This is a genomic window from Paenibacillus sp. FSL R7-277, assembly GCF_000517965.1.
In the GTDB taxonomy this organism is placed as follows: domain Bacteria; phylum Bacillota; class Bacilli; order Paenibacillales; family Paenibacillaceae; genus Paenibacillus_AQ; species Paenibacillus_AQ silagei.
Genome location: NZ_ASPX01000002.1, coordinates 115,344 through 173,014, shown reverse-complemented (window position 1 = coordinate 173,014; position 57,671 = coordinate 115,344). Strand labels below are relative to the sequence as shown.

Below are 57,671 nucleotides of genomic sequence, written 5' to 3'. Positions count from 1 at the left end.
CAGGAGTAACTGGATAACCGAATAGACAAAGGGGAATAACAGCATCAATTCCAAATACCCTTGTTCAAAATGAAGTACAATAAATGCAGATTCACTAGGCTCCGCGCCTGCAGCCTCCTTTAATTTAAAGAGAATAACAATACTGGGAAGCAGACTGGTCAATAGCCAAACCAGATTATACCTGATCTTCTTCGTTTTCAAAGACCTTACACAAGTTGCATACAACAAAAAAACCGGAGCGCAATATGTCAATGCAATTTGCAGACCCCCTACTTCCTCCCACGCACCCTTTTTTAAATTCAAAAAGCTAATAATCAGCAAATGAATTATACCCACCACTGCAACCTGCGCTAGTCCTTTAATCCTAATAATCATCCGCTCACTCAACTTAACTCCCCCGAGATTATATATATTTTCCTTTTACACCGAATATCGGATTCTCCGCTTGATTTATGTATATCAAAGAACATCAAAAAAGGAGCCGTATACAGATACGGCCCCAACTCATATTATTCTTCTTACAAACGAGATGGTACAGACAGAATCAGGATTGCTATACTTTTAACTTAATTGCATAGTAGTCAGGCAAGTATCATCACTCTCAAAAGTGGAAATCTCAGACTGGGCCTGCTTACCTTCATGAGTAATGGTCATCTTATAGTTCTGATCACGCGGCAGCCATAGGTCGATGAAGCCGTTCGGCTGGGACTTGACGGTCTGGTTCATGATCTCCTTACCGTCCGCATCTTCGATTGTTACCCCGAAGGATTGGCCGGCCATCTCTCCCTGGCAGCCGGTCAGGCTGTGGGTGGCACAGGGATGTGTATTCTGCACATAAGGGGCAACCGACAGGAAGAACTCATCCTCCGGCAGCCCGTAGACTGCTTCGTTAGAACCGCCGCCGTCCACGATCAGCTGGGTCGAGGTAATCGAAGCGGACTCCGCAGTCAAGGTGCGTGAGCTGAAGTCAGCCACCATTTGCTTGATATCCTGACTGGCAGCCTGACTGCTTCCCGGAGTTGTAGCAACCTCCGTTGTCTTCGTCCCCCCACTTCCCGCGTACAGGTAGATTCCCAGCGCTGCAATAACTGCGCAAGTACCCGCTACTACTTTATTGTTCATGTTAAAATTCAGCTCCTTATAGATGGCATTCAGCCCATTTCTTCCCGCAGATCATGCTCCATGAACAGAATATCACGTTTCATTTCCTTCATGCTAGCTCTGGAGATCCGTCCGGCCTCGAACATCAGCTGAATGTGGTCACGTTCGAGCTGAATGCCTGCTCTCGACAATTCCTGCAGCGATTCTTCGAACTCCCGTTTCGTGGAGGAGATGGACTCTGGACGGGTTAACCGCATTCTTCCCCGCTCATAGCGCAGAATCAGGGCGCTAATTACTTCAGGCTCCATCTCTCCCGTAGTCTGCAGCTCTCTCAGCCGCTCAAGAACATAAGCGAAAATCCCGGCCTGCAGCCGGTTTGATTCCTCACGCCGCTCCTGCGCGCTTAAGCGGACCTGCTGAATGACTCCTGTGATTTCTTCCCAGCTTTTGAACGGAATCAGATCATTCTTGTACTGCGGATCACGGGTGTATATGAACAGCTGCCGGTTCAGGCGGTTCAGATAGCGGTATGCCGTATACGGGTTCACTTCGTGCTGCTTGAGCGCAAGCATAGTGTATTCCCGCTGCCACTTGAGTGCTGTCACCCCAAGCTTCCGTTCCATTTCCTCAGCGTCTTCATTCTTCTTCAGCAGACGGATTCTTGCGTTATAGATCCCGGTTAGATGATTCAAGGCGAGGCGGGACTGATCTGTTGCCTGGTCATTTAAGCCCGCAACCACACTGCGCAGAATTTCGATTTTGGCCTCGGCCTCCTCAGCATTGTGCTCTGCTTCATGATCTGAGCCAAGCAGCAGCGGCAGCAGAAAGTTAGACGCCAGCAGGGTCCACAGAATGACACCCGCCGCCAGGAAAATAATCAGGTCTCTCGCCGGAAAGTAGGAGCCGTCATCCAGGAAAAACGGCAGTGACATCGTACTCGCCAGGGTAATCGTACCTCGAACCCCCGACAGTGTGAGAATGAGCGCCTTTTTGAATTCCAGCTTCCAGGGTCCGCGCGGCTCCTCCCCTTCGGGAATATCCATGACCAGCATCCAGATCAGCCTCAGACCGAGGACAGCAGCAGTTAATAGCAGGGTATACAGGATAACCTGGACATTCCCTATATCAGGGTTGTTCCAGACGGTCTGAATAATCTCCGGCAGCTGGGTACCCAGCAGCAGGAAGACCAGGCCGTTCAGGACGAAGATAATGACGGACCAGGTGCTTTTGGACACGATACTCAGCTTGGCTACTTCAGGATTCATCTGCTTGTACCCGAAGGAATGGGCGATCCCTGCACTGACCACTGCCAGAATGCCATTGACTCCCAGCTCCTCAGCGGCCATGAAAATTGCAAAGGGTGTCAGAATCTCAATCAGCATATGTAGCGTGACATTCTCCATCCCGAGCCTGCGCAGCCACCGCACGATCCCGTATTTAATGAGCGTAAGCACAAGACCCAGCACCACACCGCCTAGCGAGATGCCAATAAAGCTCAGACTGGCCGTTTTGAAAGAGAAGGCGCCTGTAACCATAGCCGCAACTGCAAATTGAAAGGACACCAGACCCGACGCGTCGTTAATCAAAGATTCTCCTTCGAGAATTTGCATCGTCTGATGGGGGATTTTTACTTTTTGCTCCAAAGCGCCTACAGCAATCGCATCCGTAGGGGCCAGTGCCGCAGCCAGCGCAAACGCAGCCGCCAGGGGCAATACCGGCAACAGCCAGTGCAGGAAATATCCCAGCACCCCTACCGTTAGAAAAACCAGCCCCAGCGCCAGCAGCAATATCGGCTTTTTCAGCTTCCATAAGGCCACTTTATCAGCAAGCCTGCCGTCATTGAACAGCAAGGGAGCAATGAATAATAGCAGGAACAGCTCCGGGTTCAGCTCCAGCTCGAAATGCAGGGGCAACCAGGTCAAGGCCATACCCAGCGCGATCTGAATGATCGGCACGGAGAGCGAGGGGATGAACCGGTTCACCAGATTAGACAGTGACACGGCTGCCAGCATCAACAAAATATACTCAAATAATTCCAATCGGACAAACCTCCATCTCTGCACTTGTATGTGCAAATACTAAATTACGTTATGTATTTAAACTCAGTATAAACGATATGCGGTGAAATATCCTCTTAAGGGTAGGACTATAAAGCATCTATTGCCGCTCCCCCGTATGCCGGCGTATAATTAGCTCAGACGAAGAACGTCCCAAGCCATCGCTGGCAGAGGGGCGTTCTTTTTTTGCGTAAAGGAGAGATGGAGGGAATGCAAATGGATTTTGAAAAAGCGCATCAGCTGCTCTTGGACCATCATTTGTCGATCAGAACAGGAGAGCGCAGAGGCCGGCTGTCACGGGGGCATCAGTATGCAGAGAAGCTGCTGCTGCGTAATGTCTGGTGGCCGCTGTTTGGCAATCTGGATGATCTGCATCCGGAGTATGAGGTCTACGACTGGAACCGTAAATCGCAATTTCAGGATTTTGCATACTGGGGTGTGCGGGAGAATTGTTGCAGGAAATGCAGGAATCTTAACGTGAAGTTACTTAAATGCGGAGTATTCCTGCTTTTTGTGCAACATTTTCTGATTATGGCCCCTTAATGAGAGGCAATGTTGCATTATGTGCAGGAATTGTAATTGCGCTGCCGCCTCCACTTCCAAATCAGCAGGGGACGACTCAATGTATAGGTCAGCAAAATGACTCAGCAGGTGAACACAATTACAGAGGAACACCCCGCTTATTTCATAAGCGGGGTAACTTCCTGTTCCATTTGCCCGAGCAACTCGTCAACGGTGGACGTTTGCGTGTAGAGACCGTCCATCAACAGCTGGATCTTCGTATCAATCTGCTGCCAGTTCTTATGTCCGGGCGCGATCCGCGCCGTGGCGATCTGATCGAGCACCGCCCGCTGGATGCTCTCCGGTGAAGGCTTGGATGCTGCCCGCAGGAAGACATCGGATTCCAGAACAGACTTGCGTGACGGGACAAAATATTGCGCGGTGATGCTCATAGACTCTGCACTGGTGATGAACTTGAGGAATTCTGCAGCCTCTGCCGGATGACTGGTCTCGAAAACAGATACTCCCGCATAACCGAGGGAGGTCCCTGTCCCCTTAATGCCTGACGGCATCGGAGCGATGTCCCAGGCAAAATCGGTAACCGCGCGGGCCTTGGAAGTATAGCTGTAACGGTCCGTATACATTCCAATCCGGCCGCTGTCGAAGGCAATCTCATCCCCGGGCAGCGGGTGCACCTTGCTCTTGAACATCATGTCACTGTAGAGCTGGAGCGCTTCCTTCCCTGCGGGAGAATTGAGTGCAAATGATGCTCCGCCGCTGTCGAACAGCTCCGCTCCATGCGACCAGAACAGCGGCAGCAGTGCGTCCGACCAGTTGTTCCAATCGCGGACCAGCTTCACGCCGTAGATGCCGCGCTGCGGGTCGGTAAGGCTTCGCGCCGCCTTGAGGAATTCATCGTAGTTCCACTGCCCTTCTTCATACAGCTCCGTTGGCGTCTTCAGTCCACGGGCCTGGAACAAATCCTTATTGTAATAGATCAGCACCGGGGGCGTGGAGAACGGGATGCCATATAAATGGTCTCCCCGCTTAAAAATATCAAGGGTAGACGGATAAATATCCGCATACCGGTAGTCAGAGTCATCCTGAACCGCTGCGGCAATATCAGCCAGTTGGCCTGATTCAAGCAGTTGCGGGATCATCCGCTCCGCCAGCCAGCCGGCATCCGGCGCGGTGCGGGAGGCCAGCATGATTGACAGCTTCTGCTGATAATCCGCAAAGGGAATCATCATAATCTCGACCTCGATCCCGGAATGAAGCTGTTCAAATTCAGCTATAAGCTCCTCCACCATCGCCTTCTGCGCATCATTGCCCCAGATACTGAACTTCAGCTTCACGGGTGCCTGCACAGCAGCCGTCCCGCTCTCCACTTCTCCCTCCCCGGCTAACCCGCCGGGCGCCCCGTTTCCGGCACCCGAAGAACAGCCCCCAGCCAGCAATACCGCAGCGATAAGCGCTAACAGCCTAATCCGCATGATTCCTCTCCTCCTTGCCTGTCCCCTGCGGGTCCGGCATCATTCATCGCCTCCCAGTTCATCGGCAGGCGCAGCGAGACCGTTACCCCGCGCTCTGCCGTATTATCCAATGTCAGGCCGTAAGGCTCCCCGTAGAGAAGCCTTAGCCGCTGATGGACGTTACGCAGCGCGAGCCCCTTCCGAATCCGGCCAAAGCCTCCCTGGTCAGCATCCGCAGCGGGCCGGGGGGTACTGCCATATAGCTGGTGTTCAAGGTCCAGCAGCCGTGCGCTGCTGATGCCAAGGCCGTCATCCTTGACCGACAGGACCAGATCCTCCTCGTCCACAGAAGCGGTCAGGACAAGGTGCAGTGGCTCCTGACCCATGGCATGCTCAATGACATTCTCGATCAGCGGCTGCAGAATCAGCTTCGGCACCACACAGGAATCAAAGGAAGAATCAATATGGATCACGGCCTCCAGCTTGTCCCCTAGACGCATGCCTTGAATACGCAGATAGGCTTCCACGAATTTCACCTCATCCAGCACATACACCATCTGTTCCCGGTGGCCTACGGTATAACGCAGCAGCTTGCCGAGACTGGTTACCACACCGGAGAGCTCCCGGGTATTGCCCTGAAGTGCCAGCATGTTCACCATCTCTAGCGTGTTGTACAGAAAATGCGGATGAATCTGGCTCTGCAGCGCCAGCAGCTCTGCCTCCCGCTCCTTCAGCCGGGTCTCATAGACCTCCTTGACCAGACGGTCAATCTCGCCGATCATCGTGTTGAATCCTTCGGTCAGCTGCCCGATTTCATCGCTGGTGGTGACCGTCGCGCGTTCGAGGAACAGCCCCCGCTTCACCTGCCTCATCTTCGACTGAAGATGAGCAATGGGCTTAATCAGGCGGCTCGACAGCAGTATGGCTGCTACGTAAGCCGCCATAAGGGCCACTATGGAGACAATCAGTGTAGAGTTTGTCAGCTCACGGGCATCCTCCCGAAGCTGCGCCCGGGGCATCAGCGAGGTGACCTTAAGTCCTGTGTACGGTGATTCCGCAGAGGCAGTAATATAAGATTCGCGTGAATCGGGAAGCTTGCCGGACCCGGAGTACAGAACCACCTGATCCTTGCCAGTAATCTGCAGCAGGCCGCTCCCGCTTGAGCGTACCGTCGAGACAATTGATCCGAAGCCCCGGGGCATCAGATCTACCTTGACAATCCCCAGCATGGCATGGGTGTACGGTTCACGGATGACTCTGGCTACGGAGATGATCCCCTTCTTCGCCTCTGTGTAGTAAGCTGCGCTGTGCGGCGGAAGAATGGCAAGGCCACCGTCCGCCTGCTCTACGGTCTCCATCCACTCTGCCATGCTGCGGTCCCACCGCTTCCTCACACTCTGGTCCAGATTACTGAAGATTCCGCCGTCATTGGTGAACACCAGGATGCTCTCGATTTCCCCCCGGTCAAAAGCCAGCGAAGAGATAAACAGGTTCATCTTCAGCGTCTCATCCGTGCTCAGATAGGTGCCGCCCGAACCCGGCCCCCTGTGCTTGCGGAGAATCTGCATCATATCCTCATCATACAGCGGCGCAAGCGTCAGACGGTCCAGCTCCTTAATATAATGCTCCAGATTAATATTAATCTGGCTGACGACCTGATTGGACAGTTCTACCGTGCTGCGTTCTACTCCGGCAATATATTTCTTATAGCTGATGGTGCCGATGACCAGGAACGGAATGGTGATCAGCAAGCAGAATAAAATGATAAACTTCGTGCGCAGCGGCACATAAGCGGATCGTTTGAATCTTTTACCGGATAACATGCGTAACATGCGGACAGCCTCCCCGAACTCTGGTTCTACATCAACATAGCATAATCCGGGATGGAAGTCAGAGCTATCCGCCATGCCCTGCCCAGGCTCAGAGATTCCGGCTCAGCTATTCTCAAGCTCTCTTGACCAGACCTCCGTCTGCCTCCAGAATTCGGCGGCTGTCAGTGTCCCGCTGTGAATCATATACGCGTAATCCAGCAGATTCGGCAAGCAGGGCAGGTCCAGCAGATAACGGCTGAACGCATGCGCAGCGATCTCCGAGGTCTTCGTTACGCCCGCCCGGATACGCAGCGGCCCCAGGGAGAGGCTGCTGATGTCATCCAGCCGCTTATTCGTGTATCCCAGCTCCGTGAACTCCAGATCATGGAACAGCTCATGGGCGAGATGAATGTCGGTAACCTCCCTGAGGCTGAAGGAACGGCCGGGAAGCAGCACACCGGCACATTGCCGCAGCTCCTCCATGGAGGACCGGTACAGTGTAATGACGCGTTCCTTGGCCGACAGCTCAATCTGGGCGCGGAAGCGGATCTGCCCGATGGTGCCTTTCCGTTCATTGAGGTTCACCTGGATGCCCCTGTCCCTGCAGATGGCTCCGACATCCGTGCCATAGCGGGCTTTGAACGCCAGAGCCTGCTCCTTCCCGATGGCCAGCGGACGCTCTACATAATAACGAAGTTTACCGCTCGGAATCCGGTGGAACAGCAGGTCGTTCTTCAGTTCGGCATACCCCAGTACATGATCATCCGGCAGTGTACGTGCATCTGTCTTCATCATCCTCTGCACCTCCTACTGGTAGACGACCGCGAGCAGCTCGCTGTTGTCCTCGAGCAACCCTGTCTCCACCTCAAGAATGGAGAACAGCTGCTCCTTGGTCTGCATCCCGGTCAAATCGAGCATTTTTTCCTTATAGAAAACAAAGGTCTTGGGGATCGTGGCATTTGCATCCGAATAGATCGTATTCTCCTCCAGGAACGAGGCGAACCGGTCAGCCATATTCTTCTTCAGAAAAGCCAGGTGATACGCATTCGTCTTCTTGAAGCGCACCACCCCCTCACGGTCGAGCACGCTCACATGGCTGAGCTTCTTCTTCACCAGGCCGAACATCGACTTCTTGATCTCGCTGGCCTCGAACAGATACCATCTGCCGGAGGCTGCCTTCAGCTCCGTCTGCTCCACAGGCTGGCCCAGCGCATCCGCCGCCGTCTGCATCAGCTCATTCACCGGCACCGCGCGGCTGGCCAGATCCTTCGAGCGCAGCTCCGTGGAGCCGGTGGCGATCGCCCGCAGAATATTGCGCTGGGAGTCGATCTCGATTGTGACATCGACCGTGGATTCGTTCGCCCCGGACTGGACGATTCTCTCCATAATCTCTGCCCGGATCAGCTTGATGTCATGCTCGGTGGCACCCACGACCGTCTTCTCGATCTGCTCGCGGACCATCGCCATCCCGACGCCAATCGTGGAGATATACGGCGCATTGTTCGCAATCTGGTGCTTGAAGCCTTCCTTCGCAGCCATGGCCGGGACCAGAACTGCACCGCTGCCTCCGCCGCCTACCAGCGTAATGAATCCGGTGTCCAGCTCATAATCGCTGATCATCTGGTTCACCACCGCCATCACCTTGCGGATGGCAATATCCATGGCGGCCCGGGCCGCCTCCTCCGCAGACATCCCGAGATGAGAACCCAGCGCCTGCCAGGCGATCCGCGTGCTCTCCATATTCCCGCGCGCATAATCCGTCTCCGGCACATGGTTCAGCAGATTCGCCGCTCCTGCCAGGGTCAGCGCATATTCATGGCCCCCCCTACTACGAACCGTAACATAATCCGGGTCTCCTTCGCGCGGTCTGACGAGACCGATCCCAGGCTGCTCCAGGTTCTCCTTGCCGGTGAAGCACTCGTATTCCAGTCCCGCAATATGCGCACTGCGCGGGCCGACATCCGTGATCTTGCCCCCGCCGATCTGGATCATGCTGCCTCCGGCAACGGCCAGCGTCCGCACATCCAGCGAGCGCAGATAGGTCTTGTGTCCGCCGACCTGGGCGTTCTCAATCATGACCTTACCGTTCTTGATCACAGAAATATCTACGCTGGTGCCGCCGACCTCGAAGAAAATGCCGTCCGATATCTTCTCATACATCAGGGCACCGGCCACGCCGGCCGCCAGCCCCGACAGCATCGTCAGGATCGGGCGCTTGCGCACCTCGTCGATGCTCATGACCCCGCCGTCGCAGCGCATGATCATGAGCTGTGAGGTAATTCCCGCTTCTTGGACCGCCTGCTCGGTCATATTGGCCGTCTCCATCATCTTCGGGATCAGGCTCGCATTGACGACCGCTGTGCGGGTCCGCGTCTTCAGCCCGTAGAGCTGGGAGATCTCATGTCCGCCGGTGGCGTACACTCCCCGGCTGCGTGCCGCTTCCATCACTCTCAGCTCATTGGCCGGATCATCGACACTGTAAGCTTCCGAGGCTACAATGACCTCTGCGCCCTGAGCCAGCAGCTGGTCAATCGCATCGTCAATGGCTTCCGCTGTAAGTTCCCGGGAGTCAATGAACTTGTGATACGTAGTAAGATACTTGCCCGCAGCCAATTCAATATCCGCCACATTGGTCTCTGAGCGGGCACTGCGGGCATCCAGCCCCGTACCCATCCCCACGATGCCTACACGGGCAACATCGCCTTCCAGCAGCGCATTGGTAGCCTGCGTCGTCCCGTGGGCGATGAACTTGATATCGACGGGAAGAATCCCGTTCTCGCTCATGATCCGCTGGATGATCTGGACAATCCCGCTGGCGACTCCGCGTTTATCGTGGTGCGTGGTGGGCATTTTGACCTTGGACAGCACCTCAAAGGTTTCATTATCTATCGCAACGGCATCTGTGAAGGTTCCTCCGACATCGATGCCGATTCTGATTTGTTTATTGCTCATAGCAGGTTCTCCTCTCCATGAAGCTTAGGTCTCTAAGAGTCTCTAAAAGGCAATCATCCCCGCGATAATCATCGAGATCATCACCGCAACGAACATCCATGGCAGCGTCTTGCGCAGCGTTTCAATAATATCCGTCTTCGTGTAATCGGCGATCCAGACATTGTGCGAGTTGGTCGGATCACTGACAGCCTGCAGATTGCTCACAATACGCAGAGCGAGCATCGCTGCCACAGGGGCCATACCACCAGCCACGATCAGTGCCGCAATTCCGCTGCCGAGTCCCCATACATTGAGCGGACCCCGGTAGATTGCCAGCGGAGAGAGCAGCGTAAAGACGAGAATGTACATTAGTGGACTCGTCGGAATAATGACTTCGATCAGCGGCTGGATTAACGAGGCCACCTGTGGCGCGGTTACCGCACTAAGCAGCATCCCGATTCCGATCATCAGACCCAGCGCACCGGCTACATCCTGAATGCCTTCCACCAGCGCACTCGACAACACATGGAATGGACGCTTGGGGGTGGCCAGCAGCAGGGTGACCAGAGCCCCCATGAAGACCGCCGAGACAATATCCACCTTCAGAAAAAACACAAGCAGCACCGGAACAAGCGGACTGATCAGCGCAATCGCTCTTACGTTCTTGTTATCCTGAGCCTGGAATTCCGGCTTAAGCGGCATGGCCCAGGCGCGGCGGACCTTACCGTCTTTGCGGGTGTAATAGACGATCATAATCAGGGCAATCACAATCAGCGGGACGGCACAGACGAGCGAATAAGAAGCAATCGTGTTCGTTGGTACCTTAAGCACATCGGTATAGATCGCCCAGGTAGAGACGTTGAACACCACACCGACCGCATTGGCCAGTAGTACTACCAGACCGCTTACAAAGGGCTTAAGTCCGGCTGTCAGCATAATAGGGATAGCGATGGTCCCGACCAGAATAACCATACCCAGTCCGTTCGCGGCCGAGAAGATCACAGAGGCGGCGAGGAAAAAGATAATGGCAATCGCCAGCGGCTTATCTCCCGCCAGCTCCGCTGCCTTGCGGATAATGGTCTTCGTGATACCGACCTTGCTGAGAATCTGGCCGAACCAGGCGCCGAAGATCAGTCCGGCGATGGCGGTGGACAGCTTCATGGCTCCGCCTGCAAGCACACCCTTCGTGATGGTGAAGGTGTCCGGGTTATCAGACAGGAGCGGGATGCCGGCAATCGCCGCCAGCAGAATCGCCATCATCGGCAGCGCGAGCAGTGTGGTCAGCTTGCGGGTCATCATCAGACCCACAAACACAATGAATACAAGTAAAATCCCGATAATTTGCACGGTTTCCAAACCAATTCCTCCTAAAGTTTTGTTGAATATACGTTGTTATAAGAATTATTATTTAATTGCAGTCAATGGTAGATGCTAACAACAGCTAACAACATTTAGATGTATTTCTACAATTAAACTACACACAGCTTAATAACTGGCCGCTTTAGTTGCACATATTACAGTTATGGCGCCGCGCGTTACACTTCCAGATAAGCGCCGTGCGCGACAAGCATCTCCTGTAGTCTCTTATAGTCCACCTGCTGCACTGGAACTCCCTCTTTGACAGCCAGCGCCGCCGCCGTACCGCCCGCCTGCCCGATTGCGCCTACCGTCGGTGTAGTCCGCACAGCCGCCTGGGCTTCAAAGGTAGCCGAGAGGCATCTCCCCACAACAATCAGATTGTCGATCTCGCTGGTGATCAGGCAACGGTAAGGGATGCCGTACATCGCGCCCCACTCCAGATGATCTGTTGCGGTTCCCTCGCCGTCCGGGCTGTGGATATCAATCGGGTAGCCGGAATGGGCGATCACATCCTCGAAGGGCTTCACCGACAGGATATCCTGCGCAGTCAGTGTGTACACACCTTTGATCTGGCGGGAGCCGCGTACGCCGATGGACGGGCCTGTAGAGACAACCACTGAATCTTCGAACCCGGGAATATATTTTTTCAGAAAAACCTCCAGCTCCCGGCACTGCTTGCGGCCCTCAATCTCGGCCTCGCTGAGGCTCCATGGGTCTGTGCTGTCCTTGCCGAGAATCCGCGTCGTGTTCATAATAATCTCACCGGGATTGCTCGTCTCGAAGAATAGCACATCCTCTCTCGGAATACTGATCTCACCGCGCGCCTTCGCTTCACGGAATTGCTTGTCGAAGCCGACGACAGAGAGTCTGGCCGCCGAGTCCATCACCGTAATATCCAGATTCATGCGCGGAAAGTCCTCACGGTGCCCGCGGATGTACGCCTTGATTTTCTCCGTGTCCACTCCCCTCATCTTCATCTTCAGTGTCATCGGCTGCGACTGCTCGTCGGATTCGCGCCCTTTGGTGAACGGGACGCCGGACCAGGCCGCCAGATCGCCATCCCCCGTAGCATCGATGAACACATCCGCCGAGATCCTGCTAAGCCCGCCTTTGTTGCACAAGGTAAGCGATGTAATGCGTCTGCCGGATACTTCAGCACCGGCCAGCATCGTATGATACAGCACCTCGCCTCCGCTCTTCTGCAGCATCAGATCCAGCTCGTATTTCATCGCTTCCGCATCGAACGGTGTCACTGAATAGGTGTAGTTCGTCGCGTCCGGGATATGCCCCGGCGATTTGCCGAGCGCCCGGAGCCGCTGAATCAGCTCATCGGTGATTCCCTGGATAGCCTGCTTATCCCCCGCGTGAAAAGTCATCATCGGTCCTACGCCCGCAGCAGTCAGGGTCCCGCCCAGGAATCCCCCCGCCTCGATGATCAGCGTCCGGGCGCCTGCTCTTGCTGCCGCGATAGCCGCTATGGAGCCGGAAACCCCGCCTCCCGCCACAACCACCTCATATTTCCGCATCCTTGCTCCTCCTTCTTCTTCTAAAGTGAACGGTTACATTACTGCTGCTCCCTGTATTGGGTTGGGGTGCAGCCGGTATAGTCCTTGAATACCGCCATGAAATGCTTCGAGCTTAGGTAGCCGGATAATTTGGCAACCTCATAGATTCTGAGATTCGTCTCCTTCAGCAACTGCTTGGCCCGGTTCATCCGGCACCGGGAGACATAATCCGTGAAGTTCTGTCCGGTCTCCGTCTTGAACAGCACCGACAGGTACTGATGATTCAGATGCACCTGCTCCGCCATATATTGCAGCGAAATTTCCTGATCCAGCCGCTGGGCAACCAGTTCTTTCACTTTGCGGATCAGTTGCCTGCCCTTCTGGTCGGTCTCCCCCTCTTCCGGCTGGCCCGGCAGAGCATTCCGGGCTCCATGCTTGCGCTTGAACTCCCCTAAGGCCTGGGCCAGCTCCGTGCGGTCAACCGGCTTCAGGAGATAATCGCTGATGCCGTATTTGATGGCCTGCTTTGCATATTCGAAATCGGCATACCCGCTCAGAATCAGGATATACAATTCAGGGTACTGGTCACGGACCCGACGGATCATCTCCAGCCCGTTCATTTCATTCATCCGTATATCCGAGATCAGGACATCAGGCTTCACACTCTTGAGTGCCTCCAGTGCAAGTCTTCCGTTCTCTGCCTCACCCACCACCTGAAAGCCGCCGATGACCTCCTCAATCAAATGCTTGAGGCCCGCACGGATCAGGGCTTCATCCTCAACCAGAAACAGCTTGTGCAACCCTATCCCTCCAAATACAGTATCTGGCCGCCGCTGCGCTTCGCCAAGCTTCTGAGGCTCATTCCTGGTGAAACGCTTACAGTACCAGTATAAAATTTGAGCACCTGCAATGAAACGGCCCTCATTCGAGAAAAGGTATGAAATTTCGAGATGAATCCGCGTCCGCTCCGCCAGATATGAAACCGGATGCCCTTCACGCCTGTAGTAAGGCGGAAATGACATCCGGTTCTGCTTGCTTGTATATACACAGCCCTCTTCTGGCCTGGCTGATTACAGGCTTTGCGCTGTGCTGTTATCATACAGCGCAATCAATTCATCGAATGATGAGATAATGACATCCGAGCCCTTCAGCTCATCCTGCCGCCCGAAGCCGGCATAGGCGCAGCCGATCACGGTCTGTCCGTTGCCCTTGCCCGCCTGTACATCGGAGGAACGGTCCCCGACCATCCAGGCACTGCCGATCTTGTGATTGTCCAGCAGAAGGCCCAGCAGCTCGGTCTTCGTTGCCGTGCCCGAGCCGCCCGCGCTGTACAGCCCCTCGAACAGGTCCTTCAGCTCGTGTACGACTACGATGCTATGGATATAATCCTCCAGCCCGTTGCTGGCGACGAACAGCTTCACTCCGCGTGCGTGCAGCGCACGCAGCGTCTCGACTACCTTAGGGTACAGTACCGTCCCTCCGGCCTCCAGCCCCTCAATCTCCAGCTGCAGGAGCAGTTCATCCGCCCGGCGGTGTACCGCCTCATCCGCTTCCGGCATTACGTTCTTCCAGATATCCGCAAGCAGCATGCCTAGACTGCCCAGGATGCGCTCCTCCGGCGGAGTCGGGCCGGAATGCAGGCCTTCTTCCCGCAGAATATCGAACATTTTATGATAGGCGGGCAATAACAGGCTTTCTGTCTGGAACAGCGTACCATCCATATCAAATACGATGGCTTCCGGCTGGTTTAATTTCGGCAGCGGTCTGTTCCCCGCCTGTGTCTGTTCTTCGTTGCTCATGAGGTGAATCATCCCTTCCAATTGTTCTTCGGTCACACGCCCTAATGATATAGGAAGCAGCAGATGTTGTCTACGAACCCCTAATTACAGAAAGGGACCGCAGTGCAAACACATGGAGTGCTTACACTGCGATCCCTTCTGTTCATACTGCATACTGCCTCAGAACCTTAACTTATACGTTGTCGAAGCTTGAGATCAGTTCATCAAGAACATCTTTGCTGACCATTTTACCCTTGAAGTTGATCAGGTTCTCGGAACTTCCGGAGAAGATGCAAGTAGGTTCATATTTTCTGAGAATGATCTTTTCGCCGTCCACAAAAATTTCGAGCGGATCCTTTATGTCAATTCCCATTGTTCTGCGCAGCTCAATCGGAATCACAATACGTCCCAGTTCATCTACTTTTCTTACTATGCCAGTTGCTTTCATCATTATGCATCCTCCCTTGAAATAACACTTGGATCATCATTCGGTGTTAAAAGCTATCAAAGCTTCTAATAAGTAGAAATGATTACTCTATAATTGCATTGTAAAGTGCTATTTCTTTCCTGTCAATTTTATTTCTACATCTTTTGATATTTATCGACAAAAAATTCGACAAAGTTTAGAGTTTTTTCGACAAATTTATAATCGAAACCGTTTTATATCCATTTTATTCTTTTCATTCAATTTTTGCCCGTAATGCTGTAGGGGTATGGCTGAAGCGGTTTTCCCCTTAGCTTACGGCCGCTCCTTAGGAACTATGCTCTTCCTTTACTTGACAAGAAAGATATACAATCTATATATTTTACGTAATATACTATATTGGAGTGTTTCCATGAGCAAAGAAGCTGAGAAAGAGCAAGCCGTCTATACCGTCATGGAGCATATGGCCAGTGTGCAGCAAAAGTCACAGGCGTTCATAGACCGGATTACGAAAAAAGGGTCACTCTCGCAGAACCAGATCATGCTGATGTTCCTGCTGCAGCTCACCGGCTCTCTTAATATTACGGATATCTCAGAGCGGCTGGTCATTACGCCGGGAGCCGCTTCGTTCATGTGCGATAAGCTGGAGGATCTGGGATTCATCGAGAGAGTGCGCACGAAGGAAGACCGCAGAGTCGTCAATATTGTTCTCACCGGATCAGGCAAGCAGCACATCCTTTCTCTCTTCGACACCTTTGCATTGACTGACCTTGACAAAATATCGGCAGCCCTGCAGAGAATTGATGAGCTGATGGGCGGAATGTTACAGTAGCATCAACGGCTATCCTTTAAGCACAGACTGCATTTCCCATCGGGGAGTGCAGTTTTTTTTGTAAATATAGAATTTATATGTTTCACACGATAACTTATCCTTCTATTTCTCGCTGAAACGGTACCGTCCTTAAAAGGACGGCAATGCCGTTTCTACTTGTAAAGAACATATATTGATTAAATATTTCATTTAATATATATTATAGTTACTAAAATAGTATAAAACGGTGGTGATTGAACCTATGCCTGCACTGAACCCGACACCTGCGGCCAATAAACCTCTTAAAATCAACGGCTCCCGGATCTGCCGGGGGGATATGGATGCCTCCCATGTGGAGGTGCTGGGCCACCTGCATGTCAGCGGGAGCTTGACCACAGCACGCCTGAGGCTTAGAGGAGAATGCTCCATAGGGTTATCTTGCAATACGCAGGAGCTGAGCAGCTTCGGCAGTCTGCGCGTTCCTGAACTCAGGGGCGTGAGCATCACGGCCACTGGATACCTGTCTGTTACCGGTGAGGTTGCCGCAGAAGAATTCAAAGCCGAGGGCTGCGTACGTATAGACCGCTTGTCCTGCATGGGAACCATCCGCATCAAGCTGGGGGCCTTGTGCAAGATCAGGCACATGACCTCGGCAGGTGATATTATCGTGTCGCCCTCCTCCAGGCTGCTCCCAATTCCGCTGAGTCCTTTCCGCAAGCTGCGCTGCGGGATCATTGAAGGGGCTGACCTCACCCTATACCGGACGCAGGCAGACCTTGTGTGCGGACAGAATGTTACGCTCGGGCCGGGTTGCTCCATCCGGGAGATCCGTTACCGGGAGACGCTGACGATTCATCCACATTCCCGGATAGGCAAGATTATTCAGATGAATACATAACGATGGAGGTACACGACATGAAATCTTCTTCTTCTGGTGCAATGCCTATACTGCTGAACTATCTGGCAAAAGGATTCGTCATCCTCTTTGCATTGCCCGTACTGGGCGTCTGGGTGGCCGGGAGCCTCATCTGTGCCATCATCGCTCCGATAGCCGGCTTGCTGCGGACCTTCGGAGTCAGTGCCATAGGGATGGGGCTGACCCCATCCTATTCCGTCCCGGTCTTTCTCAGCTTGCCCTTCAGCCTAGTTCTCGCGTTCCTCCTGCTCTTGTCCTTTTATTACACCCGCCGTTTGCTGCTGTTAAGCCTAAGCTTCATCAAGTAGCAAAAAAGGGGTATTTCAGCAGCCATTCACCGGTGCAGAAATACCCCTTTTTGTATGCAAATCACCCTGTATCAGCTGTTCAGCCTCTTCTAGGTGTGCGAAGCTGGCCCTATGAGCGAAGCTCGAAGAGCCTCGCAGTCTTGCCGGCGGGCAGCGTAACGGTCAAGCTGCCTTCCACAGCGTCCCAGCTCCACTGCGCCCCGTGCGCCTCAGGATACGCACACCGTGCCTCCGCCTCACGCCCCCTCAGCTCAGGAACGGGCAGCGTGACCGCAGCCGCTTCTCCAGCAATCCGCCATACAGCAATATAGCGGATGTCTCCATGACGCAAGCCGAAGCTGATCCATTCCCCTCCACTGTTAGGCAGACCGAGCGGCCAGAAGGCGAAGGCTTGCGGAATGCAGGCGCGGATAGACTTGTAATAATCCAGCGCCTCCTTCACCAGCGCCCGGCGTCTTGGCGTTAGCTCGGCCAGATGGCCGCTCTGATGAACGCGAAGCAGCAGCGAGTTAACCATATTGAAAATGACCTCTTCATCGTCGCCTTCGCGCAGCGGATACGACCAGACCGCCGATTGCTCGGGAGTCAGTGCAGCCGGAGAGCCTGCGGCAATGGCAGCATACTTCACATAATCCTCCTGATCACTGGTGGACTGGATGCTGTGGCGGCTGAGCATGGCGTAATCCATCCGCATCCCGCCGCTGGAGCAGTTCTCGATGACGAGCTGCGGATAACGGGCGAAGATGCTGTCCAGCCAGGCCAGATAAGCGCGGTTATGCTGCAATAGACCGTCCCCGAAGCTGTCCGCCCCTGTCTCCGTACCAATGCCTGCATTGATATTATAGTCCATCTTAATGTACCCCACGCCGTACTCCCCGACCAGCCGGGCAATCACGCTGTCGGCATGATTAATGACCGCAGGATTACGGTAATCGAGCTGATAGCGGCTGCGGTCCTTGACCCGCTTGCCATGGCGCATGAAGAACCAGCTGTCGTCGGTCTCCGCAAGCTTCGGACTGTTGATGCCCATCACCTCCAGCTCCAGCCAGAGGCCGGGAATCATCCCCTTGCTGCGGATCACATCCAGCACATACTTGATGCCTTCCGGGAAGCGCTCAGCCGAAGGCTCCCACTCGCCGACCCCGTCCCACCACTCGCCGGGAGCATACCAGCCCGCGTCGATACAGAAGTATTCACAGCCGACCTCGGCAGCGGCATCAATCAGCGGCAGCAGCTTCACCGTTGTCGGGCTTCCCCACAGACAGTTCATGTAGTCGTTGAAAATCACCCGCAGCAGCTCATTATCCTCATTCGGTCTGCGGATCAGCCGCCGGTATGCGGTAAGCTGCTCTGCCGCCTCTCCGAACCCGCCCTCTACTGCACCTGCGGCCACTGGCACGGAGGTGAACGCTTCACCGGGGGCGAGCCTCAGCCACCAGTGATTGTCATGCTCCGTAGGCCCGCTGACCAGCAGCGTAAGCTGATCTGCCTGATCCGTCAGCTCCCAGTGCCAGGAGCCATTATGTTCAATCTGCCAGAACAGGCTGCTTCTGCTCTCCTTGTTGCGCAGCACGGCCATTGGCAACAGCTCAGCCGCCGACCAGGAGCCGGTATTGCTGGCGGCAACCCGCTTCGATCCACGATCGGCGAGATGGGACATGCCCAGCTCGGGCAGGCTGTAGCTTTTCCACTGCAGCTCACTCTGCCACCCGCTGTGAGCAATACTCACTTCGATCTTGTCATTGCGGTCTCCGCTGCCCTCTTTGTCCACTCCAGTGAGTGCGAATGAAGAGATATACTCCACAGCCGCTTCCGCATTGCCTTCATTTCGAACCACTGTCCAGGAACGGACAATCTGCACACCGGTATAGAACTGATAATGCTGTACTGCCTTTACACCCGTCAGCGGGTCAGCCAGTGTAAGCTCCAGCTTCCGTCCCAGCGGATTCACCGTGTCCCTATGCCCGTCATACACCATGCGCAATCCCGGATAAGATGCACGGTGCGTCCGCCCGTGATATTCCGCCCGGTCTTCCCCCGACAGCTGCAGCTCCAGCAGCCGGAAGCTTGCCTTATGCTTCTCTTCTATGCTCCCTGCTTCCAGCGGCGCTGCGCCAAAATGCAGCAGCCGCACATCCTGCTCCCCAGTAATTTCAATCGTAAGATACAGCCCGTTCTCGGCTATCTCTATGAGCCTGCTCTGCATATCTGATTTACCCTCCTTACAAATGATGGTGTCCTTGGTTTCCTGTTTTCCTGCCTCTCCGGAAATCCAAAGCTCACGCAGTTACGTCCAGCCACTTACACCCCCCACCCTGAAATCTGCGTTACATAGAAAGAAGACCCCCTCAGTAATAAAGCTTACTTCGGAGGCCGTTAAGGTCAAACCAAAATTTTATTCCGCAGACCCGAATTGAATCCAGGCCTTCTGAATTTCATCCATCGCCTGATCCTTCGTCTTGCTGCCGCCGATATAAGCCTGCATCAGCTCACCGAATTTCTGGTGGAACGTATCCAGAGAGTAGTTCACCGACAGATCGCCGGATTTCTCCGTCTTCAGAATTTCTTCCATTTCCTTAGGCATCTGCAGGTCAGGCATCGGAGCATCCTTGATTGGAGGAATAACCTTGGCTACGTTAGAGAACCAGCTCTTCCCGTAGTCGGAAGTATACAGCCAGTTGAAGAATTCAATCGTCTCTGCCGCTACTGCAGAATCCTTGTTGATCCGCAGTGCCTGATCGGCACCGGTGATAATCTGGGACTGCTCCGGTTTGTCACTGACAGGATACCCGGCGATGCCGAGGTCAAAGTCAGGGGTGATTTTCTTAATCGCTTCTTCATCCCACGCGCCTTTACCGGTCATGAAGGCTGTTTTGCCCAACGCGAAATCACTGACCTCAGCATTGCTGTCGCGTTCAAGCGGCTTGTCTGTGCCATGCTTAACGGTTGTGTCAATGAAGCTGAAGAAGTTGTCGCTCAGCACCGGATGATCCTTGAAGGTCGTCTTCCCGGCGATGAAGTCCGCTACGAGCGTCTTGGCGTCGGTTCCGGCATCGGTCGCTGCGGCATCTACGAAGTGCTGGAAGATATGCTTCCATACCCACCACTCTTTGTAGGCGTTGGCGAAGGGGGTGATGCCCTTGGCTTCAAGCTTGGTGATTGCATCGTCCATTTCAGCAGTTGTCTTAGGCACTTCAGTGATGCCGGCATCGGCCAGCAGCTTTTTGTTGTACATCAGGACGAACAGGTTACCCTTCACCGGCAGTCCGAGGACTTTGCCATCTGTAGAGCTCATGTTGGAGCGGACTGCATCCGTCATCGCTGCGGCCAGCGGTTCATTGGTAAGATCGGCACTGTATTCGGCAAAAGTATCGATATCCCCGCCCGCCGTGGTCTGGAACACATCCGGTGTGCTGCCGGCGGCAATTTTGGATTTCAGCACCGTATTGTAGTCTGCCTGCATGATTTCCAGATTGATCGTAACATTCGGCTTAACCTTCTTGTATTCCGCAATATAAGCATTGAAGGCATCCGTGTATTCGGGAGAGGCGGTGAACATATTAATCGTGACGGGCTTGGCGGAATCCGTAGGTGTATTGCCTGCCCCGGCCGTTCCACCTGTGTTGTTAGCGGTATTATTGGTGCTATTTCCGCCGCAGCCGGCCAGCAGTCCGCCCACCAGCAGCAGACTCGCAGATAATGCCATGAATCGTTTTAACATGATGTTGCCCCCTTTTTCCTTATGCATCTTGTGGTCTTGCTCATCATTCTAAATAAAAAGAAAAAGGATAAGAATGTACATAAGTGAACTGATGAGGGTAAAAAAGTGTCCATGTAACCGTTTCACTTTTCTACCCCTGGCAGCTGCAGCCGGAACTCTGAAGGGGAGCAATCATAGTAATTGCGGAAAGCCTTGCTGAAATAGTTCTTGTCCTTGTATCCCAGCATTTCAGAGATATCCTGAATTTTGAGGGCAGGGTCGCGTAGCAATGCTTTAGCCTTGTCCATCCTTACCTTTTGCACATACTCGTGAATGCCGTAGCCGTATTGTCCCTTGAACAGCTTCATCAGATACTCTCTGCTCAGGAAATATTGTTCCGTGAACATCGATATTTTAATATCCTCGAAATAATGGTTATCAATATACGCCTTGATGTTCTCCAGCACGCTGCTGCGGTCTCCGGCCACTGTCCGGCTGATCTCGCCCGCATAACGGTCGAAGATATCATTAAGCACGCCCGCAAACTGCTCAAAGGAGGAGAAGTCGCTGAGGATGCCCAGAGGTGCCAGGCTGCTGTCCTTCCCGCTGCGGATCTGCGGCGGCATGGCACCCAGCTGGGCAGCAATCTCGCCCAGCAGCAAGAGAAAGCCCTGCAGGGTCCGGTCCGCTTCACCAAGAGTAAAACCTTCCGTCTCCTGGCATTTGCGGATGAATTCGCTGAGGATGCTGCGGGCATGGTTCACATTCCCGCCCTCCAGCGCGCTGCGAATCTGCGGCATCCGCCCGGTCAGGGAGGGAATATCCTTCGCTACGGGATTCATCACGATGCCCTGCACAATCAGACTGCCCCTCAGGCTGAGCAGGTCGATCGTATCTAGTGATGCTTTGGCCTGCTCATAAGAAGCAGCAATGCTGAGCGACTCACTGCAAGGCTCCCCGATTCCGCCTGCACAGATGATCCCGAACAGTTCCTTCAGAGTAGAGGCTGCTTTCTTCATATGGTGCAGCGACAGGAAGGCCGCATCCGCTTCATAACCGCCCTTCATGGTGAAGATGGCAATGAATTCGCGTTCCCCCTTGGGGCTGGCGAAGCTGAATGACTCGAACTGCCCGTCCGTGTTCTCGTTCATTACATTCGTTACGGCGAAATGCAGCAGATCCCGGTCCCCATGGAATCTTTCCTTACGCACCTTCTCCAGATTCAGCATCCGCAGAAGGCCGACAGCGAAGTGGCTGGCCGCCCCGTCCGCCCCGATCAGCGGGAGAAAAGCCTCATTGGACTGGGTCTTGAAGCTCCGGTCAATGATGGACAGATACATCTTCTCCTTCAGCTTCGGCAGCGACATATTGAGTGTAATATTGCGGCTTATGAACTCGCTCTCCCGCTTCTGCTTGGCCTCCAGCACCCCCACCGCCTTGCGCAGTGCATGGTTAAGATCTGTGCGGTTCACCGGCTTCAGCAGGTAATCCACCACCTTCGAGCGGATGGCCTGGCGCGTATACTCGAAATCATTATAGCCGCTGATCACAATCAGCAGCAGGTCCGGGAATTCCTGCTCGGCAATCTGCAGCAGCTCGGCTCCGCTCAGCTCCGGCATTTTCATATCGACCAGCACCAGATCGAACCGCTCACGGCGCAGCAGCTCAAGCCCCGCCTTACCGTCTGTCGCCTCCCGCACCTCGCTGACACCGAGACCCTCCCAATCCCCCAGGATATGAATCGCTTCGCGCAGCGGCTCCTCATCATCAATAATCAGCACTCTATACATGTTGTCCTACTCCTCCCCGCGGCAGCCGCATATCCATTCGTGTTCCCTGCTCCGTGCTATGAATGACCAGACCCGACTCCTCTCCATACAAAAGCTTCAGCCGGGTATTCAGATTCTTCAGCCCGATACTCTCCATACCGTCCTCTTCGGCCGTGTCCGCTACGCGGTCCTCCCACTGCATCTGAAGGGAGCTGAGCACCTGCTCCAGCCGTTCTCCGCTGATGCCCGGCCCATCGTCCAGCACAGAGATGACGCTGTGTGTGCCGGTGATACGCGCCTCAATGGTGATGGTAACCATACTCGATACCTTTTCCAGCGCATGCTTGATACAGTTCTCCACCAGGGTCTGGATCGACAGCTTGGGAATCCGCAGCTCCATCAGGCTCTCATCCCAGGCGTATACCACCTGCATCCGGTTCCCGAACCGCGCCTTCTGCAGCGCCAGATACCGTTCAATATGCCGCAGCTCCTCCCTTGCCTGCACGACATCCTTGCCGCTAATGCAGTATCGCAGGGTCAGGGCCAGGTTGTCCACCATCTCGACAATATCGTCGTTGTTGTTCTTGAGTGCCTTGGTAGAGATCGCCTGGAGCGCATTGTACAGGAAATGGGGATTAATTTCAGCCTCCAGGGCTTTAAGGACGGCGTTCTTTTCAACAATTTTCATTTTATAGCGTTCATTGATCAGCTCATTCGTCTTCTCGACCATCTTGTTGAAATGGCGCGACAGGTAGGCGATCTCATCCTTGCCTGCAACCGCAGCCTGCGCATCGAAGCTCCCGGTACTGAACCGCTGCATTTGGAGCGACAAATTCTTCAGCGGATGGGTAATCCGGTTCGAGGTGAAGCTGACCAGCACCACAGAGACGATCAGGAACAGCAGGCCAATCGCCACACTTAACGTACGCGTCGTTGTAGCTGCTTCATAGATTTGGGTGTAGGGAATCGGCTTGACGAGCTTCCAGCCTTCCTTTTGGCTGATATCGTAGATTACCAGGTACTTCTGCCCCTTATCAGACCAGGTTACGCGCCCCTTCTGCTCCGGTGTCAGCAGCTTCGCCAGTCCCGCCTCCCTGCTCTCCCGGTAGAATTCCTTATCATCCACCTTGAAGGGCTCGCCGTCCGGGCTGATATACATCAGATGCTCTCCGCTGCTGAACGGGATATCCCGCATAATCTCATCGGTCACGGAGGAGTTCAAATATAGCGATAATACCGCCTGCGGCTCGCGTGAGACAATGGAGCGGATCAGCCGGTGGTAGCCCATGAACACCTTATTATGGTTGACGGGGTAATCGGCGCTGTTCACGCTGGCCGGCTGCTCCTCCACGAACGACTGATAGGAACGGTTATACGGACTCTTAAGCGCCCGCTTATACCACGGCAGGTCATCAATAGGCGGGTGCTCGGATACCCGGACGGTGATGTTATAGTTCTCCTTAGTGACATAATAATACTTCTGCTCCTTGATTACATAGAGATAGGCAGCCTCCAGATCATTGCGCGAAAAATACAGATTCCGCAGATAATCCTCCACGTACATCCGGGAGCTGTAGTCTTCCGATTCATGCAAAAGCGCATAATTGAACTCATCGTAGGAGATTTGCGGCAGAGACAATTGCTCAATCCCGCTCAGATAACTCTCCAGATTCCGTCCGACCAGGAGCAGGTTGTTGCTAGTACTGGCAATGCTGTTATCGACCGATTCCCGCTGCAGCATGCTATAGGATATGTAGGTGAGTGAACTGACCACCAGGATGATGATAATCGTAAACAACAGAATCAGCTTGTTAGCCAGGCGGCGGGACACCCGCGCCAGTAAAGGCTCGATCAGCTTAACCCACACTTTTCTCATGATGCTCTCCGCTCTCCCCGCTGCCGGTTTTGGGGACTTTTCCGGCCTCCGCAGTCCGTTCACCTTTTTACCCTTAACTGTACTCTTAAATCCATTTTTGACGATACGGGTCTACTCTATAATACACAATATAGACTAACCGGAATGGTTAAGTGTGGCAAGCCAGGCCTACTACTCCCACCCTATAACTCAAGAAGAGGTGCATCCATGTTAAAAACACTCGGCAAAAGATGGCGCGAGAAATTCGAATTCGGAATCTTCACTCTCCCGGTTCTGATCTGTATCGCTGTAGCCTTCTATATTCCGTTCGCCATGACCATCCGCTATTCAATGACCAAGTGGAACGGGATCTCCAAGCACCCCAAGTTCGTCGGGCTGGATAATTTCAAGCAGATCTTCTCCGGCGATACCAACTTCTCGGATGCTGCCTGGTTCACGATTAAATACGCGGTGCTCTACATTATCATAGTCAACGTGCTGGCGATTCTGCTGGCCGTGCTGCTGGACATGAAGCTGAGAAGCACCTCCTGGCTGAGAGCGGCCTTCTTCATCCCTTATATCCTCAGCCTTGTGATTGTCGGCTTCATCTGGAAATTCATCTTCATGCAGGGCTTCAACTCGCTGGGCGAGAGCACCGGCTGGGCAATCTTCGATCTAAGCTGGCTCGGGACACCGGGACTGGCCTTCATCTCCATCCTGGGCGTATCCATCTGGCAGTCCATCGGGTTCTATCTGGTTATCTACATTGCCGGTCTGCAATCTGTGCCTGAGGATCTCAAGGAAGCCGCTACAGTAGACGGTGCCGGACCGCTGAGACGATTCTTTAGCATTACGCTGCCGCTGCTTGCCCCATCAATCACGATCTCTGTGTTCATGGCGCTCACCAATTCAATCAAGGTATTCGATGTCATCCTGTCGCTGACCGGCGGCGGTCCCGGCGGAACTACCTACAGTATTGCTTATGATATCTACAGGGATACGTTCCAGAACAATCTGTACGGCTACGGCACGGCGAAAGCGCTTATCCTGTTCCTGGCTGTGCTTGTCGTGACGATCATCCAGCTGACAGTCTTCAAACGGAGAGAGGTAGAGGCCTAATGAAAACAAACCACAACAAGGCGGGCAAGATCATACTGGAAATTGTCCTGGTCCTCTTGTCTCTGCTGTTCCTGTATCCACTGTTCCTGACAATCATTAACTCGTTAAAAAGCTTCGGCGAGGTCATGACCGATGTCATCGCCCTCCCGCAGAAGCTGACCTTCAGCAACTATGCCTATGTCTGGGAGTTCATCAACTATCCGCGTCTGTTCCTGAACAACTTCATCATTACGGGTGTCGGCCTGCTCGGTATCGTATTCATCTCCTCCATCGCCGCCTATAAGCTGGCCCGGACCAAGACCAGATGGAGCGGTGTCCTGTATTTCCTGTGCATTATGCCGATGCTGATCCCGTTCCAGTCGATCATGCTGACGGTCCTCCAGACCGCCAAGAACCTCAATCTGTCGGAGAGCACCTGGGGACTGGGTCTCCTGTATTGGGGCTTCGGCGCTCCGCTGGCGGTGTTCATCTATCACGGCTTCGTGAAGGGTATCCCGACAGAGATTGACGAGAGTGCGACGATTGACGGCGCTTCCGGCTTCCGCCTGTTCTTCAGCGTGATCTTCCCGCTGCTGAAATCGGTCACCACGACCATCGTCATCATTGATGTCATGTGGATCTGGAATGACTTCCTGCTCCCGCTGCTGATGGTCAACGGTTCACCGGAGACGAAGACGTTAACGCTGGCCGCTTACACCTTCGTGGGCCAGTATACCTCGGACTGGCAGTATGCCATGACCGCTATGGTAATGGCGGTGCTTCCATCGATCGTAGTCTTCATCTTCCTGCAGAAATACATTGTGAAGGGCGTTGTCGCGGGGGCGGTTAAGGGCTGATCCTGTTCTCACTATGCAAAGAGGCGTCCCCATAAGCCGTGTAACGGCTACATGGGACGCCTTTTCTTTTTGTCACGGGATATACTAATGAGCCTGCAGCCATTCATTCTTGATTTCCGGCGGCAGCTCAAGCCCCAGCTCATTTTTACAAGCCGCTTCAAACTGCTCATACCGTCTGTCGATATTCTCTAATGCGCCGCGTCCTCTATACATGCTAATCAGGAGGCGGTTCATTTCCTCCTCCAACGGATACAGCGACAAGTATTGCTCAAGACGTAATTCCGCTGCTGCTCCATTTCCAGCCGTGAGCTCAGCCGCCGCCAATTCCCGGACCATTGCTGTATATTGCTTGAAGAAGGCTTCCTCTAACGGGATCTTCCATAAGTAATTCTTGCCCTCCAGCAGCGGCCCCTGATACAGCGAACAGAGCTCTTCGGCTTGCTCTGTGGTCAGTCTGCCCTCACTGTGAACCTGCTGCAGTTGATGATACTGCAGGAGATCATATTGTTTATTTGCCGTATCCAGCCTGTAACCGTCATTAAGCTTCTGTATGCTCATCGGAATTTTGTTCTCTTTCAGGACCTTTTTTAACAGGTACAGGGTATTATGCAGATTGGATAATCCCCGCTCTCCCTTCGCATCCTGCCACAACAAATCAATGAGCTTCCACTTGCTGATATACCGTCCAGGGTGGCAGAGAAGATAAGCGAACAATTCCTCGGTCCGGCGGGTTCGGAAGTGGACTGGGAGTCCCTCCGGATTAAGGACTTCAAATTCACCGAAGCAGCGGACGGAGAAGCTAGACTTGACGGTCTGTGCGGGAATGTGGGTTGTCCGGTGCTTGAACAGCCGCCCGGTGACCCGCTGAATCGCTTGCGGCGTGACAGGCTTGAGAATATAATCAAGTGCACTTACTTCGAATGCTTCAAGCGCATAATCCTTATAAGCCGTAGTGAACACTATCTCCGCCTGACCCAGCTGTTCATGGATGTGCACTGCAAGCTGCAGCCCGTTCATCCTCGGCATCTCCACATCAATGAACACGATATCCGGCTGCAGCTCCTGCAGATTCGCCAAGGCCTCTACCGGATTCGTAAAAGCTCCTACAATGCTGTAATTGCTATTTTGGCCAACCAGCACCTTCATTAAATCCAGAATTGGCCGTTCATCCTCAACAATCATCGCCCGAAACATGGAAGACCCCTCCTTCACGCAGAATCATATTTACTCCTACTCCTCAGAAGCCCCTTGCCCGGAGCCGCCGCCGCTGAGCGGCAGATAGATCGTTACCTTCGTACCGCTGTCTGCTTCAGAATGAATGCTTAAGCTGGCTCCCGGAATCATATCCAGACGCTTGCGGATATTCTGAATACCAATGCTTCCTTGCAGCTCTCCCTGACTATTCAATGTATATAACAGATCAGCGGGAATGCCGACACCGTCATCTTCGACTAAGATCTTCATGTATCCGTCACCAGCCTGAATCCTTAAGGCAACCTTGCCTTGCCCCTCCTTCTCGAACAGTCCATGACGGATGGCATTCTCAATAAACGGCTGGATGCAGAGGGACGGGATATTCACTGCCTTCAGGGAATCATCCACCTGGCTGCTATAGTCGAACCTCTCCCCGAAGCGGGCTTGTTCAATTTCCACATAGGCTTGAATCAGCTCCAGCTCCCGGTACAACGGAATGACAAGTGTGGAGCGGTCCATATCCAGAATAAAGCGCATATATTGGCTGAGCATGGTTAACAGATAAGCTGCCTTGACGCCATCGGTATAACAGAATGAGATAATACTGCTCATCGCATTATACAGGAAATGCGGTTTGATCTGGGCTTGATGGAACGCATGCTCATGCCGGATCGCTTCCTGGATCGACAATTTCATGGCCAGCAGGTTATGAATCCGGGCCATCAGCGTCTCGCTCTCAAAGGGCTTGGTCACGAAATCATTCGCCCCGGCCCGGAAGCCCAGCGCAATATCGGAAGGTGCATCCTTGACTGTGGCGAACAGAATCGGCAGATCAAGTATAGAATGACGGCTGCGCAGTGATTGGCATAATTCTATCCCCGATGTACCCGGCATCATGATATCCAGAATGACAAGATCCACTTGCTGATATTCCTGAAGTTTGGTCAATGCTTCCTTGGCGGAGAAGGCTACCAGCACATTATAATCATGACGACGGAGAATATTCAGCAGGGTATGGATGTTGGAGGCCTCATCGTCTACAATCAGAATGGTCTGCCCTTCCCGGTCCAGTACATCAAGCACCGTATAATCAACATCGGCATGCAGCGCGTAAGGTTCGGATACGGCAGCCTGCTGATATTCGGGAATAGGGTCTACTAGGGGCAGCGTAAATACCATACGGGTTCCCTTGCCCTTCTGGGACCAATCCACCCGAATCACACCGCCCATACGCTCCACCAGCTTCCTGCTGATATACAGCCCTACCCCCATTCCGGTATATCCGTCCTGCGGCAGCAGCCTGTCCACCTGCTCAAAATATTCAAAGATCGCCGCATGGTTCTCTTCGGATATCCCTGTTCCGGTGTCCTCCACTTCAATGAAGACCTCACTCCCGGCTACTCTTGCTGTAATCTGAATCGATCCCTGACGGGTATGCTTAATCGCGTTATGAACCAGGTTATACATCACCTGCCGCAGTCTGCTCTCATCCGCGAGTACCCATGTATCGGCCTCCACCTGGTTGAGCAGCTGCACCTCTTTGCCCGCCAGCTCGAACCGGAGAATATCATATACAATTTGGACAGCCACTCTTAGATCAACAGCGGTCTGGTGTAATCGCAGCTCTCCGTGCCTCAACCGGCTGACATCGATCAGATCCTGGATCAGCATCGACAGCTTCGTGGATGTATCCTTAATCAGCCACAGATTCTGCTTCTGGCCTGCATGCAAATTCTCTTCCTGATTCTCCAGTAAAAAAGAGGTCATATTCATTATTCCATGGAGCGGTGTCTTAATCTCATGAGAGGTGTTCATCAGGAATTCATCCTTCAACTGGTTCGCTGTCCATAGCTTACGGGATAGAATCTCTGTTTTGGCATACGCATTCGAGAACCTTACGGCCAGCAGGATATTAATGAGCACAATAAATGCAATAACTCCGCATCTTCCTGTAAAATTGCTCTGCACAATATTCTCGGAATAAAGGCCGTCATTCATCAGATAGATCATCAGCGCAGTGGCTCCGCCAATGAACAGCATCAGCTCCGCACGGTCTGCCACCTGACTCTGCCTGCGGATATACAAATAGACCATTCTCGCTACAATGCCGAGCATAACGATCCAGAGATAGAATATAAAGAAATATTTCACTCGAATATGCACCGCATATGGCAAAAGCACAACCATAACAAGATAGGCCATAAACGGGGTAAGAATCAGCTTCAGCCTGCGCAGCGACATCAGGTGCGACTCTACGGTACAAAAGAACACAATAATCAGTATCGCGTTAAGAAAGTGGCTGACATCCAGCAGCTTATACGAAAAATCAAAGGGGACGGACGGCAGGAGACGCTGAAACATCTTTTCCCCGTATAAGGAGTTCTGCAAGGCCAGAAACAATAAGAAAAATCCGCTAAGCAAATACTCCTTCTCTTGGCGGCCAATAAAATAGAAGCTGAGGTGATAGGCACCGAACATGGCCAAGATCAAAATGATTCCGATATCCGCACCGATCTGTATCATGTTGCGCCGGGTGATGTCCTCTTGTGCTCCAAGCGTGAGGGAGTTCACAATTCCTCCGGTGACAAAATTATAGTTAGAGACTTGGATCACAATCTCGAGCCTGCGGGCATCCGGATGAAAAAATATCGAATACGGTGTGTTTCCGGGTTGAAACGCGCCTTTGTCCGTGGAAGGAAGCCCGCTGGCCCCCTCCTCCTGTCCACCAATAAACAGACGGTGGGCCATGCGGATGCTTCTTATTTTCAAGCCGAGTATTTCATCGGTATCCTTCAATAATACCTGCAAACGGTAGGTGCCTGAACCCCTGCTGCTCATCCCGCCAGCGGGATTCTTGCCGCGCCAGGTACCGGGAACCTTCAAATAGGCAGGCGGAGAATCATACCGGCCTTGCCGGAAATCCTCAGGGCTCAGCAGCTCATCCTGGTAAAACTCCCACTCACCATCCAAATTCACGACTCCCTGCTGCTCAAGATTCCATGAGGACAGATCCAGTACTCCCTTCTCCACGCTTACCTCATTTTGAGGAGGCCGGGTCAGTGAGAAGATCATGAAGATCAAAGAAAAGATAATACAGAAGAATATGCCAATTCCCGCAAGTCTGCGGATATTTACCTTTCTCACAAACAGCCTCCCGTTCAATCATCGATGTTCTCATTCTAACTTAATGCACTTATAAAAATCTCACAAAATACTTAAACAGAAAAAAAGCACCATCCAGCGGAGCTTCCTGGACAGTGCTTCCTTCTTGCATTATCTTGTTAGTCCGATCCGGTACACCTTTGTTGCGGTCACACTATGGAACACGGCAACGGCTTCGCCCTCGAACACCTTCTCCACAGCCATGGCGGCGTCGTCGGCCAGCTTAACAGCACCTGTCCGGCGAGGTGTCGTTTCCAGAACGATCTCGCCCCGGCGCAGCACCTCCCGGAACCGCGACAGGCCGATTTCCCACGGCAAGCCGTTATAGAAATGGTCGTGGAACAGTTGCCCGGCTGCGAAGGCATAGCCTACATTTCCGGTATAGTCGATGCTCAGCAGTACTTCTTCCGTGCTCTCCAGGACATCCTCAGGCAACTGGAGGACAACCTTGTGTTCCTGAATCCGGCGCATCGTAACGGCGACTTCCTTCTGCGGTACCTGTACCTCATAAGCCTGGAACCAGCCATCCTGTCGTCCGCTGACCGTTGCATCCGCCTGTGCGGTATTCCACTGCGTTGCCGCCTCAGTTCCGCCCGTGTATTCACGGAATGTGAATGCATGATGCCCCTGGCTGATGAATTCCAATCCGCCCGGGGTCTGAACCGGAGGAACCGGTGAGAAGATGATGCGGCTGCGGCCGTCCTCCTCAAGCTCCCACAGAGCCGCAGCTTCACGAGCGCTCATGGCATAGATACGGACTTCTCTGGCTCCGTCCCGCCGGATCACAATCATGGAAGATTGGCCGTGCGGAATCAGTATATTGTAGCCGCTATTCTCTGCTACGTCCCCGGTCTCCGCGCTCACCTCCAGAATACCGGCATCCGCGTCAATCTGGAACTCAGCGTCTATGCCCTCGGGCATAGAGAAGAAGTAGGTGGCTGCTTCCTCCGTTTCAATAGCCGTAACAGGCTGGGCTGTGGCAGCCTTAAGATTAAGACCATCCAGCGCGAAGTTGAACGGCAGCAGGAAGGAAGCCTTGGGCTCAACCGTCAGCTTGCTCCGCTGCGGGAAGCTTAGCGTCTCCTCCCCCAGTTCTACCGCAAACACAACCTCCTCGTGCGTATCCATCTCCACATGGTCCTGATAATTATTGACGAACAGGAACCCGGACTTGCCATCCGTGCGGACTGCATAACGCAGCGTATGCGCATCCTCCGGCGTAACTGCTTCTGCCCCTTCAGGAAGCACAGTTGCCATTGGTGCAAGCCGGTCTGCGAACCGGCGCAGGAAATAATGAAGCGGACGAAGCAGGTGATTCGACTCACGGATCTGGCCGAATTCACCAATTGGCGCCTGGAAGTCATAGGTCAGCTTCGGCGTAGTACTCTCATTCAGGTATCCCGTTCTTCCCACCGGATTGGTTCCGCCATGGAACATATAATACCCGATGAAGTTGCAGCCTCCGGCAAGCTTCATTAAGGTCATGGCGATGACACTTTCCGGCTCAACCTGGAATCGGGACAGATACCAGGTCTGCATCCCGCCGCCCATCTCACAGCAAGCGAACGGGTATTTCGTCCGCGCATACGGCGGATTGAATTCGCCGCCCGGCGCCTTGTCATCATGGAAATTCACGAATACGTATTCCGGCGTCGGCTTCTGAACCTGATTCGGGTCACTGATGCTCCACGGAGTATAGGCATACCCTCCGTAGAGCGGAAGCACCTCATCCTCCAGGAACGGCGCCTCGCCCCAGCCGGTGCTGGTATAGATCGGAGCGATCAGACCGGAATCCACTGCATACTGCTTAAGCAGACGCATATGCTCAGATCCCGCTTCACCGCTCGCTCCACCGCTGAGATATTCGTCACCCTGCTTGGCGGTCTCTTCCCAGAGAGCGGCCGCAGCATTCAGCTCATTCTCCAGCTGAATCCCGATCACCGGGCCGCCATCCTTGAACATCTGTCCATCGGCCTGATTGCCGATCTCCTTGAACAGACGGTTCACATACTTCAGGTAGCCCTCGTCATTGGAGCGTACATCGAATTCCCGGCCGAACAGCCAGTCCGGCAGTCCGCCGTTGCGGACCTCGCCATGACAGAATGGACCGACACGCAGAATGACGTATAGGCCATTATCCCGGCACAGCTCCACGAATCTCCGGAGATTGCGGTTGCCTGCCCATTCGAACGCTCCTTCCACCTCTTCATGATGATTCCAGAAGATATAGGTCGCCACCACGTTGATGCCGGACAGCTTCATCTTGGCGATTTCGCTCTCCCAGTCCGCTTCGGGATACCGTGAATAATGGAATTCCCCGCAGATGGCGAAGTAGGGCTTACCGTTAAGCTCCATATAATAATTCGTGAAGCGGATCTCGTCTCCTGCGGGATTCCTCCCGCCCAGCCGCAGTGTGGACGGGTAGATTTTTTTGGGAGACACCCCAGCCTGTATCGTATATTTCATGAGAATTGCTCCTTTGCCATGTTGTATGATCCGTGTACAACCTATACCTATAATTTCATAAAAACTGCCCCAAAGCTATTGCTTTGGAGCAGCCCGTAAGCTTATTCTGTTATTTCTGCGCTGCGAGGAACGCATCGATCTGTGTCTGCATTTCAGTCTGCACCTTATCCAGACCTGCTGATTTCAGCTGCTTGATCAGGTCTGCCTGGCCTTTCGCCAGATCTTCGATCAAGCCATATTCAAGCGGAATCGCATAACGCAGCATCACGTTGCCGATATTAGCCACTTCGTTCTTCACTGGCGTAGTGTCGAAGACGAAGGTTTCCAGCGGGAAGTGATAGATGCTGGACTGCCAAGTGTTGAACATATCGTCCGCTTCCTTAGGATACGCTGCATCCTGACGGTTCAGCGGGGAGTTCCAGCCCCAGTTCGAGAAGCCTGTGTAGTTAGCGGCAGCAGGACCGGCGGTGAACTTCTTGTCGCCTTCCGGATTGTAGTTGCTTCCGGCGATACCGTACATAGTCAAGTCGTGAATTTCCTTGTCATTCTGCAGTAAATCCAGCAGCATCAGTGCGCGCTCAGGATTCTTGGAGGTTGCATGCACGGACATCCCGTTCTGCGTTGAGATCGCAGCAATTTTCTTTTTGTCCGGGGTAAGGTCAGCAATGCCCAGCTCTACATCCGGTTTGTCACGGCGCATTTCAGCCAGGTTAGCAGCTACAGTACCCAGATTGTGCGCATAAGAGGATACTTTGCCTGCTTTCACATCCTGCCATACATCGTTTTTGTTGCTGACTACGTTCTTGGACCACGCGCCGTTATCGGCCAGGTCTTTGTAATATTGAAGCAGGGAAGTGAATTCCGGTGTGTCATAGATATTGAAGACTTTACCGGAAGCATCGTCCAGCTTGTAGGCCAGCGGCAGCAGGCTGGCATCTACCAGGTTGAAGTTGTTGTTCTGCTCCAGCAGCGTCTGATCCAGCTCATGGAATTTCCAGCCGTCTGCAGGCTTGGCACCGAATGCGGTGATGCCTTTCTCATCTTTGGCAATGGCCTTCAGGTAAGTCGCGTACGATTCAGGACTGTTGATTTCCGGCAAGTTATGCTTTTTGCGCAGATCCTCACGGTACAGCACCACTTTGTCGGTTACTTCAACATTGTTGTTAGGAACCATATAGAGCTTGCCGTCCACCTTGGCTTGCTGCCAGTTCACTTTCGGCATCGCTTCCCAGGTCTGTGGCATGTATTTGGTCAGCATATCATCCGTTAGCTCCAGGAATCCGCCTTTCAGCGCCTGATCGTTATAGAAGGCCCAGTTCGCTGTATATACGAGATCGAAGTCTTCATTCGCTGCGAATTTCAGCGGGTATTTCTGGGTCCAGTCAGACCAGTCGAGGAATTCGGTTTCTACGGTAGCATTGATTTTTTCCTTGAGCTTGGTGTTCAGCTCTCCGAAGACCTTGTCATAATCCCCGGGCTGTGGCCCGAGCAGAATCATTTTGAGCTTCACTTCCTTGGAGGTGTCCGGAGCACCGGAATTTGTTGCTCCTTCCGATGTCGCCGGAGCCTTCGTAGCCTCCGCTCCTGTATTACCATTATTATTGCCGCCGCAGGCACTGAGGACCGTTCCAAGCGCCAGAATCGTTGCAAGCGTAACTGTCAGTTTCTTTTTCTTGTTCATCATGACCTGTATTTCCCCCTTAAATAATAGTTGCTTTAAGTCTTATATTGATAACCAGGTTGCCCTGTAATCATCCTTTGACTGCACCAATCGTTAGTCCTGTTACAAAATACTTCTGGATGAACGGATACGCCAGCAGGATAGGCCCTGTAGCCACAATCGTCATGGCCATCTTCAGACTTTCGGTTGGCAGGTCTGTGTTGACCACCGCACCGGAAGCCATCATCGCCTTACGCATTCCATCCATATTGCCTAACATTTTGTAGAGATAATACTGCAGCGGCATCAGCTCCGACTTGGAGATGAAGAGCAAGGCGTTATACCAGTCATTCCAGTAGGCCAAGGCAATGAAGAGGCCAATGGTCGCCAGGGCGGGCTTGGACAACGGCACGATCAGCTGCATGAAGATCCGGAAATCGCCGGCTCCGTCAATTTTGGCGGATTCTGTAATCGCATCCGGGATGCTGCTCATGAAGGACTTCATGACAATAATATAGAAGACGTTCATCATCATCGGCAGAATCAGTACCAGAAGCGTATCCTTCAGATGCAGATAGTTAATGATCATCAGATACCATGGAACCAGACCGCCGCTGAACAATGTAGTGAAGAAGAAGAAGAAGGAGAAGCGGCTGCGCCATTTGAAATCTCTCCGGGACAGCACGTAGGCTGTCATTGACGTCAGGAACAATCCGACGATAGTACCGATGGCCGTAACGGAGATCGTCACGCCATAGGCTCTGAGCATCTCAGCCGGATACTTAAACAGCAGGCTGTAGGCTTCCGTCGAGAAGGCGGTTGGGAAGATCTGGAACCCTTTCTCGATAATCGCGCTCTCTTCACTCAGAGAGGAAGAGATGACCAGAATGAACGGGAAGATACAGAATATGGCCAGTACCGTTAGGGTTACGTATCCGATGATGGATAGCACCATCTTGTCCCGGTTAGCAGGCTTTCTGCGTACTTCCGGTGATTTAATATTTGCAGTGGTTGAACTCATTGGGCATTACCTCCTTGTCCTAGAATAGAGCGCGATCCTTGTCGTATCGGCGTACTGCATAGTTGGCCAGCATGATGGTTGCGAAGCCGAGCAGGGATTGGTAGAAGCCGGCTGCCGCAGACATCCCGATTTCATTGGATGTGGTCAGCGAGCGGAAGACGAAGGTGTCGATTACGTCTGTGGATGAGAACAGCAGGCCGTTGTTGCCGACCATATTGTAGAACATCCCGAAGTCTCCGCGGAAGATATTACCGATCGCCAGCAGCACCAGAATGATGACAGTCGGCATCAGGTTCGGAATCGTAATTTTCATAATCCGCTGGAAAATATTCGCGCCGTCAATTTCGGCGGCTTCGTACATCTCGGTGTCTATGCTGGTGATGGCGGCCAGATACATGATCGTTCCGTAGCCCAGTGTCTTCCAGGCGGAGACAATGACCAGGATAAACGGCCAGTAGGCTGCCGTATTATAGATATCCACCGGCTGCATACCGAGTCCCTTCAGCAATACGTTAACGGTACCTACATCGAAGTTGAACAGGTTGTACGCAATGGCTCCAACTACAACCCAGGAAATGAAATAAGGCAGGAACAATACCGTTTGGGTCAGCTTGCGGAACCATTTGCCCGCTACCTCGAACAGCAGGATCGCTGCGAAGATCTGAAGCCCGTTGTTCACAACGATGAATGCGATGTTATATAACGCTGTATTTCGGGTTACGCGCCAGGCGTCACCGGAATCAATGAAGAATTTGAAGTTATCCAGTCCGTTCCACGGACTGCCGAATACCCCGCCAGTATAATCAAATTGCTTGAATGCCAGCACTATGCCCGACATGGGCAGATAAGCAAATAGCAGAAAGAACAATACTGCCGGTGTCAGCATAAGAAGCAAGGATCTGTATTTCTTGACGTCATCCCAGAATCCGTGTTGTTTCTGTTTCATCTTGAATCCCCTTTCCCATTCCCATTTCTCTATAGCCTTATTATAAATAAGCGTCCTTCCGGTGTGGATTAGGGCTATCAACTAAAAGTAATACTTTTTCAACGATCCGTTTAAATATATACTTTCCAAAAAAACAAAAAACGTTGCCTCTGATTTGGAAATCAGGACTGGCAACGTTTGGTAATCATCAGCTTAGATTTTCTGCTTCTTGCGGTATTCCCCCGGCGTCATGCCGGTGATCTGCTTGAACTGCCGGTTGAAATAGATAATATTCTTATAGCCCATCCGTTCGGCTATCTCATAGATCTTAAGCGTCGGATCACTGAGCAGCTCGAACACTCTGCCTGTCTTTCGTTCGTTAACATACTCGCTGAAGGGAACCCCATACTCTTCCTTGAACAGGAAGCCCAGATAATTCGGGGTGAAGTCGAAGTGGGCGGCTACCTCCTTCAGCGTGATTTTCTTCTCCAGATTCTCCTCCACATAATTCATAATCTCGTCGATCAGCTTGCGCTTCTGCCGCTGCCGCTTCACATACAGCAGCTCCGACAGCTCAAAGAATCTCCGTCTCATCCACGACAAGATATCGTGAATCGTCTCGAACTGGAACAGGATGTCCGGCTGATGAGACTCCCACTGGAGCAGCTCATACAGATTCTCATTCTGCTGCTGCAGGTCCGCATGCAGCTTGGAGGTGATCCGGATAATCAGCTCATAGACATCCTTCTTGCCCGCATTCGTGAACAGCTCCAGCAGATGATCGTCAATCGCCACCAGATCGTACTGGATGATAGCCTCCAGCAGCTGCACAACGGTCTGTTCAATCCTTGCCCCCGGCGTCCCGCGCGGGGAGGACTCCAGATTATCGCGGATCAGCCGGTTCTTGCCCAGCAGCCACTTCGCACTGAGTGCAGCCGTTGCCTGCTGATAGGATTCATGCAGCCCCGCCTCATCCTGGGCGTAACGCCCGACCCCGATGGTTAAGGTGCAGGGTGAGCTCCCGGCCATCTGCTTAATCAGCTCATCCAGCAGACTGAGGAAGCTGTCTTGCGGAAGGCTGCACAGAATGACGAACCGGTGATGATGGACAGGAATCAGCGTTCCCAGCTGGGTGCTCTCTACGAACGCTCTGATCAGTCCGGCCATCTGCCGCGTCTTGACCCGCGCATCCTCCTCGGACAGGTCGCGCATTTTCCATTCCAGATCATCAATCTCAATAATCGCTGCAGCCGCCCCCTTCATGAGCAGCGGATTCAGGGCACTGCGCAGATGCTGCTCCGCCGGCTCAGGCGATGCATCCTCGAACCAGCGCAGAATCAGCTCCTTATTCACCAGGGACAGCGCTTCGGTAAATGAACGGTTCTTCTCCCGTTCCTGCTCCAGAGCGGCAGACAGGGATTCGAGCATGTCGTAGAGATCCTTGTCTTCCACAGGCTTCAATAAATAACCGGAGGCATTGATCTCAATCGCTTCCTTGGCATAGCTGAAATCCTCATGGCCGCTGATGAAGACAATTTTGACCTTTGGATGGATGACCTTCGCCCGGCGTGCGAATTCCGTTCCCGTCATAATGGGCATCCGTATATCGGACAGGATGATATCCACCCGCTCCTGCTCCATAATCTTAAGCGCATTGAAGCCGCTGTTCGCCGTTCCTACCACTGCAAGATCCAGCGGGCTGGCCAGTACTCTGCGCCGCAGCCATTCCAGATCAATCGCTTCATCGTCAACCAGCAATACATTGATACTCATCGCAATCTTGTCCTCCTGTAGGTGTAACTGACCCTAAGTCTTACAGCTCCTCATCACCCTGAAGTCCGGCGGGAAGCAGCAGCCGCACGGTTGTCCCGCCTCCGTAGAAGCTGGCAATGCTCACCCCGTAAGCATCGCCGTATCTGAGCTTGATCCGCTCATCCACATTTTTCACACCGTAACCGCCTGACTGGCTCGGCCCCTGCATCATACGCTTAACCACTTCAGGACGCATGCCAATCCCGTTATCGATTACCTTGAGCTCAATATTGTCCCCCACCCGCTTGCCGGTCAGCCGGATGGCGATGGTCTCACCGAACCAGGCGTGCTTGAATATATTCTCGACAAAAGGCTGAAGCAGCAGCTTAATCACCTGCATGTGCAGAATCTCCTCGTCCACATCCACGTGCAGCGTGAAGGCATCCGCATATTTGACCCGCTGGATCTCCAAGTAAGTAGCCACCTGGTCCAGCTCCTTCTCCAGTTCAATATAGACATTGCCTTGATTGAGCGTCAGCCGGTAGAACCGGGACAACCCCTGGACCATCTCCGTGACCTTGCCGATCTCGCCCAGATTGGCCAAGCTGCTGATGGTAGAGAGTGTATTATATAGAAAATGCGGATTGATCTGTGCCTGCAGGGCCTCCAGCTCCGCCTGCTTCTTCTGAATTCCCTGCACATACACGCTGTTGATCAGCCCCTGGATGTTGGAGGCCATATCATTGAAGGAATCAGCGATCTGCACGAATTCATCATTGCCGGAGAAGCGGATGCGCTTCTGGAAGTTCCCGTCCTGGAAGGAGCGCACCAGGCCTACGATCCGGCTCATTTTGCGTCCCGATATCCGTGCCACCACATACCCGATCAGGGTCATAACCAGGAAGCTCAGACTGCAGACTGCGATAATCACACGGCGCAGGCGTCCGGCATCCTGAGTGAGATATTTATGCGGAACCATCGCTTCAATAATGAAGTTACTGCCCGGAATCTGCTCCTGCAGCCTGAGGAAGCTCCCCTCCCCGCTGCTATTATTGGCGGGACCCCGCTGGAACAGAACGTCCCCGGTGGTCTCCTCCACCAGCCGCAGCGTAATTCCTTCCTCCAGCGGGAAGGTGTCGAAGCCGCCGAACAGGTCCTCCAGCGATACCGTAATCCGTACATAACCGATCAGTGATTTGTAATCACTGAAGTTGACGAGTCTGCGTACATGCGAGAGGTTGCCCAGCTTCTGGTCCGTATCAATCTGCAGCCACAAATTATCACGCTTGGAATCCTTCAGCGAGCGATACCATGGACTGCCTGTAATATCGTCCAGCGGCAGAATGTAGTAATCACTGGTAATGATCGGCTCATCCAGATTATCCCCGGACACAATGTTCAGATCTGGGTTCGGGGTGTAGAGCATGAAGCGGATCTTGTTCCCGAACAGCTGCAGCGGCGCGGTAATCTGGGGGATAATCTCGTCAAGCATCGTCAGATAGATCTCAAACGGCGTCCCCTTCAGCTCAAGCGCACGCTGGAACGGCTGGCTGCCGAACAGATTGTCCGACATCCGCTGTATTTCATCCATCTGATAGCGGATATTGTTCCTCGACTGCTCCATACCTGTGCGGATGTTGGACTCGGCCATCTCTGTCCTGGAATCGGTCAGCATGGAATAGGAGATATAGCCGATGAACACATCTGTAAGCAGAACCAGCAGCAGATAAGGAATCATCATTTTATAGGTGAAAGGCATGTACTTCTTAAGCTTGGGCATCATTCACTGGACATCCTCTGCATGGAATTCGTTACAGCTATTCTATAGAACTAATATTCATATTGTAGAGCAGATTCACTCCGCGCTGTTAGCACAATGCTAAGAATGAATAGCACAAAATGAAGAATACCGGGGAAACGCAAAACAGCCCAGGGAGGATTAGGAAGCAGCTCCCCGGGCTATAAGAGTTGGATCATACAGATTCATGGATAAGAACTGTTACGCCGGCTTATTTCACAGCTTCTCACTGACTGCCCCGTTCGCTGCAATCTTCGCATTGAAGGAGAGCTGGTTCAGCTTCTTGATGGTTTCTTTATTGTAGGCATCCCCCATGAAATTCGGCTGGCCGCCAATGATTTTGACCGGTGTAATGCTGCTGGTTACCCCTGACGGGTTAATGGTGAAGTTAACCAGCATGGAATGCAGGGTCTTGTCTCCGCCCCGTGTAGAACGGTTGAACACAAAGTTGCCCAGTGAATAATAGATCGGCTTATGCTTGTAATATTCAATACCCATCAGACAATGACTGTGCGCGCCAAGGATGATATCTGCCCCGCTGTCGATCATCTGCTTGGCCAGCTTCCGTGCATACGCTTCCGGGTAATCCTTGAATTCCTGATTCCAGTGAATATAGACAACCGTATAGTCATTATCCTTGGCAGACTTCTTAATCGCACTTAGCAGCGGCTCTGCCGTATAGGCTGAGGCTGCTCCCGGGCTGTTCTTGCCTGCATACCAGGAAGGGTCAGACAGTACACGGCTTGTACCCAGAACGGCGATCCGCTTGCCCTTGACGGTCTTGACATACGGTTTGAAGGCTTCATCCATATTGGCACCCGCACCGGTGTGTCCAATATTGTTCTTATCCAGATGAATCAGCGTGTCCAGCATCGCGGTCCGGCCGTAATCCAGAATATGATTATTGGCTACGCTCACGCCGTCGATCCCCGCTTTACTTAATCCCGCAAGTGCCGCCGGCTTGGAACGGAAGGCGAACGTCTTGCTGGCCGCAGCCCCGCGCACAGAGACTGGAGTCTCCAGATTGGCAAAAGCAAGATCGGCCTTCTTCAGCACAGGCGCCACCTTGGCGAACGGGAAATCCACGCCATACTTGGCAATCTGGTCGCCGACAAAGCCGTCCAGCAGAATATCCCCGGCAAACGTAAGACGGATTTCCTCCTGCAGAGCAGTCCCTTGGGCGCTTATCCCCGCAGCGGGGACCAGCAGAAGCAGAATCATGAATATAACAGCATATCTGCGCAACGTTCTCTAGCTCCTTTTTCTAATGTAATATAATAATGACTGTGACTAGGAAATATAGAACACAACGCAGGATCCACTCGCGCTTGCCTGCTGGTAGAACTCCCGGATGGCCTTGAAGTACGTATAGATATAATCATAGAATTCTTCCGCCTCATCATCCTCCATAAGGGGGTAGATTCCTTCCTCCATCATCTGCCGGAAAGGGTAGTGTTCCCTTAGCCAGGCTACTTCTATTCCTTCCAGAGCTGAAGCAATTCAGCATGTACAGCCAGGTAATTGCCGATCATCCCCATGAGATTGTCTCCTTCTTTCCTCTGCCCTTGAAGCTATTCTACTACAATGGAAGGAAACAACCAAATGATGGGTGAATTTTGCTAGATTTGCGCTTTTTTAAGCACTGCCCGGAAGCAGCTCAGGCCGCCCCACTGGTCTGTACGCACGGCATCTGCCGGAAGATTGAAATCCGTCTCGCCCCAATACTGAAATCCGGCCTGGAGCAGAATCTCATTCATCCGCGGCAGGTTGACGGCCGGATGATCAAAGGTCAGCACCAGCAGTCCTTCTCCATTAAGCGTTCTATGAAACTCACGGACGGCCAGGACCGCTTCCTGCACAGACAGATGCTCCAGCACCGAGATACAAAAAACCGTATCAAAGCTCTCATCCTCATAAGGCAGTGAGGTCAGATCAGCCTGGGCTAAGTGCAGCCTGTTCACAGGTCCGGCCTCCACCTGACGGGCTGCAGCTGCTCCGACATCCTCGGTGATATTCTGCATAATCGCTTCATGCGACAGAATCCGGGCATCCTTATCACAGGCATAGACCTCAGCGCTATGCTCGGCAAGATAGAATTTGAGCGGATGAGAGATCCCGCAGGCGGCATCCAGCACGACATCATGCGGTGAGATGAAATGGGTACACCATTCATATTCATATGGGCGGCTCCACCAGGCTTCCGGCAAATCATAAATCAGCTTGTCACGGCGTGCATCGGTATTCACAAAAAAACGGGAGACGTAAGGATGTGTCGGCATGACCAGGACTCCTTTACTCGTGGGGATTTCGGTAGTCAGAGTATATTCACGAATCCGGGTTTCATGCTATACCTGGGTTAGAACCTGACACTGCTTATACACAAACAGGCACCATCCTCTATGGACAGCACCTGTTCCGGTATGAAGAAATATTCTGATAGATACTATTAGTTCTCTTTACACGTAATAGCTAAGCAGCTTTGCATCGACGCCGTGCCTGGCGATCAATCCGTCCAGCGTTTTGGACCAATCCTGGTCAACTGTGCATAATTCAGGATGGGCTTCGAACCAGGCAACCGACCGTTTCACCCCTTCAGCGAACGGCACAGTAGCGGCGAAGTCAGGAACGAGACGCTTGATCTTGCTGTTGTCGAACACACTGCTGACCGCCTGATCCCCGATCAGCCCGTCCGCTGTTCCCGGCGGGGTATTCGCAGCGATGAAATCCGTAGACATGTGTACAACCTTCGGCTCACGGCCGGCTGCCTCCCCGATGGCCGCATAGATCTGATTCCAGTTCAGTACCTCATCCGAGGTAATATGAACCGCTTCTCCAATCGCCTCCTGAAGTCCCAGCAATCCAACGAAGGCTTTGGCAAAATCCGTATTATGCGTCAATGTCCATAGAGAGGTACCATCGCCATGGATGACGAGCGGCTGGCCCCTGCGGATGCGTTCCACCAGAGACCATGGATGGCTCCAGCTGGTCAGCGCCGCCGGAATAGCTGTATCTCCGTAAGTATGGGATGGACGGACAATGGTCACCGGGAAGCCGCTGCTCTGATACGCTTCCAGAAGCAGCTGCTCGGAGGCAATCTTATCCCGGGAATACTGCCAATAAGGGTTCACCAGCGGAGTCTCTTCGGTAATCAGATAATTACGCTGTGGCTTCTGGTAAGCGGAAGCCGAGCTGATATAGATATACTGCTGCGTCTTGCCTGTAAACAGATCAATATCTGTCTGCACATGCTCCGGCGTAAAGGCAATCCAGTCCACAACAACATCGAAGTCATGCCCCTTCAGCGCCTCGGCTGCCTTCTCTTTGTCACGGATATCGCCCTGAATCACCTGAGCGCCCTGAGGCACGAAGCCGCTGCGCTCTCCACGGTTGAACAGATACAGTTCTATTCCCCGTTCCACTGCCAGCCGGGAAACCGCCTGACTGATAAGTCCCGTACCTCCGATAAATAGAACCTTCATCTGTATCCTCCCTCTCTTTTAACCGATAATTTCTTCAATTCGGGCCAGTATATCCTCATTCAGCTCAATGCCGGAAGCCTTTACATTCTCCTCCACCTGCTCAGGGCGGCTCGCGCCGACCAGGGCACTGGATACATTCGGCTGGCGCAGAATCCAGGCCAGTGCCAGATTGCCTACAGAGATATCCAGTTCAGCGGCCACCTTGCCCAGCTCCTGAACCTTCGCAAGCTTCTCTTCCGTAATTCCTTTGCGCATCCAGTCGAGCCGGGCAGCCCGGCTGTCTGCCGGAATCTCGGAGACCGAGCTGTATTTGCCGGTCAGCAGACCTTGAGCGAGCGGAGAAAATACGACTTGTCCGATTCCCTTGCGCTGCCCAAGCGGGATAATCTCCTTCTCGATATAACGTTCGAACATATTATAGACCGGCTGATTGACCACGATAGGATCCAGCAGATACCGGTCGGCAACCGCAAGGGCTTCGGTCATCTGTGCCGCTGTCCATTCACTTACCCCCACATAGAGCACCTTGCCCTGACGGACCAGATCATCCAGCGCCCGCAGCGTCTCCTCGATCGGGGTCTCCGGATCATACCGGTGGCAGTAGAGCAGATCCACATATTCAGCGCCCAGCCGCTTCAGGCTGGCATGGCATTGCTCGGTAATATGCTTCCGGGACAGGCCGCGGTCATTGGGACCGTCGCCCATAACCCCGAACACCTTGGTCGCCAGCACGTAGGATTCGCGCGGATAGCTGCTCAGGGTAGCTCCCAGCACCTTTTCCGCCGCCCCCTTCTCATAGACATTCGCGGTATCAAAAAAATTAATGCCCAGGGAGTAAGCGGTTTCAATGGCCTTAACGGCATTGTCCTGCTCCACATATCCTCCGTAGGTCAACCAGCTTCCCAGGCTAATCTCACTGACCTTAAGTCCGGTCCCACCTAATCTGCGGTATTTCATTAATCCTCTGCTCCTCTCTGAATCCGGCAGTTCCCACCAACCGGTTGCTATATGCACCTATTCATTCTAGAACAATCTGGTAGAAATAGAAAGCGGAGCGGACGGCGGGACCATCTGGTTACGCTCCATGAGTGCCCACAATTGCCCGGATAGCTCTGTTGCTGAATAAGGCGTTGCACGCGTAACCAGCTGTTCGATCATGCCGGTCATTGCCACAGCCAGAAATTGCACCAGGATTCCCTTGTCCATCATCTTGTTAATGCCGCCCATATCCATCTGTTTGTCGAATCCCCGTATCAGTACCGCCTGCAGACGATTTCGGAACGCGGGAACCCCTTGGTTAGCCAGCGCCGCTGCATAGAACGAAGCATGCTCATCGAGGTAACGGAATGTATAGTGCAGAGCCGCCTCAGTGGGAAACAGCGCCTGCTCGCCGCACGGCAGACAGCTGTCAATCAGCTTGACAAAATGTGTCCTGATGCACTGGTCTAGCAGATCGTATTTGTCGGTATAATGCGAATAAACGGTGCCCCGGCTTACATTGGCCCGCTCGGCTATTTCGTTTATCGTAATTTGTTCGAAGTTCTTCTCTGCAATCAGCTGGATAAAGGCTTCAATAATAGCCTCCTGCGATTTACGTATCCTTCTATCCATAAATAACCCCTTCTTCGCCCCGTTCGAATTGATTTGAACACTTCTACAGATTCTGTACAATACTGAACACATTCCGAAATTCTAGCAATTGATGCAGCTATACCACACTGGTAGGATCATTATAGTGAACGTCTACCCGTAAATCAACAGAGACTCAAAATACACGGATCGGAGGATTCAGCTATGCATGCAATTGCTATTCAGCATTATGGTAATCCCGAAGTATTCACAGAAGAGGTACTCCCTACTCCCGCTATCACCGAGACTCAGGTGCGCATTGAAATGTACGCCACAACTGTCAGTTCCGCTGACCAACTGGTGCGCTCAGGCGCATTCAAGGAGGTCATGCAGCTGCAGTTCCCCCATGTGCTGGGAGTAGAAGTAGCCGGAATAGTGAGGGCGATTGGGAAAAATGTGTCACGGCTGAAGGTGGGCGACCGCGTCATGGGGCTCTCCAGGTCCGGCGGCGGTTACGCAGACTTCTTAGCTCTGGAAGAGAACTCAGCGGTTGTTATTCCGCCTGAGCTTTCCTTTCAGGAAGCTGCCGCCTTGCCCGCCTCTGCCTTGTCTGCCTGGCAGTCCTTATTCCAGTACGGCAAGCTGCATTCCGGCCAGCGGATTCTTATTCACGCTGGCGCTGGAGGTGTAGGACATCTTGCGGTGCAAATGGCCAAGCAGCACGGCGCCTATGTCCTGGCCACAGCACGGGAGTATAATCATGAATTTGTGCGGCAGCTTGGAGCAGATGAGGTTATTGACTACACGACCACTGATTTCGCAGAAGCAGCCGGCACAGTAGATATTGTACTGGATATGGTGAGAGAGACTTCCATTGATGCGGACACTGGAATAGGAGCAACCGAACAGAAGAACCTTCAGATTCTGCGGGACAACGGCAGGCTAATCTCCCTGGTAGACCCGCTGATCACCACCCACCCCAAGGTTCGCGGAATCGAAGCCCAGTTTGCCTATATCGAGCCGAACCCAAAGGATCTGGCTTCCATTATTCAGCAAGTCCGCGAGCATAAGCTTAAGGTGCATGTGGAGGAGATTTTCCCGTTTACAATGCAGGGGATAGTAGGTGCGCATAATCATTATGAGACCCGGAAGGTTCGGGGGAAATTAGTGATCCTGAAACAGGGATAGAACATTATACAGAACCAGGCTGTTATGTCGTACTTGGAGTGCAGATAGATTCCAGGTGAATATTCAGCACCCGGATCACACGTTGTTTATTCATCCTGTCAGGCTCAAGCATGGCATGAAGGGCCAGGCCATCAATCAGAGCATACAGCCGTTCAGCTTCATCCCCCTTATCCAGCCCCTGCTTGAAGAGTGCGTGCTGATCCAGGTAGTCAATAATCTGCACAATCAGCGGATAGATCGCATCATTAAGCTCAGTAGCTCTCTCCCCGCCAGTCTTGAGATGGAAGGTAAATGCGAACCATACCTCCATCTCAGCCATGCTGCTGTCGTCTGTAGGGAGCAGCTCCAGCAGCACCTTCATAATCTGCTCCCGCGGAGGAAGCTCCGACTGCATAATGTCCACAATTCTCGCTGTTACGCGCTCCTTCACCAGATTCATAGCAAACTCCAGCAATTCATGCTGAGTGGAGAAATAATGGCGCAGCGCGCCCAAAGAAACACCCGCCTCGGCAGCAATATTACGCACCGTAGCCCCTTTGATTCCCTGCCGGATAATGACCCGCCAGGTGGCTTCAGCAATATTCGATTTTCGTTCGGAATGATCTACAATTTTTGGCATGACCATATTGTAGCATACCCGAAATGATAAGCACAATTTAAATAATACGGTTGTATTATTTAAATTCCGCTGTTATACTTCGACTAGGCTATAACTACTATCAACAATAACAAGGGGTGCTATATGAATCTGGTGGCATGGGCGATTGTGACCTGTGAGGTCTTGTTCTGGGTGGTCATTTTTGCAGGCTTTACAGCACGTTATATCTTCAAGCGGCCTACACTGGGGCTCATTTTCCTGGCGATGACTCCGGTCCTCGATATCCTACTGTTACTGATCTCCGGCGTGGATTTGGCACGGGGCGCTACCGCTACGACAGCCCATGCGCTTGCTGCTGTGTATATTTCTGTGTCTCTTGTATTCGGTAAAAGCATGATCGCCTGGGCCGACGAACGCTTCCGCTACTATCTTACCAAGCAAGGGACGAAGCCGGCCAAGCGTTACGGCATGGATCATGCCAAGTATTATTTTAAGGGCTGGGTGAAGCACTTGCTCTCTTTTGTGCTCGCTGCCGGTATTCTGTATGGATTGATATTGTGGATCGACGATGCCGCCCGCACGGAGGCGCTGTTAAGTATCCTGACTGTATGGTCCGTCGTGGTCGGCATTGACCTGATCATCACTGTTACCTATTTCATCTGGCCCAGACAGGCCAAAGGTTCGAGCTAAGCTCCGGCAGGAGCAGCTGGTTCATCGAAAAAAAGCCGGCTTATATGCCGGCTCTTATATTTTTCACCGTCCGCTGTTCCAGTGAGAAATGCTTGTAGATTCTATCCCCGCCATCGCCAGTAGGGGCCTGCGCCAATAACCCAACCTTGACTGTGTCTCCCACCGGAAGGTTAAAGAAACGCATCATGTCAAACCGTACGCCGTCGGTCGAATAATGAAAAGCAAAGGCATTTCCGGATCTGGCGGCCTGCAGCCATACCTCATTACCCTCAATATTGCAGCCGTTCGCATCATCCGAGGTCTGGTTCGTAACTACGCTGACCACCGCATGGGTATCAAAATCTGTCAGCTCGAAGCAAGCCTTCGCCCAGACCGACAGATCCTGCATAATCATAATGGAAGAAGAATCGTACGTGTCCCGGAAGTCATGACTCACCTTCACCCGCAGCACGAAATCCCCGGATACTTCAGTATAGAAGAAAGGCGCGTTGGTCAGACTCTCAGGCGTCAGCCCTTCTTCCGCAACCGCCCCGTTATTGCAGAAAAAATCACTGTTAGCAGTGGCCTCTATTATAATACTGTCATCCTCAAACCTGATGTTCCCCTCATTCATCCATTGGTACGCTGCGAAATCAGTCTTGGTCATTTGGTAGTCCTCCTATTTTTGGATAATTTTCATGGAATGCAAACGCATTCTCATAATATAGCAAAATGGAAAACTAACCAATAGTAATATTTTGACAGACTCTTATAAATTAGGTTGAATTAACCCTTGGTTTAAGTCGTATCCTATAACTGTCGACACCTAAACAATCAATTGGAGGCCTCCAGATGAACTATTATTCCATTGGCGAAGCGGCAACGCGGTTAGGGGATTCGGGAATCTACCATACGTTTTTATGAGAAGCAGGGGTTACTGCCCCGGATGGAGCGGGATGGAGCGGGATGAAGCGGGCAGGCGGATTTTTACGGAGGATCACCTCGTTTTCCTTAAGATCATCCTCTATCTGAAAAACACACAGATGCCCATAAGCCAGATCAGGCAATATGTAGACTGGATGGCGGAGGGGGACAGCACGATTGCATTGCGGCTTGCCATGTTTCAGCTCTCTGAGTCTTCCGTTGAAGTCATTGAGATTGCCCCGCCTGCTGTGAATACGGATCTCGGCGGATCAGGACTGCATGTCCATGGCGAGCCGTTAGATGCATTCACGGACGGGATCTTCCAGGGACTCACTGAAGGACTCTTGGAGATCGGATACGGCACATCCGTAGACCGTCTGCGCATGTCACGGGAGCAGATTGACAAATATGCAGTGCAAATGTATGAGGCGACAAGGAGCTATATTGAATAAAAGATTGAATCGGAACATACGAAAACAGACCGTCTTAGGGTAGACGGTCTGTTTGGGCGTACGCATAATATGATAGAACTCCGCTTACATCAGCTTCTTAATCTTCTCTACCGGCATCTCCACCGCTTTGGATACCTCTTCTGGAGTAAGTCCGTGAAGGAGTAATTTACGGATGATCTCCGTCTGGCCTTGTTCAATTCCTTGTTCAATTCCTTGTTCTATGCCTTCAGCTATGCCCTCTTCATATCCCCAACGCTTCCAGGCTGGCATGAGTTCCATAATCGCTTCACCCTCCTCCGGGTATTGTATCATTAATTCTTTTATGATCTCTTCATCCTGGACCCGGTCCGGCTGGAAATATAAATCCGCCACTGACATCACAAGTGCCAGCCGTCCTTGATCGAGCCGTGTCTTCAGCTTCATGAACATGCGCAGGAACTCCCGGCGCACATCTCTTGCTTCTCTTGTAGTATACCCCATCTTGGCTAGTAACGCAGCAGCTACTGCATTGTCTGAATCAATAAATCTTCGCCAGTTCTGCTTACGCAATTCTACCTTGAGAAACTGAAAGCGCAGGATCTGATGCTCAGGAATAACCATCTCCAAGGTGTCCTGCTCCTCCCTGATCTCATCTGAAGTGAAGATGGCAATCGGAATAATCAGCTTATGCTCTTTGCGGTAGCGCTCAAACAGACGGCTGAAATAAATAAACATCCGTTCGTGAAACTGTGAATCCCGATACGACTGCGGCTCCAGGTGAATCAAAATATAACCGTCCAGTTCTTTGTAGCGGATTTCCAGCAGGAGATCCAGTTCCCGCGCTTCCTCACCAACAATATCCACCAGCAATTCCTGCATCAGAAACCGGGTCTCCCTATAATCCAGCATCGTATCAAGCTCAGGGAAAAACAACTCAATGAATTCCTGAAAGAACGTCTCCAGCAGCTTCTTAAAAGCCTCATCATGTGGTAAAGGTATTTTACCTTGCTAAAAAAAAGAGCTGCCCCGATTAAATGGGGCTGCCCTTGTCTGCTCAGAAGCTTTAGCTTTGTCTACTTATCCTACTCCTCACCCGCTTCAACAAGCTTATCCATGAGCCGGACGATCATCACTACGGCTTCCGCGCGGGAAGCAGAATCCTTTGGTTTGAAGGCGCCATTGCCTTTCCCTGAGACAATTCCTGCATTAGCGAAGGCATTAATTGGCTCTGCCGCCCAGCTTGCCGGGAGGTCGGAGAATGGTGCCGGTGTGCCGGGAACATAGCTTGTAAGACGCGCCAGCATAGTCACAGCTTCCGCGCGGGTGATCTCCTGCTTGGGGTGGAAGGAACCATCGGCGTAGCCCTGAATAACTCCATGCTGTTGAAGCGCCGCAAGTGCCTTCGAAGCCCAATGTCCCTCCGTATCGGAGAATCCGGTCCCCTGCGCCCCCGTGAGACCAAAAGCTTTTGTGAGCATTACAGCAAACTCAGCGCGTGATACTTTGGCTTCAGGATGGAATGAACCATCCGCGTAACCCGTTATCATCCCCATCCGGGTTGCACGATCAATGAATGATGCACTCCACAGAACGGCAGGTACATCCTGGAACTTGACAACTGCAGCCGTCCGGCCTTTTGCAACGATAGATTTAAGCGCATCTAAGTCCATGGTGTCTTTCAGGACAGGCCTGGTTACCGTTGGCTTTGCGGGACCGGCAGTTATAGCTGGTGTTGGTGCCGGTGTCGTCGTTGCTATTGGTGCTGCTGTTGCTGTCGGTGTTACCGCCGGCTTTGGTGCTGGCGTTGCTGCCGGTGTTCCTCCCGATTGTGGCGTTGGCGTTGGCGTTGGTGTCGGCGTTGCCACCGGTACCGTTCCGCCCTCAACCACGATGGGAATCGCAATGGTTAAGCCGCCGAAGGAAGCAGTAATCGTTACTCCGTCCCCCACTGCAATACCCGTAATGATCCCCTTGTCCGATACCGAGGCGACCGCAGGATCTGAAGTTGTCCAACGAACCTGATCCGTAACCACTATATTTGTTCCATTGTCATATACCGCTGTAATCACGGAAGCTGCTTGCTTGTTCACCTGTAAGGTGTGTGTGCCAGGCTCGGCGGTCAGCTTCAGCAGCTTAGGCAACGTACCTTCTGCCTGAACCATTACCAATAGCTTCACCGGTGGCATGTTACCGTAATTCGCCTGGATGGTAGCTTCTCCCACTTCAACGGCATGAATGATACCCTGGGCGTCTACTGTAGCTGCCCGCTCATTAGAAGATGTCCATACCGCTTGATTCGTGACATCGGCAGTGGAGTTATCGCTATAGGTAGCCGTAAGCACCGTCGCGTGCGTGTCGCCGACATTCAGCTTCAATTCGGCCGGGGCTACGGCCACGGAAGTCACTGTCCGCTCATCCTTTTTCACAATCGTATAGTTGTCAATTAATTCTGCGCTCTGCGTAGTGCGGGCTTGGATGATGATCTCATCATGGCTTACCTGAATGGCAGAATAGACGGGAACATCCTCGTCAAACATGAAATCAAGATACTCGTATTTGCTTCCATCGTAGAACTTCCAGCCAGACGCTCCGCCGTCCAGATAGACTGTTCCTTGCTCTCCGCTTGGTAGCGGCTTGCCTTTGCTCATCGGATAGGTACGTGCATATACATGGTCATGGCCTTCCAGCACCAGATCGACCTTCAATTCTTCGAGAATAGGGGCAAAATAAGTCTGGGTGTATTCAATCAGATTGCCGCGTCCATCTTCGGTATGATAGGCAGGTTTGTGGAACATGACAATCTTCCATTTTTTATGACTGTTCAGAAGATCCTCCCGCAGCCACTCCGCTTGCTTGCCCATCGTGACTTCGTCTGCTTCGGAGTTCAGTACCACGAAATGCACCTCTCCTGAATCGAACGAATAGGCATACTCCTTCTGGAGCTCAGGTCCGTTAACAGGAAGCCCCAAGCCTTTGGCGAAAATGTACTTTCCTCCCCCTTTTACATCATGATTCCCCATGGCATACGCTGAAGGAACAGAGGAGGTATAGATCGACGAGGCTTGCCAGAACTGGTTCCATTCATTCAAAACCGCCCCATCATCGACCATATCACCGCCATGCATAACGAACTGGGTATCGGGATAATTCGTGAACGCATTCTGGATCAATTGCTGATAAGTCTCCAGCCCATTGTCCCCTTTGGTATGCGAATCGGTCACAAATACAAAGGAAACGGGCTTGTCCGGCGCAGCCTCCACCGTCTTATAATTGGACCAATCGCTCCAATGGCCTTCGTAGCCAACTCTGTAATGATAGCCCGTACCTGGCTCAAGACCCGTGACTAATGCGTTATGAAGCTTGATTTCGCCCATAGGTCCGCCTGCAACCTCAGGAATGACCTCCACCTCGGAGAGAGCGCGCTGCGTGGCTGCTTTTGCCGGAGCATTCGTCAAGTCACTGTCCACCCAATCACTATCTTTCATATACTGGATGTAAGCTTCTTGAACACTTGGCGCGCTCTGCCACCCTACGCTCATCATCGTCTTCATATCTTCGGTTACAAAGGTCTGCACATATTGCGGATCTGCCCCGCCAAACGGAGCTACAACATTCATATTGATACTCTCGCTGGTCCCGCCATCCTTGACAGCCTGCACGCTCCAAGTACCAATGGCAAGGTTCGTCAGGGACGTATGAATCTCTCCCAAGGCATCCGTCAAGCCCATTCCTGTGCTAAGATCACTCTGCTCCACATCTGCGGATGAGATGTACCCTGCCTTGCTGCCATCCGGCAAATACACCTTGATGAATCCGGAAGCACTGCCTGCTGTGGCGAACATCCGCGCATCTTTCTCTACAGCAAGCAACACTGCGGACGATGGATCGGCTTTGGCATATACTTTGGACCCATCGGCGGTTACACGCACATAAGTCTGAGGACCGCTGGTATCGGTAAAATCAATCCCGGCTCCTTCCACCGGCGCTCCTGCGCGGGAGGTAACCGTGATGATACTCTGAGTGTGCAGCGCTGATCCCTTGATACTGAGCTTGTAAGGAAACCCGATCTTATACCTATGCGGGGAGGCTAAGGAAGGAACTGGCGTCCCGCTTTCATACCCGAAACTGCCTTCCACCATAGCCATCTGCTTAGCCGTCTCGCCGCGTTCCATTTTCGCAGACCGGTTCACCTCAAAATCAATACTTGCCAGCGCATCCGCCTGATCCCCTTGCAATCCCTCGGCACTGACTTCAACATAGCCGCCTGTATTATCGAGAACTGTCTGCACATGGCTGAGGCCGGAGCGTGCAGTAATCACATTGGCCTGCAATGTCTCTGGATCGAACTTGATTCTGGCATGAAAGCTCTTAGCCTCGCCTACATCCGTTGCCTTCAACTTCAGCCGGTAGGTCTCATTACTGACGGCCTCCTTCGGGGCTTCCAAGGTAAATCTGGCTCCATGCTCAATCTGAAAAGCATATTCTGCCGCTGCCGGATTGCCGGCCATATCCTTCACTTCTGCCAGCACTTGATGATAACCTCCGGCCAGCGGAAGCTCCGGGTGATAGGTAATCTGCTTATGATTCAGATCATAGACATAAGTTGACGGTGCCGCAGGCTGACCATCCACCGTTAACCGGATGGAATCCGGGTCAATGCCCGACTTGGCATCCTCCGCTGACAGAATAATGTCAGAGACAGGGGCGCTCAAGGTTTGATTAGGAGCCGGTGCCGCTGGACTTAACACAGGCACATCCATATCTTCATTAACCGGCTCATCATAGATCAGCCTGACGTCATCAATCCAGATCGAGCCTTTATTCTTTTTGCTCATTTGTCTTTCTTTCATCTGGAAGTAGAAGGCCAGTGTACCCGGCATGGTCAGGTCTGAACCTATATCCGCCTCAACATACTTCCAGCCGCTCCAGTCGATCCCGGTCTCTTCACTCCTGATTTCATACGTTTTGGATTTGCCGGTGGAAGACACGTAGAACTTGGAGGTCAGGCCATGGCCTTCCTGATTGGCATATACCCACATCCCTATTCTCTTAGGTGTTCGGTTAGAGAGCGGCAGCTGAGTCGCCGGACCCACGGCAACCTGAGACGGATTATCGGTTATGCCAATGAAGTCATAATCAATCCGCAGGGACTTCGCTCCGCTATGTACGTATTTCGGATTGGTCTCAAGCGCCAGACTGCCGCTGTGAATGCGGGCACTGTCAAAGGTTAGATCCGCTAAGCGTACCTGTTCAAAATCCTCTACCTTCACGACACCGCTGGGTTCCGCCGCATCCCCAAAGGCAGTCGGTAACGGAGATAGAGCAGGTGTAAGGATGGGAAGCAGAACCGTCATAGCCAAGATCCCGCTTAATACTTTCTTTACAAATGGATGATTACTCACGAACTTTCACGCTCCTTGTTGTCTGTTCTAGTAGACAGCATAACGGCGTAATATGTTCGTAGAGTCATCACAATGTAAACATATTAAATTTTATTGTATTAGACAGCAATCCCCTTCAGGTCCGGGGAGATCCATAGCTCGGCCCCTGTAGCCTTCTGAACGTCTTCCACCGTCAGACCCGGTGCAATTTCCATCAGCATCAGCCCCTGGCCCGGGATCACCTCGATGACCGCCATTTCAGTGACAATCGTGTTTACGACATGTACCGCCGTCAGGGGGAGCTTGCAGTCTTTCACTATTTTCGGCTGTCCGTCCTTGCTCACATGATCCATGGCGATAATGACCCGTTTAGCCCCGACTACCAGATCCATAGCTCCGCCCATGCCTGGTACTTTTTTCCCCGGAATCATCCAGCTTGCCAGATTGCCCTGCTCATCGACTTCAAGCGCACCCAGCACAGTGATGTCCACATGCCCCCCACGGATGATCGAGAAGGAGACCGCGCTGTCAAAATAGCAAGCTCCGGCCATCGTGGTCACGAAGCTGCCGCCAGAATCGATGCAGTCGATGTTTTCTTCTGACTTCGCCGCTTTGGGGCCGACTCCAAGTATTCCGTTCTCCGCCTGTAGCATAATCTGAACATGATCAGGAATATAATCGACTGCCAGGGTCGGCATACCGATCCCCAGATTCACCACATCGCCGTCCTTGAACTCCTGGGCGATTCTTCTCACAATGAATTCCCGGTTATTCATGCGTATTCCCCGCCTTTACAATGGCATCAATCAAAATTCCCGGGACATTGACATGATTGGGATCAATCTCCCCGAGCTTCACATAAGTATCTACCTCAGCTACTACATAATCCGCCGCCATCGCCATCACGAAATTGAAGTTTCGGGAAGAGCCGTCAATCACCAGATTCCCGGCCTCGTCCGCCTTGTGGGCCCGAATTAGTGCCACATCTGCATGGAGAGGCAGCTCGAGTAAATATTCCCTCCCTTCAATATCGAGCTTCCTCTTACCTTCCTCTACAATCGTCCCTACTCCTACAGGGGTTAACACACCACCCAGCCCCGCTCCACCAGCCCGGATTTTCTCAGCTAACGTGCCCTGCGGATAGAGATTCACCTCAGCTTCCTTGGTCATCAGCAGTCTTCCCGTTTCCGGGTTAGAGCCGATATAGGAGGCATAGATCCGCTTGACCCGGCCGCTTTTGACCAGCTTATAGATCGATAATTCCGGGGTGCCGGTATCATTGGAAATTAGCGAGAGCTGACCGGCTGACTGCGTCTCGACAAGCGCACGCACCAATTCTTCGGGGTGGCCTCCAGCCAGAAAACCGCCGACCATCACGGTATCTCCATCCTTCACTCTCTTCACGGCGTCTTCGGCAGAGATTAATTTGTTTATCATAGATTTCAGGCTCCTTGTTTATTATTGGAGAAAAGCTGGCTACAGGCTACTGGATGATATAGTCATGAATGACTTTGCCGTAGGGCAGCGTTAGATCAGCAATGAAATGCTTTCCCCCGCGGTACGTCTTCACCGGCAAATCGGCCACAGGGGCATTCACATGGGGGATCAGGCTTAAGCGGGCCGGCCCGGTCCAAGCGCCTTTTACGTGAACATCTTCAAGAGTGTAGGCAACCAGCTGCGCAATCTTGGGGGTCCCATCCACATCGGGAATGAGCTTCAGATTCACTTGAGTTTTGGCGATAGCTCTAGCTGTGTCCTCTGTATCCAGCAGGTTATGCTTGTAAGGCATGGTTTCCACAGCCACCAGGACATCGTTATAATGCAGCGTGCCAGTCAGCGTCTCTGTTCCTGCAACTGTCAGGCGGGGAGAGGCCCACTTTTTGGGGAACCCCCAGATCTCCCGTCCTCCCAGAATGGCAGGCGCATTATTCAGATACATCTGGGCCACGAAATTGCACGGCTCCCCCTGAAAGGTACACGGAATCACGATCCCGCTCTCCTCATAGCTTCCCAGACCCGACGAATCGGGCATCTTGATCCATTCATAAGACACGGTGTTACTTCCATCCGGCTGCAAGGGTTCCGGGACCGCCTGTCTGATCGCCGCAGGGTCAGATTCATAAGTGATGACCATAAATTCACGGTCAATGAAGCGGTAAGGCGGACGCCCGTAACCCGGACTGGCCGCAGGCATGGATTGCAGCGCAAGAACCTCTTTTGCATTCATAATGATCTTAAACTTCCTTTCTGTCAGAGTTGTGTTAATAGCGTGCGTTCTCGACCAGCATGGCAATGCCCATCCCCGTTCCGATGCACAAGCTGGCTATACCGTAATGCGACGATCTCCGTACCATTTCATGCACCAGTGTAACTAACACTCTGGCTCCGCTTGCCCCGACAGGATGTCCAATCGCAATCGCGCCGCCGTTGACGTTCACCTTCTCCGGGTTAATCTCCAGCTCATGCAATACCGCTATGGCCTGTGCCGCGAAGGCTTCATTGATCTCGAACAGATCGATAGCTTCTAGAGGGATATCCTGATTCTTAAGCAGCGACTTGATAGCTCTTACCGGACCCATTCCCATGTAGGCAGGATCTACGCCAACCAGTGAATAACCCTTAATATAGGCTAAAGGCTCTACCTCATGCTCCTTGCATTTGTCTTCCGACATGACCAGCACAGCCGCCGCTCCATCATTGATCCCCGAGGCATTTCCGGCAGTCACCGACCCGTTTTCCTTAAAAGCAGGCTTCAGATGAGCAAGCTTCTCTTTGCTGACCTCTCCTCTTACATGCTCGTCCTCCGCGAACCATACGCTCTCTTTTTTGGTTTCGGTCATCACGGGCACGATCTGCTCGGCAAAAACCTTATTTCTCTTAGCTTCTGCTGCCTTAATCTGGCTGTCATAAGCAAACTCATCCTGCTCCAATCGCGAAATATGATATTTCTCGGCAATGTTCTCGGCTGTAATGCCCATATGGTAATGATTGATCGGGCAGGTCAGCCCGTCAGCGACCACGGTATCTATCAGCTCGCTGTTTCCAAGCTTATAGCCGTTTCTTGCATTTCTCAGCACATAAGGGGCATTCGACATACTCTCCATCCCTCCGGCCAGGAGGACACTCCCTTGCTCAGCCCGAATAGAGTTGTAAGCTAAAGCGACGGCATGAAGCCCAGAACCGCAGACGGTGTTAATGGTT

General features: G+C 52.7%; 46 protein-coding genes and 3 pseudogenes (2 of these 49 cut by a window edge). 11 read left to right on the top strand and 38 right to left on the bottom strand.

From position 1 onward, the window contains the following. The 3 genes from C173_RS01220 to C173_RS01210 form a co-directional block, all read right to left on the bottom strand. Nucleotides 1-387, bottom strand: partial view of a hypothetical protein gene (locus C173_RS01220; protein ID WP_036721562.1) — the 5' portion only. The gene continues 39 nt to the left of window position 1, outside the view; 387 of the gene's 426 nt are visible here — the first part of the coding sequence; the start codon lies at nucleotides 385-387; the stop codon falls past the left edge of the window. Nucleotides 388-561: 174 nt separating this feature from the next. Then, nucleotides 562-1,122, bottom strand: a complete 561-nt coding sequence (locus tag C173_RS01215; RefSeq protein ID WP_036721558.1) for a CueP family metal-binding protein — start codon at nucleotides 1,120-1,122, stop codon at nucleotides 562-564. Between the two features lie 29 nt (nucleotides 1,123-1,151). Continuing rightward, on the bottom strand, nucleotides 1,152-3,140 hold the full coding sequence (locus C173_RS01210; RefSeq protein ID WP_036721556.1) for a Na+/H+ antiporter: 1,989 nt from the start codon (nucleotides 3,138-3,140) through the stop codon (nucleotides 1,152-1,154). Between the two features lie 234 nt (nucleotides 3,141-3,374). Here C173_RS01210 and C173_RS01205 point away from each other — a divergent pair. After that, nucleotides 3,375-3,590: pseudogene (locus C173_RS01205) on the top strand (hypothetical protein); the annotation flags it as partial. A 248-nt stretch (nucleotides 3,591-3,838) separates the two neighbouring features. Here the strand turns inward: C173_RS01205 and C173_RS01200 are convergent. From C173_RS01200 to C173_RS01155, 9 genes are all read right to left on the bottom strand, one after another. After that, nucleotides 3,839-5,152 (bottom strand): ABC transporter substrate-binding protein, encoded by a 1,314-nt coding sequence (locus C173_RS01200; protein WP_051477740.1) that lies wholly within the window; start codon nucleotides 5,150-5,152, stop codon nucleotides 3,839-3,841. Beyond that, complete coding sequence (locus tag C173_RS01195) at nucleotides 5,134-6,963, bottom strand: sensor histidine kinase (RefSeq protein WP_051477739.1); 1,830 nt, start codon at nucleotides 6,961-6,963, stop codon at nucleotides 5,134-5,136. The genes C173_RS01200 and C173_RS01195 overlap by 19 nt, the downstream gene beginning before the upstream one ends. Nucleotides 6,964-7,065: 102 nt before the next feature. Continuing rightward, on the bottom strand, nucleotides 7,066-7,737 hold the full coding sequence (locus tag C173_RS01185; protein WP_036721547.1) for a hypothetical protein: 672 nt from the start codon (nucleotides 7,735-7,737) through the stop codon (nucleotides 7,066-7,068). Between the two features lie 12 nt (nucleotides 7,738-7,749). Further along, complete coding sequence (locus C173_RS01180) at nucleotides 7,750-9,894, bottom strand: hydantoinase/oxoprolinase family protein (RefSeq protein ID WP_036721542.1); 2,145 nt, start codon at nucleotides 9,892-9,894, stop codon at nucleotides 7,750-7,752. 42 nt (nucleotides 9,895-9,936) lie between these two features. Then, a complete protein-coding gene (locus tag C173_RS01175; protein WP_235191726.1) occupies nucleotides 9,937-11,220 on the bottom strand; it encodes a citrate transporter in 1,284 nt (427 codons plus the stop codon). Between the two features lie 188 nt (nucleotides 11,221-11,408). Further along, the gene (locus tag C173_RS01170; RefSeq protein WP_036721537.1) at nucleotides 11,409-12,758 is read right to left on the bottom strand and encodes an FAD-dependent oxidoreductase; all 1,350 of its coding nucleotides are present in this window, start codon (nucleotides 12,756-12,758) and stop codon (nucleotides 11,409-11,411) included. 38 nt (nucleotides 12,759-12,796) lie between these two features. Beyond that, on the bottom strand, nucleotides 12,797-13,537 hold the full coding sequence (locus tag C173_RS01165; protein WP_036721647.1) for a response regulator transcription factor: 741 nt from the start codon (nucleotides 13,535-13,537) through the stop codon (nucleotides 12,797-12,799). Between the two features lie 270 nt (nucleotides 13,538-13,807). Further along, nucleotides 13,808-14,536, bottom strand: coding sequence for an HAD family hydrolase (locus C173_RS01160; protein ID WP_051477738.1), 729 nt, complete (start codon nucleotides 14,534-14,536; stop codon nucleotides 13,808-13,810). A 172-nt stretch (nucleotides 14,537-14,708) separates the two neighbouring features. Beyond that, nucleotides 14,709-14,966 carry an AbrB/MazE/SpoVT family DNA-binding domain-containing protein gene (locus tag C173_RS01155; protein WP_036721536.1) on the bottom strand — a complete coding sequence of 86 codons (258 nt, stop codon included), beginning with the start codon at nucleotides 14,964-14,966 and terminating at the stop codon, nucleotides 14,709-14,711. A 385-nt stretch (nucleotides 14,967-15,351) separates the two neighbouring features. Between C173_RS01155 and C173_RS01150 the strand changes: the two genes are divergently transcribed. The 3 genes from C173_RS01150 to C173_RS01140 all read left to right on the top strand — a co-directional run bounded on the left by C173_RS01150 (nucleotide 15,352) and on the right by C173_RS01140 (nucleotide 16,974). Beyond that, nucleotides 15,352-15,771, top strand: coding sequence for a MarR family winged helix-turn-helix transcriptional regulator (locus tag C173_RS01150; RefSeq protein ID WP_036721531.1), 420 nt, complete (start codon nucleotides 15,352-15,354; stop codon nucleotides 15,769-15,771). Between the two features lie 241 nt (nucleotides 15,772-16,012). Continuing rightward, nucleotides 16,013-16,648, top strand: coding sequence for a hypothetical protein (locus C173_RS01145; protein ID WP_036721528.1), 636 nt, complete (start codon nucleotides 16,013-16,015; stop codon nucleotides 16,646-16,648). A 17-nt stretch (nucleotides 16,649-16,665) separates the two neighbouring features. Beyond that, nucleotides 16,666-16,974 (top strand): hypothetical protein, encoded by a 309-nt coding sequence (locus C173_RS01140; protein ID WP_036721527.1) that lies wholly within the window; start codon nucleotides 16,666-16,668, stop codon nucleotides 16,972-16,974. A 109-nt stretch (nucleotides 16,975-17,083) separates the two neighbouring features. Here the strand turns inward: C173_RS01140 and C173_RS01135 are convergent, their stop codons facing one another. From C173_RS01135 to C173_RS01120, 4 genes are all read right to left on the bottom strand, one after another. Then, nucleotides 17,084-19,180, bottom strand: a complete 2,097-nt coding sequence (locus C173_RS01135) for a glycoside hydrolase family 36 protein (protein ID WP_036721524.1) — start codon at nucleotides 19,178-19,180, stop codon at nucleotides 17,084-17,086. 189 nt (nucleotides 19,181-19,369) lie between these two features. Continuing rightward, the gene (locus tag C173_RS01130) at nucleotides 19,370-20,695 is read right to left on the bottom strand and encodes an ABC transporter substrate-binding protein (protein ID WP_036721520.1); all 1,326 of its coding nucleotides are present in this window, start codon (nucleotides 20,693-20,695) and stop codon (nucleotides 19,370-19,372) included. A 122-nt stretch (nucleotides 20,696-20,817) separates the two neighbouring features. Further along, on the bottom strand, nucleotides 20,818-22,464 hold the full coding sequence (locus C173_RS01125) for a response regulator transcription factor (RefSeq protein ID WP_036721516.1): 1,647 nt from the start codon (nucleotides 22,462-22,464) through the stop codon (nucleotides 20,818-20,820). Beyond that, a complete protein-coding gene (locus tag C173_RS01120) occupies nucleotides 22,457-24,319 on the bottom strand; it encodes a cache domain-containing sensor histidine kinase (protein ID WP_051477737.1) in 1,863 nt (620 codons plus the stop codon). The genes C173_RS01125 and C173_RS01120 overlap by 8 nt, the downstream gene beginning before the upstream one ends. Nucleotides 24,320-24,526: 207 nt before the next feature. On the opposite strand from C173_RS01120, the gene C173_RS01115 reads away from it, so the two are divergent. After that, nucleotides 24,527-25,417 (top strand): carbohydrate ABC transporter permease, encoded by an 891-nt coding sequence (locus tag C173_RS01115; RefSeq protein ID WP_036721513.1) that lies wholly within the window; start codon nucleotides 24,527-24,529, stop codon nucleotides 25,415-25,417. After that, entirely contained in the window at nucleotides 25,417-26,253 is an 837-nt protein-coding gene (locus C173_RS01110; protein WP_036721510.1) for a carbohydrate ABC transporter permease, read from the top strand. The genes C173_RS01115 and C173_RS01110 overlap by 1 nt, the downstream gene beginning before the upstream one ends. Before the next feature lie 84 nt (nucleotides 26,254-26,337). Here C173_RS01110 and C173_RS01105 read toward each other — a convergent pair whose 3' ends face one another. The 14 genes from C173_RS01105 to C173_RS01045 all read right to left on the bottom strand — a co-directional run bounded on the left by C173_RS01105 (nucleotide 26,338) and on the right by C173_RS01045 (nucleotide 45,321). Next, nucleotides 26,338-27,447 (bottom strand): response regulator, encoded by a 1,110-nt coding sequence (locus C173_RS01105; protein WP_036721508.1) that lies wholly within the window; start codon nucleotides 27,445-27,447, stop codon nucleotides 26,338-26,340. Between the two features lie 36 nt (nucleotides 27,448-27,483). Beyond that, the gene (locus C173_RS01100; RefSeq protein ID WP_235191720.1) at nucleotides 27,484-30,591 is read right to left on the bottom strand and encodes an ATP-binding protein; all 3,108 of its coding nucleotides are present in this window, start codon (nucleotides 30,589-30,591) and stop codon (nucleotides 27,484-27,486) included. Between the two features lie 129 nt (nucleotides 30,592-30,720). After that, nucleotides 30,721-33,075 (bottom strand): beta-galactosidase, encoded by a 2,355-nt coding sequence (locus C173_RS01095; RefSeq protein WP_036721504.1) that lies wholly within the window; start codon nucleotides 33,073-33,075, stop codon nucleotides 30,721-30,723. Nucleotides 33,076-33,184: 109 nt separating this feature from the next. Then, complete coding sequence (locus C173_RS01090; RefSeq protein WP_200869496.1) at nucleotides 33,185-34,759, bottom strand: DUF3502 domain-containing protein; 1,575 nt, start codon at nucleotides 34,757-34,759, stop codon at nucleotides 33,185-33,187. Nucleotides 34,760-34,826: 67 nt separating this feature from the next. After that, entirely contained in the window at nucleotides 34,827-35,756 is a 930-nt protein-coding gene (locus tag C173_RS01085) for a carbohydrate ABC transporter permease (protein ID WP_036721501.1), read from the bottom strand. A 19-nt stretch (nucleotides 35,757-35,775) separates the two neighbouring features. Beyond that, on the bottom strand, nucleotides 35,776-36,702 hold the full coding sequence (locus C173_RS01080; RefSeq protein WP_036721498.1) for an ABC transporter permease: 927 nt from the start codon (nucleotides 36,700-36,702) through the stop codon (nucleotides 35,776-35,778). A 192-nt stretch (nucleotides 36,703-36,894) separates the two neighbouring features. Then, nucleotides 36,895-38,454 (bottom strand): response regulator, encoded by a 1,560-nt coding sequence (locus tag C173_RS01075; RefSeq protein WP_036721496.1) that lies wholly within the window; start codon nucleotides 38,452-38,454, stop codon nucleotides 36,895-36,897. Between the two features lie 40 nt (nucleotides 38,455-38,494). Then, nucleotides 38,495-40,216, bottom strand: a complete 1,722-nt coding sequence (locus tag C173_RS01070) for a sensor histidine kinase (RefSeq protein WP_036721494.1) — start codon at nucleotides 40,214-40,216, stop codon at nucleotides 38,495-38,497. Between the two features lie 231 nt (nucleotides 40,217-40,447). Beyond that, nucleotides 40,448-41,452 (bottom strand): CapA family protein, encoded by a 1,005-nt coding sequence (locus C173_RS01065; RefSeq protein WP_051477747.1) that lies wholly within the window; start codon nucleotides 41,450-41,452, stop codon nucleotides 40,448-40,450. 69 nt (nucleotides 41,453-41,521) lie between these two features. After that, a complete protein-coding gene (locus C173_RS33450; RefSeq protein ID WP_268748424.1) occupies nucleotides 41,522-41,719 on the bottom strand; it encodes a DUF1877 family protein in 198 nt (65 codons plus the stop codon). Nucleotides 41,720-41,850: 131 nt separating this feature from the next. Further along, nucleotides 41,851-42,510 (bottom strand): class I SAM-dependent methyltransferase, encoded by a 660-nt coding sequence (locus C173_RS01060; RefSeq protein WP_036721489.1) that lies wholly within the window; start codon nucleotides 42,508-42,510, stop codon nucleotides 41,851-41,853. Nucleotides 42,511-42,687: 177 nt separating this feature from the next. Beyond that, nucleotides 42,688-43,710, bottom strand: a complete 1,023-nt coding sequence (locus tag C173_RS01055; protein ID WP_036721488.1) for an SDR family oxidoreductase — start codon at nucleotides 43,708-43,710, stop codon at nucleotides 42,688-42,690. Between the two features lie 18 nt (nucleotides 43,711-43,728). Further along, nucleotides 43,729-44,667, bottom strand: coding sequence for an aldo/keto reductase family protein (locus tag C173_RS01050; RefSeq protein WP_036721486.1), 939 nt, complete (start codon nucleotides 44,665-44,667; stop codon nucleotides 43,729-43,731). Nucleotides 44,668-44,733: 66 nt separating this feature from the next. Beyond that, nucleotides 44,734-45,321, bottom strand: a complete 588-nt coding sequence (locus tag C173_RS01045; protein WP_036721484.1) for a TetR/AcrR family transcriptional regulator — start codon at nucleotides 45,319-45,321, stop codon at nucleotides 44,734-44,736. 183 nt (nucleotides 45,322-45,504) lie between these two features. Here C173_RS01045 and C173_RS01040 point away from each other — a divergent pair, with 183 nt between their 5' ends. Beyond that, on the top strand, nucleotides 45,505-46,467 hold the full coding sequence (locus tag C173_RS01040; RefSeq protein WP_036721480.1) for an NADP-dependent oxidoreductase: 963 nt from the start codon (nucleotides 45,505-45,507) through the stop codon (nucleotides 46,465-46,467). Nucleotides 46,468-46,489: 22 nt separating this feature from the next. On the opposite strand, the gene C173_RS01035 is transcribed toward C173_RS01040, so the two are convergent. After that, the gene (locus C173_RS01035; protein ID WP_036721637.1) at nucleotides 46,490-47,086 is read right to left on the bottom strand and encodes a TetR/AcrR family transcriptional regulator; all 597 of its coding nucleotides are present in this window, start codon (nucleotides 47,084-47,086) and stop codon (nucleotides 46,490-46,492) included. A 123-nt stretch (nucleotides 47,087-47,209) separates the two neighbouring features. Between C173_RS01035 and C173_RS01030 the strand changes: the two genes are divergently transcribed. Then, nucleotides 47,210-47,755 carry a hypothetical protein gene (locus C173_RS01030; RefSeq protein ID WP_036721479.1) on the top strand — a complete coding sequence of 182 codons (546 nt, stop codon included), beginning with the start codon at nucleotides 47,210-47,212 and terminating at the stop codon, nucleotides 47,753-47,755. Between the two features lie 40 nt (nucleotides 47,756-47,795). Here C173_RS01030 and C173_RS01025 read toward each other — a convergent pair whose 3' ends face one another. Beyond that, nucleotides 47,796-48,401 carry a DUF1349 domain-containing protein gene (locus tag C173_RS01025; RefSeq protein WP_036721478.1) on the bottom strand — a complete coding sequence of 202 codons (606 nt, stop codon included), beginning with the start codon at nucleotides 48,399-48,401 and terminating at the stop codon, nucleotides 47,796-47,798. A 228-nt stretch (nucleotides 48,402-48,629) separates the two neighbouring features. Here C173_RS01025 and C173_RS35600 point away from each other — a divergent pair, with 228 nt between their 5' ends. The 3 genes and pseudogenes from C173_RS35600 to C173_RS34795 all read left to right on the top strand — a co-directional run. Beyond that, complete coding sequence (locus C173_RS35600; protein ID WP_155991183.1) at nucleotides 48,630-48,704, top strand: MerR family DNA-binding transcriptional regulator; 75 nt, start codon at nucleotides 48,630-48,632, stop codon at nucleotides 48,702-48,704. Beyond that, a pseudogene (locus C173_RS35595) lies at nucleotides 48,691-48,753 on the top strand (hypothetical protein); the annotation flags it as partial. The gene C173_RS35600 and the pseudogene C173_RS35595, both read left to right, overlap by 14 nt. A 78-nt stretch (nucleotides 48,754-48,831) precedes the next feature. Then, a pseudogene (locus C173_RS34795) lies at nucleotides 48,832-49,110 on the top strand (short-chain dehydrogenase); the annotation flags it as partial. An 84-nt stretch (nucleotides 49,111-49,194) separates the two neighbouring features. Here C173_RS34795 and C173_RS01015 read toward each other — a convergent pair. The 6 genes from C173_RS01015 to C173_RS00990 form a co-directional block, all read right to left on the bottom strand. Next, entirely contained in the window at nucleotides 49,195-50,088 is an 894-nt protein-coding gene (locus C173_RS01015) for an Rpn family recombination-promoting nuclease/putative transposase (protein WP_036721476.1), read from the bottom strand. Between the two features lie 83 nt (nucleotides 50,089-50,171). Further along, on the bottom strand, nucleotides 50,172-54,491 hold the full coding sequence (locus C173_RS35290; protein ID WP_155991165.1) for an S-layer homology domain-containing protein: 4,320 nt from the start codon (nucleotides 54,489-54,491) through the stop codon (nucleotides 50,172-50,174). Nucleotides 54,492-54,589: 98 nt separating this feature from the next. Next, nucleotides 54,590-55,246, bottom strand: coding sequence for a 3-oxoacid CoA-transferase subunit B (locus tag C173_RS01005; protein WP_036721471.1), 657 nt, complete (start codon nucleotides 55,244-55,246; stop codon nucleotides 54,590-54,592). Then, nucleotides 55,239-55,907 (bottom strand): CoA transferase subunit A, encoded by a 669-nt coding sequence (locus C173_RS01000; protein ID WP_036721470.1) that lies wholly within the window; start codon nucleotides 55,905-55,907, stop codon nucleotides 55,239-55,241. The genes C173_RS01005 and C173_RS01000 overlap by 8 nt, the downstream gene beginning before the upstream one ends. Before the next feature lie 46 nt (nucleotides 55,908-55,953). Beyond that, entirely contained in the window at nucleotides 55,954-56,697 is a 744-nt protein-coding gene (locus tag C173_RS00995) for an acetoacetate decarboxylase (RefSeq protein ID WP_036721469.1), read from the bottom strand. A 34-nt stretch (nucleotides 56,698-56,731) separates the two neighbouring features. Continuing rightward, nucleotides 56,732-57,671 carry the 3' portion of an acetyl-CoA C-acetyltransferase gene (locus C173_RS00990; RefSeq protein WP_036721468.1) on the bottom strand. The gene runs 245 nt beyond the window's last position, so only the last 940 of its 1,185 coding nucleotides appear in the window; its start codon lies beyond the right edge, outside the window — the gene reads right to left on this strand; it ends in the stop codon at nucleotides 56,732-56,734.

Coding starts and splice junctions, on each gene's coding strand:
- C173_RS01030 (WP_036721479.1), top strand. CDS start 47,210: ATGAATCTGGTGGCATGGGCGATTGTGACCTGTGAGGTCTTGTTCTGG.
- C173_RS01000 (WP_036721470.1), bottom strand. CDS start 55,907: ATGATAAACAAATTAATCTCTGCCGAAGACGCCGTGAAGAGAGTGAAG.
- C173_RS01105 (WP_036721508.1), bottom strand. CDS start 27,447: ATGTTTCGGGCGATGATTGTTGAGGATGAACGGCCAATTCTGGATTTA.
- C173_RS01090 (WP_200869496.1), bottom strand. CDS start 34,759: ATGATGAACAAGAAAAAGAAACTGACAGTTACGCTTGCAACGATTCTG.
- C173_RS00995 (WP_036721469.1), bottom strand. CDS start 56,697: ATGAATGCAAAAGAGGTTCTTGCGCTGCAATCCATGCCTGCGGCCAGT.
- C173_RS01160 (WP_051477738.1), bottom strand. CDS start 14,536: ATGAGCAACGAAGAACAGACACAGGCGGGGAACAGACCGCTGCCGAAA.
- C173_RS01195 (WP_051477739.1), bottom strand. CDS start 6,963: ATGTTACGCATGTTATCCGGTAAAAGATTCAAACGATCCGCTTATGTG.
- C173_RS01185 (WP_036721547.1), bottom strand. CDS start 7,737: ATGATGAAGACAGATGCACGTACACTGCCGGATGATCATGTACTGGGG.
- C173_RS01085 (WP_036721501.1), bottom strand. CDS start 35,756: ATGAGTTCAACCACTGCAAATATTAAATCACCGGAAGTACGCAGAAAG.
- C173_RS01140 (WP_036721527.1), top strand. CDS start 16,666: ATGAAATCTTCTTCTTCTGGTGCAATGCCTATACTGCTGAACTATCTG.
- C173_RS01145 (WP_036721528.1), top strand. CDS start 16,013: ATGCCTGCACTGAACCCGACACCTGCGGCCAATAAACCTCTTAAAATC.
- C173_RS01075 (WP_036721496.1), bottom strand. CDS start 38,454: ATGAGTATCAATGTATTGCTGGTTGACGATGAAGCGATTGATCTGGAA.
- C173_RS01120 (WP_051477737.1), bottom strand. CDS start 24,319: ATGAGAAAAGTGTGGGTTAAGCTGATCGAGCCTTTACTGGCGCGGGTG.
- C173_RS01080 (WP_036721498.1), bottom strand. CDS start 36,702: ATGAAACAGAAACAACACGGATTCTGGGATGACGTCAAGAAATACAGA.
- C173_RS01180 (WP_036721542.1), bottom strand. CDS start 9,894: ATGAGCAATAAACAAATCAGAATCGGCATCGATGTCGGAGGAACCTTC.
- C173_RS01200 (WP_051477740.1), bottom strand. CDS start 5,152: ATGCGGATTAGGCTGTTAGCGCTTATCGCTGCGGTATTGCTGGCTGGG.
- C173_RS01130 (WP_036721520.1), bottom strand. CDS start 20,695: ATGTTAAAACGATTCATGGCATTATCTGCGAGTCTGCTGCTGGTGGGC.
- C173_RS01115 (WP_036721513.1), top strand. CDS start 24,527: ATGTTAAAAACACTCGGCAAAAGATGGCGCGAGAAATTCGAATTCGGA.
- C173_RS01155 (WP_036721536.1), bottom strand. CDS start 14,966: ATGATGAAAGCAACTGGCATAGTAAGAAAAGTAGATGAACTGGGACGT.
- C173_RS01135 (WP_036721524.1), bottom strand. CDS start 19,180: ATGCAGAGCAGGCTCATAGAGATAGCCGAGAACGGGCTGTATCTTACG.
- C173_RS01005 (WP_036721471.1), bottom strand. CDS start 55,246: ATGAATAACCGGGAATTCATTGTGAGAAGAATCGCCCAGGAGTTCAAG.
- C173_RS01215 (WP_036721558.1), bottom strand. CDS start 1,122: ATGAACAATAAAGTAGTAGCGGGTACTTGCGCAGTTATTGCAGCGCTG.
- C173_RS01170 (WP_036721537.1), bottom strand. CDS start 12,758: ATGCGGAAATATGAGGTGGTTGTGGCGGGAGGCGGGGTTTCCGGCTCC.
- C173_RS01125 (WP_036721516.1), bottom strand. CDS start 22,464: ATGTATAGAGTGCTGATTATTGATGATGAGGAGCCGCTGCGCGAAGCG.
- C173_RS01070 (WP_036721494.1), bottom strand. CDS start 40,216: ATGATGCCCAAGCTTAAGAAGTACATGCCTTTCACCTATAAAATGATG.
- C173_RS01035 (WP_036721637.1), bottom strand. CDS start 47,086: ATGCCAAAAATTGTAGATCATTCCGAACGAAAATCGAATATTGCTGAA.
- C173_RS01095 (WP_036721504.1), bottom strand. CDS start 33,075: ATGAAATATACGATACAGGCTGGGGTGTCTCCCAAAAAAATCTACCCG.
- C173_RS01025 (WP_036721478.1), bottom strand. CDS start 48,401: ATGACCAAGACTGATTTCGCAGCGTACCAATGGATGAATGAGGGGAAC.
- C173_RS01060 (WP_036721489.1), bottom strand. CDS start 42,510: ATGCCGACACATCCTTACGTCTCCCGTTTTTTTGTGAATACCGATGCA.
- C173_RS01150 (WP_036721531.1), top strand. CDS start 15,352: ATGAGCAAAGAAGCTGAGAAAGAGCAAGCCGTCTATACCGTCATGGAG.
- C173_RS01110 (WP_036721510.1), top strand. CDS start 25,417: ATGAAAACAAACCACAACAAGGCGGGCAAGATCATACTGGAAATTGTC.
- C173_RS01040 (WP_036721480.1), top strand. CDS start 45,505: ATGCATGCAATTGCTATTCAGCATTATGGTAATCCCGAAGTATTCACA.
- C173_RS01050 (WP_036721486.1), bottom strand. CDS start 44,667: ATGAAATACCGCAGATTAGGTGGGACCGGACTTAAGGTCAGTGAGATT.
- C173_RS01055 (WP_036721488.1), bottom strand. CDS start 43,710: ATGAAGGTTCTATTTATCGGAGGTACGGGACTTATCAGTCAGGCGGTT.
- C173_RS01045 (WP_036721484.1), bottom strand. CDS start 45,321: ATGGATAGAAGGATACGTAAATCGCAGGAGGCTATTATTGAAGCCTTT.
- C173_RS01065 (WP_051477747.1), bottom strand. CDS start 41,452: ATGATTCTGCTTCTGCTGGTCCCCGCTGCGGGGATAAGCGCCCAAGGG.